42 protein-coding genes (2 of these 42 cut by a window edge) are annotated in these 57,671 nt (G+C 42.1%); 7 read left to right on the top strand and 35 right to left on the bottom strand.

Annotation, left to right across the window (positions count from 1 at the left end; all coding sequences use genetic code 11):
- The 4 genes from ACPEIW_RS03135 to lepA all read right to left on the bottom strand — a co-directional run.
- Window positions 1-2,769: the 5' portion of a G5 domain-containing protein gene (locus ACPEIW_RS03135; protein WP_425664334.1), read on the bottom strand. Its footprint begins 894 nt before the window's first position; 2,769 of the gene's 3,663 nt are visible here — the first part of the coding sequence; it begins with the start codon at window positions 2,767-2,769; its stop codon lies beyond the left edge, outside the window.
- A 328-nt stretch (window positions 2,770-3,097) separates the two neighbouring features.
- Window positions 3,098-3,553 (bottom strand): tripartite tricarboxylate transporter TctB family protein, encoded by a 456-nt coding sequence (locus ACPEIW_RS03130; RefSeq protein WP_425664332.1) that lies wholly within the window; start codon window positions 3,551-3,553, stop codon window positions 3,098-3,100.
- A gap of 45 nt (window positions 3,554-3,598) precedes the next feature.
- Window positions 3,599-4,921, bottom strand: coding sequence for a radical SAM family heme chaperone HemW (hemW, locus tag ACPEIW_RS03125; protein ID WP_425664330.1), 1,323 nt, complete (start codon window positions 4,919-4,921; stop codon window positions 3,599-3,601).
- Window positions 4,918-6,798, bottom strand: a complete 1,881-nt coding sequence (gene lepA, locus ACPEIW_RS03120) for a translation elongation factor 4 (protein ID WP_425664328.1) — start codon at window positions 6,796-6,798, stop codon at window positions 4,918-4,920. Before lepA ends, hemW begins: the two co-directional genes overlap by 4 nt.
- Window positions 6,799-6,980: 182 nt before the next feature.
- Here lepA and rpsT point away from each other — a divergent pair, with 182 nt between their 5' ends.
- Window positions 6,981-7,241, top strand: a complete 261-nt coding sequence (gene rpsT / locus ACPEIW_RS03115; RefSeq protein ID WP_004130697.1) for a 30S ribosomal protein S20 — start codon at window positions 6,981-6,983, stop codon at window positions 7,239-7,241.
- A gap of 102 nt (window positions 7,242-7,343) precedes the next feature.
- Here rpsT and ACPEIW_RS03110 read toward each other — a convergent pair whose 3' ends face one another.
- The 3 genes from ACPEIW_RS03110 to ACPEIW_RS03100 form a co-directional block, all read right to left on the bottom strand.
- Complete coding sequence (locus ACPEIW_RS03110; RefSeq protein WP_421781229.1) at window positions 7,344-8,072, bottom strand: GntR family transcriptional regulator; 729 nt, start codon at window positions 8,070-8,072, stop codon at window positions 7,344-7,346.
- A 250-nt stretch (window positions 8,073-8,322) separates the two neighbouring features.
- Window positions 8,323-9,696 (bottom strand): PTS ascorbate transporter subunit IIC, encoded by a 1,374-nt coding sequence (locus tag ACPEIW_RS03105; protein ID WP_425664325.1) that lies wholly within the window; start codon window positions 9,694-9,696, stop codon window positions 8,323-8,325.
- A 390-nt stretch (window positions 9,697-10,086) separates the two neighbouring features.
- The gene (locus tag ACPEIW_RS03100) at window positions 10,087-11,280 is read right to left on the bottom strand and encodes an SLC13 family permease (protein WP_425664396.1); all 1,194 of its coding nucleotides are present in this window, start codon (window positions 11,278-11,280) and stop codon (window positions 10,087-10,089) included.
- A gap of 264 nt (window positions 11,281-11,544) precedes the next feature.
- On the opposite strand from ACPEIW_RS03100, the gene ACPEIW_RS03095 reads away from it, so the two are divergent.
- Window positions 11,545-13,260 (top strand): acetolactate synthase large subunit, encoded by a 1,716-nt coding sequence (locus tag ACPEIW_RS03095; protein ID WP_425664323.1) that lies wholly within the window; start codon window positions 11,545-11,547, stop codon window positions 13,258-13,260.
- 133 nt (window positions 13,261-13,393) lie between these two features.
- On the opposite strand, the gene ACPEIW_RS03090 is transcribed toward ACPEIW_RS03095, so the two are convergent.
- The 11 genes from ACPEIW_RS03090 to ACPEIW_RS03040 all read right to left on the bottom strand — a co-directional run bounded on the left by ACPEIW_RS03090 (window position 13,394) and on the right by ACPEIW_RS03040 (window position 29,257).
- Window positions 13,394-14,359 carry a nucleoside hydrolase gene (locus ACPEIW_RS03090; protein ID WP_115793897.1) on the bottom strand — a complete coding sequence of 322 codons (966 nt, stop codon included), beginning with the start codon at window positions 14,357-14,359 and terminating at the stop codon, window positions 13,394-13,396.
- A 17-nt stretch (window positions 14,360-14,376) separates the two neighbouring features.
- Window positions 14,377-17,541, bottom strand: a complete 3,165-nt coding sequence (locus ACPEIW_RS03085) for an alpha-mannosidase (RefSeq protein ID WP_425664321.1) — start codon at window positions 17,539-17,541, stop codon at window positions 14,377-14,379.
- A 90-nt stretch (window positions 17,542-17,631) separates the two neighbouring features.
- The gene (gene dnaG / locus ACPEIW_RS03080) at window positions 17,632-19,734 is read right to left on the bottom strand and encodes a DNA primase (protein WP_425664319.1); all 2,103 of its coding nucleotides are present in this window, start codon (window positions 19,732-19,734) and stop codon (window positions 17,632-17,634) included.
- Between the two features lie 66 nt (window positions 19,735-19,800).
- On the bottom strand, window positions 19,801-21,084 hold the full coding sequence (locus ACPEIW_RS03075) for a deoxyguanosinetriphosphate triphosphohydrolase (protein WP_016636034.1): 1,284 nt from the start codon (window positions 21,082-21,084) through the stop codon (window positions 19,801-19,803).
- A 96-nt stretch (window positions 21,085-21,180) separates the two neighbouring features.
- Window positions 21,181-22,536 (bottom strand): alanine racemase, encoded by a 1,356-nt coding sequence (gene alr / locus ACPEIW_RS03070; RefSeq protein ID WP_016838021.1) that lies wholly within the window; start codon window positions 22,534-22,536, stop codon window positions 21,181-21,183.
- 86 nt (window positions 22,537-22,622) lie between these two features.
- A complete protein-coding gene (locus ACPEIW_RS03065; protein ID WP_016838023.1) occupies window positions 22,623-23,168 on the bottom strand; it encodes a hypothetical protein in 546 nt (181 codons plus the stop codon).
- Between the two features lie 60 nt (window positions 23,169-23,228).
- Window positions 23,229-23,729 carry an S-ribosylhomocysteine lyase gene (locus ACPEIW_RS03060; RefSeq protein ID WP_004113527.1) on the bottom strand — a complete coding sequence of 167 codons (501 nt, stop codon included), beginning with the start codon at window positions 23,727-23,729 and terminating at the stop codon, window positions 23,229-23,231.
- A gap of 159 nt (window positions 23,730-23,888) precedes the next feature.
- On the bottom strand, window positions 23,889-25,574 hold the full coding sequence (locus tag ACPEIW_RS03055; protein WP_425664316.1) for an ABC transporter ATP-binding protein: 1,686 nt from the start codon (window positions 25,572-25,574) through the stop codon (window positions 23,889-23,891).
- Window positions 25,564-26,409, bottom strand: a complete 846-nt coding sequence (locus tag ACPEIW_RS03050; RefSeq protein WP_016838031.1) for an ABC transporter permease — start codon at window positions 26,407-26,409, stop codon at window positions 25,564-25,566. The genes ACPEIW_RS03055 and ACPEIW_RS03050 overlap by 11 nt, the downstream gene beginning before the upstream one ends.
- Before the next feature lie 36 nt (window positions 26,410-26,445).
- Window positions 26,446-27,414: an ABC transporter permease gene (locus ACPEIW_RS03045; RefSeq protein WP_016838033.1), complete on the bottom strand. Its 969-nt coding sequence runs from the start codon at window positions 27,412-27,414 to the stop codon at window positions 26,446-26,448.
- 160 nt (window positions 27,415-27,574) lie between these two features.
- Complete coding sequence (locus ACPEIW_RS03040; RefSeq protein ID WP_425664313.1) at window positions 27,575-29,257, bottom strand: ABC transporter substrate-binding protein; 1,683 nt, start codon at window positions 29,255-29,257, stop codon at window positions 27,575-27,577.
- Between the two features lie 459 nt (window positions 29,258-29,716).
- Between ACPEIW_RS03040 and pdxS the strand changes: the two genes are divergently transcribed.
- Together pdxS and pdxT are read left to right on the top strand one after the other, a co-directional pair.
- A complete protein-coding gene (gene pdxS / locus ACPEIW_RS03035) occupies window positions 29,717-30,652 on the top strand; it encodes a pyridoxal 5'-phosphate synthase lyase subunit PdxS (RefSeq protein ID WP_004113518.1) in 936 nt (311 codons plus the stop codon).
- Window positions 30,653-30,661: 9 nt separating this feature from the next.
- Complete coding sequence (pdxT, locus tag ACPEIW_RS03030; RefSeq protein ID WP_425664394.1) at window positions 30,662-31,261, top strand: pyridoxal 5'-phosphate synthase glutaminase subunit PdxT; 600 nt, start codon at window positions 30,662-30,664, stop codon at window positions 31,259-31,261.
- 109 nt (window positions 31,262-31,370) lie between these two features.
- Here the strand turns inward: pdxT and ACPEIW_RS03025 are convergent, their stop codons facing one another.
- Window positions 31,371-33,134: a glycoside hydrolase family 13 protein gene (locus ACPEIW_RS03025; protein ID WP_032815583.1), complete on the bottom strand. Its 1,764-nt coding sequence runs from the start codon at window positions 33,132-33,134 to the stop codon at window positions 31,371-31,373.
- Window positions 33,135-33,333: 199 nt separating this feature from the next.
- Here ACPEIW_RS03025 and ACPEIW_RS03020 point away from each other — a divergent pair, with 199 nt between their 5' ends.
- Complete coding sequence (locus ACPEIW_RS03020; RefSeq protein ID WP_016786294.1) at window positions 33,334-34,104, top strand: type III pantothenate kinase; 771 nt, start codon at window positions 33,334-33,336, stop codon at window positions 34,102-34,104.
- Window positions 34,105-34,157: 53 nt separating this feature from the next.
- Here the strand turns inward: ACPEIW_RS03020 and ACPEIW_RS03015 are convergent, their stop codons facing one another.
- From ACPEIW_RS03015 to map, 13 genes are all read right to left on the bottom strand, one after another.
- Window positions 34,158-35,648 carry an ABC transporter substrate-binding protein gene (locus ACPEIW_RS03015; protein WP_425664392.1) on the bottom strand — a complete coding sequence of 497 codons (1,491 nt, stop codon included), beginning with the start codon at window positions 35,646-35,648 and terminating at the stop codon, window positions 34,158-34,160.
- Between the two features lie 16 nt (window positions 35,649-35,664).
- Window positions 35,665-37,572, bottom strand: coding sequence for a glutamine--fructose-6-phosphate transaminase (isomerizing) (glmS, locus tag ACPEIW_RS03010; protein WP_425664310.1), 1,908 nt, complete (start codon window positions 37,570-37,572; stop codon window positions 35,665-35,667).
- A gap of 85 nt (window positions 37,573-37,657) precedes the next feature.
- Window positions 37,658-38,536 carry an amino acid ABC transporter permease gene (locus ACPEIW_RS03005; RefSeq protein ID WP_425664308.1) on the bottom strand — a complete coding sequence of 293 codons (879 nt, stop codon included), beginning with the start codon at window positions 38,534-38,536 and terminating at the stop codon, window positions 37,658-37,660.
- Window positions 38,537-38,569: 33 nt separating this feature from the next.
- Window positions 38,570-39,535 carry an ABC transporter substrate-binding protein gene (locus ACPEIW_RS03000; protein ID WP_016635665.1) on the bottom strand — a complete coding sequence of 322 codons (966 nt, stop codon included), beginning with the start codon at window positions 39,533-39,535 and terminating at the stop codon, window positions 38,570-38,572.
- A 230-nt stretch (window positions 39,536-39,765) separates the two neighbouring features.
- A complete protein-coding gene (locus ACPEIW_RS02995) occupies window positions 39,766-40,587 on the bottom strand; it encodes an amino acid ABC transporter ATP-binding protein (RefSeq protein WP_415688347.1) in 822 nt (273 codons plus the stop codon).
- An 83-nt stretch (window positions 40,588-40,670) separates the two neighbouring features.
- Window positions 40,671-41,666: an amino acid ABC transporter permease gene (locus tag ACPEIW_RS02990; protein WP_425664305.1), complete on the bottom strand. Its 996-nt coding sequence runs from the start codon at window positions 41,664-41,666 to the stop codon at window positions 40,671-40,673.
- 116 nt (window positions 41,667-41,782) lie between these two features.
- On the bottom strand, window positions 41,783-42,709 hold the full coding sequence (locus ACPEIW_RS02985) for an ABC transporter substrate-binding protein (protein ID WP_425664303.1): 927 nt from the start codon (window positions 42,707-42,709) through the stop codon (window positions 41,783-41,785).
- Between the two features lie 498 nt (window positions 42,710-43,207).
- The gene (gene smpB / locus ACPEIW_RS02980) at window positions 43,208-43,696 is read right to left on the bottom strand and encodes an SsrA-binding protein SmpB (RefSeq protein ID WP_004130644.1); all 489 of its coding nucleotides are present in this window, start codon (window positions 43,694-43,696) and stop codon (window positions 43,208-43,210) included.
- A 53-nt stretch (window positions 43,697-43,749) separates the two neighbouring features.
- Entirely contained in the window at window positions 43,750-45,066 is a 1,317-nt protein-coding gene (locus ACPEIW_RS02975; RefSeq protein WP_425664390.1) for a CHAP domain-containing protein, read from the bottom strand.
- Window positions 45,067-45,271: 205 nt separating this feature from the next.
- Window positions 45,272-46,195, bottom strand: coding sequence for a permease-like cell division protein FtsX (ftsX, locus tag ACPEIW_RS02970; RefSeq protein ID WP_032812849.1), 924 nt, complete (start codon window positions 46,193-46,195; stop codon window positions 45,272-45,274).
- Entirely contained in the window at window positions 46,195-47,493 is a 1,299-nt protein-coding gene (ftsE, locus tag ACPEIW_RS02965; RefSeq protein ID WP_016785908.1) for a cell division ATP-binding protein FtsE, read from the bottom strand. The genes ftsX and ftsE overlap by 1 nt, the downstream gene beginning before the upstream one ends.
- A gap of 111 nt (window positions 47,494-47,604) precedes the next feature.
- Window positions 47,605-48,726, bottom strand: coding sequence for a peptide chain release factor 2 (gene prfB, locus ACPEIW_RS02960; protein WP_248899214.1), 1,122 nt, complete (start codon window positions 48,724-48,726; stop codon window positions 47,605-47,607).
- A 107-nt stretch (window positions 48,727-48,833) separates the two neighbouring features.
- Window positions 48,834-49,607, bottom strand: coding sequence for a type I methionyl aminopeptidase (map, locus tag ACPEIW_RS02955; protein WP_016785904.1), 774 nt, complete (start codon window positions 49,605-49,607; stop codon window positions 48,834-48,836).
- A 91-nt stretch (window positions 49,608-49,698) separates the two neighbouring features.
- On the opposite strand from map, the gene ACPEIW_RS02950 reads away from it, so the two are divergent.
- Window positions 49,699-51,831 carry a M13 family metallopeptidase gene (locus ACPEIW_RS02950; RefSeq protein WP_425664299.1) on the top strand — a complete coding sequence of 711 codons (2,133 nt, stop codon included), beginning with the start codon at window positions 49,699-49,701 and terminating at the stop codon, window positions 51,829-51,831.
- Between the two features lie 154 nt (window positions 51,832-51,985).
- Here the strand turns inward: ACPEIW_RS02950 and ACPEIW_RS02945 are convergent, their stop codons facing one another.
- Window positions 51,986-53,197: a CAP domain-containing protein gene (locus ACPEIW_RS02945; RefSeq protein WP_422113010.1), complete on the bottom strand. Its 1,212-nt coding sequence runs from the start codon at window positions 53,195-53,197 to the stop codon at window positions 51,986-51,988.
- Window positions 53,198-53,587: 390 nt separating this feature from the next.
- On the opposite strand from ACPEIW_RS02945, the gene ACPEIW_RS02940 reads away from it, so the two are divergent.
- On the top strand, window positions 53,588-54,187 hold the full coding sequence (locus ACPEIW_RS02940; RefSeq protein WP_425664297.1) for a single-stranded DNA-binding protein: 600 nt from the start codon (window positions 53,588-53,590) through the stop codon (window positions 54,185-54,187).
- A gap of 192 nt (window positions 54,188-54,379) precedes the next feature.
- Here the strand turns inward: ACPEIW_RS02940 and ACPEIW_RS02935 are convergent, their stop codons facing one another.
- Window positions 54,380-56,209, bottom strand: coding sequence for a proline--tRNA ligase (locus tag ACPEIW_RS02935; protein ID WP_425664295.1), 1,830 nt, complete (start codon window positions 56,207-56,209; stop codon window positions 54,380-54,382).
- Window positions 56,210-56,577: 368 nt separating this feature from the next.
- Window positions 56,578-57,671, bottom strand: partial view of a PIF1 family DEAD/DEAH box helicase gene (locus ACPEIW_RS02930; protein WP_425664293.1) — the 3' portion only. The gene runs 355 nt beyond the window's last position; the window shows 1,094 of its 1,449 coding nt (coding positions 356-1,449); its start codon lies beyond the right edge, outside the window — the gene reads right to left on this strand; it ends in the stop codon at window positions 56,578-56,580.

The raw sequence follows: 57,671 nt of genomic DNA, 5'->3' as shown, positions 1-57,671 counted from the left end.
TCCTGTATTCGGATCAACATCGTACGTAGTAGTAATGGTCTTATCGCCCTCATGCGTAACCTGCTTATTACCAACGCGCACCACATGGCCTGTCGGATCAACCTTTTTTTCTTGAGTGCTTTCAACGTCTGCGGAAAGACCAGTAGTTTTATCCACTTTATAAGTGGTTGTAACTGTCTTGGAACCGTCTTTACCAGCAGTTTTGTCTTCTTTTGCTTCATAAGCAAGCGTATCATCCGCAATATAGGTAGTCTTAAATTTAATAACTTCAGTTTCGGTTTTAACGTTACCGACTTTGATGACTTTATCTTTAGCAGCTGTTGTTGTTTTGCTTTCGCTTGACTGAACAGTATTCGTCAGGCCCGTATTCTCATCAACTTTATAAATCGTAGTTGTGGTCTTAGTACCCTTGGCGCCTTCTGTCGTCTGCTCTTTCTTGTAATCAAGCGAGCTATCTGCCTCATACTTGGTACCAGGCTGAATCTCCTCAGTCTTAACTTCCTTATTGCCGACTTTAGTTACACCGTTTACGGCTGCCTTAATTTCGACTTTCGGTTCACCTTCAACCCATTTGCCGTTTTCCACTTTACCTGTTGGAGTTGTAATCTTCTCCCCATCTTTAGGGTCACTTTCTTTCTTCGTTTGGCCATAAGGCAGTGATTCATCGGCCACATAAGTCATTTTACCCTTTAGAACTTCAGAGACTGATGCGCCGCTTGCAATATCGGTCCACGGGCGTGACGTTACTACTGTAGGATCACTTAAAGTGCCGTCATTCGGGTTGACTTTGTAAGTCTTAGTGGTGGTTGAGCCGTCATTGTTTTGAATAACTTCCTTATTGCCGACTTGTATAACTTCGTTAACAGGCTGCGTGCACAAGCCCTTTTTCGCTTCAACTTCCGACGTTAAGCCAGTCTTAGCGTCTACCTTGTAAGTCAAAGTAACTTCTTCTTTGCCGTTTTGTCCAGCAGTTTTAGTTTCCTGTTTTTGGTAGGTAAGAGCCTCATTCCCCTCATAAGTTTTCTTGAAAGGAATGTCGCTGGTCTTTTTCTCAACATTACCGACTTTGATGACTTTATCTTTAGCAGCTGTTGTTGTTTTGCTTTCGCTTGACTGAACAGTATTCGTCAGGCCCGTATTCTCATCAACATTATAAATTGTTGTCGTGGTCTTAGTACCCTTGGTACCTTCTGTCGTCTGCTCTTTCTTGTAATCAAGTTTGTTATCAGCCTCATAAGTAGTACCAGGCTGAATCTCCTCGGTTTCAACTTTTTTATTGCCGACGCGGGCTTTACCATCTACAGCTTTTGTTATTTCTTTTTCTGATGTAGCATCTGGATCCCAAGCGCCGTCCTTCATTGCGCCAGTTATGACTTGCTTTTTACCGTCTTGAGGTTGAGTATCGTATTCAACTTTCTTGTATTCCAATTTTGGATCTGCGGTGTACGTCGTCTTAGCTTTTGTCGTTTCCTCTTTTACAAGACCAAGGTAGTAATCCTGGAAGAGTTCAATCGGCGATTTAGCATCTTTAAGATCGTGCACAGGCACAGGAATAACGTTCTCGGGCAAGTTAAGGGTAGGATTTTGATTGCGCAAGTCCTTTACAGCTTGTTTAACAGCGGCATCAATCTGCGGTCTGACGACTTGCATAGGATCATTAGAAGCAGCTTTGCTTGCATCAGGGTTACCCTTTGCGTCGATGCGGGAATCGTAGACAGCCGGAAGCTCAAGCTCTACCGACTTCTCAGCGCCATTTGTCTTGTAAATGACTTTGACTTTTTTGTAGAACTTGTACTTTGCAGTCTTATTCTTTTCAAGAATCGTCGGGTTATCGGTAATCAGCAAATGCCAGCTTGGACCAGTGTATGCAGAACCATTCCAGTGCGTAAGAATAGAACTTGTACTATTCATCAAGTTTTGAATTGGATTGACCGTACCATTCGGATCCTTCACCGTCCAATTATTGGCAATCAAAATACCACCGAAGGAATTGAACATGTTCGTAACATCAGCAGAATTCTTAAAGTTTTTATTGCTAAAGTCGAGTACAAAGTTGTCGTTGCCAACGCCAGAGAACATTAAATTAAGCTTATCTGTATTGGACACATTCCACCTGGAAAGGTCAAGCTTGCCTTCAAGCTGACTTGCCAAGTTAAACATCTTTTCCATACTCTCTACGTTAGACGTATCCCAATTCTCTACGCCCTTTATGTAGTGCAGATGATCAGCAGTCTTATTATAATTTTGCATAAAGAACTTCGCTAAATTCTTGGCAAATTTAATATTCAGGTTATCCGTAATATTAATGGTTTTGACGTGGACTTGGTAAAACAATGTATCGTTTGCAGTAGCATCTGTAGAATCGTAAATATACACGCGTTTATCGAAGCGTACTGGCACTTCATCACTGTCACCTTTAAAGATAAGTACTTGTCTTATTGCTTCAAAATCGGCTTTTTTATTGTCAAGCGAATAGGAAATAACGCCCTCGTTTGCCCCATTCTTAGGGCGAATCACAAATTCATGCTTTGCTGAATCAAAGTAGGCCTCGCAGCCTTCCATTTTCTTGGCTTCTTCCTCAGATAAAGTCTCGCGCACAGGCGGAAGATCTGAATCCGAACTGCTACTTTCTGTTGCAGCAAAAGCTTGAGAAGGTGAAACTGCCAAAACAGCAACGTTTGAAGCAACGCAACCAGATACAGCTAACACAGTTGCGCAAAAACTGGCACTTAGAGGCGCAAGAATACTACGTTTTTTAGCGTTTTCCATAACAATTCCTCTCAACAAAAAACAATAAAAGCGCGTATACAAAACCACCAATTCTCTCTGCACATGCACTCTAAACAGCTCTATAGCATACCCCCCCCCCCAATACATTTATAGCTTTAAAACCACTTTGCGAATTAGGTGAATATACTGAAAAAGCAAGATACAAACAACAAGACACAGAAAAACAACAATGCACACAAATAACTAAGGCGAGCACATTGTGTTACCAAAGTGCCCGCCTTAATTTATTAAATTATTAAAAACAGTTTTATCTATCTATAAACACACATAAATCGACCTAAATACGCTTAAATCGACATAAATACACTTAAATCGCGGTGCCATGCTCGTCTAGGCGCGGATTTTGCTTAGAGTTGCTAAAGCTAAAGAACAGCCCAAACACGCCCAAAGCAAATAACACAGCAATCGTTACAACAAGCACCATTGGTTGGCTCGGCAGCCACATAATCACCAAGAACGCAAACGCAGAAAGCAAAAGCACAGCCCAAGAGCACACGCCAATAACCTTGCGAACAGCATTCCACGTATCGTCTCCAGCCTGAGCGTGCTTAATATTTTGCTCCATCTTACTCTGGCTTTGCGTAACACTAGAAGATGGCTTCCATCCATCAACGCCATTTTCTTGAAGTCTTCTTGAATGTTCTTGCAAATTGTACTCGTCAATCATTCCACCGCGACCGCGACCATTCGTCTGATCGTATTGAGATGGGATTCCCCTACGACTCTGCCTGGCTTTTGCTCTACGCTCCTTGCGGTTTGCCATGACTGATTCCTTTCTGAATTGAATTTTCACACAATACGAATCATTTTAGCGCATAACTAAGCCATTTTGGCACGCGTCAACAATTTTTTCGATTAATAAATCGTTTAATAAACGCCCTTTTTGAGTGGCAATAATATGATTTTCGCGCAACACTGCCAAATCTTCTTTACACACTTCGATTAGCACTTTTTGCAAATACGAATCGTCAAATTCGCAATTGGCTTTACGCATCTTTGCGCACAATTCATCAACACTAAGTCCTTCCCTAATGCGCAACCCAAGCATTACCTCTTCTATTAACGCATCTTCACTATTTATGCACTCGTAGTTTTGCCAAGGCACGTTTCCTGCATTAATCGCCTGCGCCCAGCGTTTTGGATGCAAAATATCCCAAGATCTAAGATTGTAAAACTTGCTTGAATCCGCCAAAACAGCACAATCATCCATGCTTTGCTTGCTAAGACCGCTCGCCGAATTGTAATGCGAATGCGCTCCAGGGCCAATCCCAGCCCAATCAATGTTCTTCCAATATCCAAGGTTGTGACGAGACTCAAAACCAGGGCGCGCCCAATTAGAAATCTCATACCACTCTAGGCCAGCAGAACTAAAAAGACTATCTGCCAACTCGTATTTTGCTGCTTCATCATCGTCATCTGGCGCTTGAATTATGCCAGCAGCAATTTGGCGACCCATTTTTGTGCGCGGCTCTACTGTTAGCGCATACGCGGAAACGTGGTTAACACCCAAGCTCAAAGCCATTTCTACAGACTTTCGCCAATCATCTATGCTCTCCCCTGGCGCGCCATAAATTAAATCAACACTCGAACGCAAGCCACAAGCGTTCGCCGCTTTAATTCCGCGCGCTACGTTTTCTGGCGTATGCGTGCGGTCAAGCGTTTTTAGCACGTGCGGCACAGCCGATTGCATTCCAAAAGATATTCGCGTAAATCCGCCTTTTGCAAGCTCTTCAACATAATGCTCGTCTGCAGTGTCTGGGTTTGCTTCCGTAGTGACTTCTGCACCAGGCATAATGCCCCACAATTCGCTGATTTCGCGCAGAATTCGCACTAAATCTTGCGCTTTAAGAACGGTCGGAGTGCCGCCACCAAAGAAAACAGATTGCGCTTTAGGCTCAAAAATCCCGTGAAATTCCTGCCACTTTTTTACAAGACGCATCTCGCGAATCGCAACATCCGCATACCCACTTCGGCTTGCACCTTCGCCTAAATCGCGAGCTGTATACGTGTTAAAATCGCAGTAACCGCATCGACGCAAGCAAAATGGCACATGCACGTACACTTCAAAAGGCATGATTGAACGCGAATCTTCACTAGTATTGTTCGATTCAAAATTCAATATAAGCCTCATCCTTCGGATTTTTGCGCAGCGCGAATCTTATCTTTAGTGTCTCTATCGTTTGCACTATCGTCTGTAGCCAAAGCTGCAACAAACGCTTCTTGAGGAACTTCAACGTGCCCAAGCATCTTCATGCGCTTCTTACCAGCCTTCTGCTTTTCCAAAAGCTTGCGCTTACGCGTAATATCACCGCCGTAGCACTTAGCGAGCACGTCTTTTCTAAGCGCACTAATCGTTTCGCGCGCAATAATTCGCGAGCCAATCGCAGCTTGAATTGGAATCTCAAACTGTTGACGAGGAATAAGTCCGCGAAGCTTCTTAGTCATCATAACGCCGTAAGAATAAGCCTTATCTCGGTGAACAATCGCACTAAAAGCGTCGACCTTATCTCCTTGAATAAGAATATCTACCTTAACAAGATCTGCAGCTTGCTCGCCATCTTCGTGGTAGTCAAGAGAAGCGTAGCCCTTTGTGCGGCTTTTAAGCTGATCGAAGAAGTCAAAAACGATTTCCGCAAGAGGAATTCTGTAGTGCATTTCCACTCTGTCGGCACTAATGTATTCCATTGTGCCCATTTCTCCGCGATGATCTTGGCACAAATCCATAATCGCGCCAATAAAATCTTTTGGAGCAATAATGTCGGCAGCAACCATTGGCTCAATAATGCGCTTGATTTTGCCTTCTGGAAACTCGCTAGGATTAGTCACATGATGCTCGGTACCGTCTTCGCTTGTAACGTCGTAAGTTACGTTTGGAGCAGTTGAAATAAGATCCAAGCCAAACTCGCGGCTTAAACGCTCGGAAACAATCTCCATGTGCAAAAGACCTAAGAATCCGCAACGGAAACCAAAGCCCAATGCAACAGACGTTTCTGGCTCGTAAATAAGAGCAGCATCGTTAAGTTTTAGCTTATCTAGCGCGTCTCTAAGCTCTGGGAATTGCGCGTTATCGATTGGGAACAAACCTGCGTAAACCATAGGCTTAGGGTCTCTGTAGCCCTCCAACGGCTTAGCCGCAGGGTGCGCAGCACTAGTAATTGTGTCTCCAACTTTAGATTGGCTAACGTCTTTTGCGCCTGTAATTACGTAGCCGACTTCTCCCGCTCCAAGCGCCTTTGTTGGAGTCATATCTGGGCTAATAACACCGATTTCAATAGGATCGTGCGTCATGCCAATGCCCATCATGTGAAGCTTTTCACGCGATTTAAGCTCGCCATCAACCATACGAATATATGTTACGATTCCGCGATACGAATCGTAGACGGAGTCAAAAATAAGCGCGCGAGCAGCTCCATTAGGATTTCCACTAGGAGATGGCACTTCCAGTACGATTTGGTCGAGAAGATCTTTTACACCTTCGCCAGTTTTGCCAGAAACGCGCAAAACTTCGTTAGGCTTGCATCCAATTAAGCCAGCTATTTCTTCTGCATGCTTGTCTGGCTCCGCACTAGGCAAATCGATTTTGTTTAATACAGGAATAATCGTTAAATCGTGTTCGATTGCCATATAAAGGTTAGAAAGCGTCTGCGCTTCAATACCTTGAGTTGCATCCACAAGCAAAACCGCACCTTCGCATGCTGCAAGCGCACGCGAAACTTCGTAAGTAAAATCAACGTGGCCAGGAGTATCAATCATTCCAAGCGAATACTCTTTGCCGTCAAAAGTCCACGGCACGCGAACAGCCTGCGATTTAATAGTGATTCCGCGCTCTTGCTCAATATCCATGCGATCCAAAAATCGGTCTCGCATCTCGCGTTCTGGCACGATTCCCGAAAGTTGCAAAATGCGATCCGCTACAGTAGATTTGCCGTGATCTATATGCGCAATAATGCAGAAGTTGCGTATCAGCGATTGATCCGTAAATCCTGGCTGGTTATGCGGTGTAATCAAAGCAAATATCTCCTTTTAAGACTATACGAGCAATCAAATATGCGAAAAGTATTGCAACTAACTAATGTTAGCAACTTGACTACCCTAGAAACACTTGACTGGCCTAGAAACACTTATCCATAAACCATGCTATGCTTGCACACTGTATGTCCTTAGTATAGTAAACGTCGTTTGGAGTAATAGTGGCAAACATTAAGTCGCAGAAAAAGCGCGTGCTCACCAATGAAAAGGCACACAAGCGTAACGTGGCAGTAAAGTCTGCTTTGAAGACTGCTATCCGCGCTACTCGCGAAGCCATTTCCGCTGGTGACAAGGCTGCTGCACAGGCTGCTTTTGCAGTAGCTTCTCAGAAGCTCGATAAGGCTGCAGGCCGTGGCGTGATTCACAAGAATCAGGCTGCAAACCGCAAGTCTGGCCTTGCTGTAGCAATCAACGCTCTTTAATAATCGCATAAGTGCGAATTGATTAGAGTTTGAAAAATCCCCGCTACCATTTGATTTCATTTGGCAACGGGGATTTTTGCATCGTACAAAACAGCGCAAAGCTTACGAATTAACGTGCATCTTAAACTGAATATCTCCATAATTAGGCGTATGTATGCCAACGCCAAAGGCGATTATAGAGCCAAAAGAATCTTTAACAATCGACTCAACAGTAAGCGCTGGCGTTTTTGGCTCAACATGCAAAAATTCAGACATATCGTCGCATAACTGTTCAACGCGAATCAATAAATCATTTTCGTAAAGCTTTACAGCATAATCGCTTTCCAAGAAATTTACTATTGATTGCTTAGAAAAATCGATATTCAAAACCTTAGGGAATCTAGATGCCGAAAGATAAACAACAATATAACTTGATAAAACGTTATCAACGTATTTTAGTCGCTTTATGCAAATCAAGTCTTCTGATTCGTCTAGCCCAAGTTTATGCGCAGCCGACTCGTCTTTAACAATGCTGTTTTGAATAACCTTGATTCGCACGTTTGTATTGTTTTCGGAATAATTTTGATAGAATCCTTGAATTTTATCTGATATAACTTCTCGATTAGAGCTATGAACAATATTCTTTGCTCTAAAAGTTCCTTTTCCTTGGATTCTAACAAGCAAGCCTTCTAGTATCAAACTATCTACTGCATGCCTAAGCGTTATTCGACTAACGTTGTATTGTTTGCATAATTCTAATTCTGGAGGGAGCTGCTCCTGCGGCTTCATTAAGTCAATGCGCTTTCTAAGATTATCGCGCACTGCTACATATTTAGGTACACCTTCAGCCACAATTCACTCTCCAAACAGGATGATTAGAAAAACAATTGTAAGAATTGCCTAAAATCCTACGATTCAAGAACCCTACGATTCAAGAACCCTGCGATTCAAAAACAATACGATTCAAAGACCTATGATTCCAAAATCTTACGATTCAAAGACAATTCTTACAAAAGTGCTTTTTGAACATATATTAGCTTAATTGTATCAGTCTATTAGGTCAATCTATAATTCGACGCGCTAGAAGCGGAATTGTTTGCTGCTAGCGATTTAACTTTTTCTTTTCTAAACGAGTCAATATTATTGACGACGCATAGAAAAGAACATATAGAATAGCGATTGCAACAATAAGCAAAACCCTTCCGCCAGCAACGTTGGAATAGCCAAGCATTACGCCTGCTACACCGTAGTCGGCGTCGGAATAGGTTGAATTTGCAGAGCCAATATTGCCCAAAACAGGCAAAAGAAGCAAAGGCAAGAATGTAATAACAAGGCCATTAACAAAACCGCCTATAACGCATCCTCTTCTACCCGCTTGACCATTGCTAAACACTCCCGTAACGCCACCTGCCATAAAGTGCGCAACAATTCCTGGAATAACAACAGTTGTTCCAGCCAAAGCCATAATAACCATTCCAACGATTCCGCCAGCAAAGCTTGCAAGGAATCCAATAAGAACGGCGTTTGGAGCAAAACCGAATGTCATAGGAGCATCCAATGCTGGCTTAGCATTTTTAACCAATTTTTCGGATATTCCCTTAAATGCTGGAACAATCTCGTCTAAAACAACTTGAACGCCTGCAAGAATAACAAATACACCTGCAGAGAACATTGCTGCTTTAAGAATAACGAACACAATAAAGTTCTGGCCGCCAGAAAGCTTAGTCTCAATAAATTCTGGACCTGCAAAAAGAGCAACTACAACGTAAATAATGGCCATTGAAAGCGCAATCAAAACTGTAGTATCTTTTAAGAATCCAAGAGCAGACGGGAACTTAATATCTTCAGTAGACTTAGACGGATGCTTTTTAGAGCGCGTAAGCTTTGCAACTAAAGTTCCAATAAGAACACCACTGCTAGCAGTGTGACCAAGAGCTACGTCATCTTCGCCAGAAGCTTTACGCATAAACGATTGCACCAACGCTGGAGAAATCGTAATAAATAAGCCTTGTGCAAGAGAACCAACAACAATAAGAGTTAATGTATTAAAACCTGCAACATTGAAGATTACTGCAATCATACTAGCCATGTAAAAAGCAACGTGACCAGTTAGATAAATGAATTTGAAACGAGATGTTAGAGAAAGAATAATGTTTACAATCATTCCAAAGAAGAAGATGAGAGCAGATTCCGAGCCGTACTTTAAAAGAACGGTTCCAATAATTGCCTCATTGTTTGGAACTACACCTTGAACGTGGAAAGCATATTGGAACATGCTTCCAAATGGATCAAGCGCTTGAGTTACAACGCCAGAGCCTGCAGCCAAAACCAAAAATCCAACCATTGTACGAATCGAACCTTGTACAATGTTAGAAAAACTTTTGCCTTGAACTGCAAGTCCAATCAAAGAAATCATTGCAACTATTACAGCTGGTTGCCGGAAAACATCGAGCAGTATAGAAAGAATACCGTTCACAGTTCTCTCCTTATTTTGTATGTTAATATTTTTAGACACATTTTGGCATGAAAACGCAAATTACAAGAGAGATAGTGTAATTAGCTAAATCAAACCAGAATATGCACAAATTTGTTTAATTCAAAAGTCATAATAATGGATAAGCCAAGACATAAATTTGTTATAACGTTATATCCAATTTATGGCGATTTTTAGGCATATCGCAAATAAAATGAAAATAATTATGCATAATCGCGATTTAACAGAAAATAATATAACAAAATCGTATATAATATGAAAATTAATAATCTTTTATTCGTCAATAACTTAAAAATATGTGAAAATAATCACAATAATTCTTATACAAGACACGCCGCATGGCGACAAAAATCGCGCAAAACCAAAAAGACGCTACTCAATAATCCAAGCTAAGCCAATCAGAACAGCTAAGAAAAGAAGATTCACAATTGTGTACATAAGCAAATAGCGACCCTTATTATGAGGGTACTTATGCGTAATACTCTTGTACGAAATCAAAGATGCCATAGACGCAATAAGCGTTCCCATACCGCCAAGATTAGTGCCAATAATAAGCATCTTCCACTGGTCGCAGAAGCCAGAAAGTAAAATAGTAGTTGGAACATTACTAATCATTTGACTAGAAACAACAGAAACTTCCATAGGGTGAGAGCCAACCCACATTTGCGCAATCTCGGTAAATCCAGGAACTCGGCGCATGTTTCCAATAAAAATGAAGAACATTATAAACGTAAGAGGCAAAGCCCAATCCAAAGCACGGAACACATGCGAATCGCAAATAATAAAGGCAATAACAACTGCCAAAACCATAATCCAGTCTGGAATCCAGCCAGCTACTCCACACAAGCACAAAATAAATAAAAGGCTGTAAACAACAACTCGCCATTGAGTAAAGCCAACACCGTAGCCCATAACGCGAATCTCGTCTGGCTTAGGTGATTTAGAATGCGGAGCTAAAACGCCTTGCTCAATGTCGTCTCCGTGCAATCCTTCAAATTGATCGACTTTTTTAGAACTAAAGAACACAAACGCAAACGCAATCATAAGAATCGCAGCAGTAAGTGTGTACGGAGCCATAATGGAAATAAAATCGCCCGTAGACATTCCAGTAAGCGCTTTAAGATACAAATTATGCGCATTACCAATAGGAGTTAGCATACTTCCAACGTTTGCGCCAATCGTCATTAAAGTAACAATAAGAATCGCGTGCTTTTCGGCATTCGCCATCATTAAAACAGAAATCGCAAAAGGAACAAAAGTCACAAGAGCAACATCGTTAGTAATAAGCATTGCCGAGAAAAAGGTTAGAGACATAAGAACCAGAACTAATCCGCGCTCAGTCCTAACTCTTCTAAGAAGATTCGCGCCAATACTTCTAAAAACGCCTATTCGCTGAAATCCGCAAACAACCATCATTAAGCAAACAAGTTGAGAAATAGTGTTTACGTGAATGTAGCTAAAATATTGCGCATCGGGCGGAACGAAAAAACAAGAAATAACAGCTAAAACGGCGGCCACAATAAGGATGGTCTCACATTTGACCAAATTCAGAAGCCAACGCCTCATCATTCCTCCGCAACTAAAATACACAACTTATAAAATTGTATAAGAAACCCAATCCAAAGAGGCAAAAATTCCCGACAAAATCGTTGAAATAACAAGGCATAGGGTGCTAAAAGCGCTTTAGTTTTGCCACAAAGCGAATATGCAAAAATCCGCCCATTTTTGTGACACGCGCAAGCAACACATGTCTTAGATGCCTATATTATAAATGGAAAAGAAGTCGCAAGGCTAACAAGCATATTAAGCACAAAGCGAGAAAACGCAATTATGACAAATCAAGAATCGCAAGCTCAAAAAACAGCAAGCCATAAAAGAAACACAGCAGACTTAATCGTAGAATGCCTTGTAAACGAAGGCGTTGAGGTTGTTTTTGGAATTCCAGGAGAAGAAAATATTCCACTTTTAGAGGCAATTGAGCGAAATGGAAATATACGCTTTGTGCTTACTCGCCACGAGCAAGGCGCAGGCTTTATGGCCGCAACTTATGCGCATATTACTGGAAAGCCAGGCGTATGCTTGGCAACGCTGGGGCCTGGAGCACTAAATCTTACACTTCCTGTAGCTCAAGCGAATGCAAGCACAACTCCGCTTGTTGCAATATGTGCTCAAGGAAACGTATCTAGACTTTACAAGGAATCTCACCAAATCATTGATTTAGTAGCACTATTCCAACCAATCACTCAATGGTCTTCTATGATGCTTGCTCCAAGCACAGCTCCAGAAATGGTTCGCAAAGCTTTCTCAATCGCTCAAAGAAAGCGCCCAGGAGCAACATGCCTTGTTATTCCAGAAGATATTAGCGAAATGAGCGTTCCAGAAGACGCAAAGCCACTTCCACTTCCAAAGCCGTTACATATTCTTCCAGCTCCAGACACAATTTACGAAGCTGCTAAAATAATTAGCCAAGCAAAAAGGCCGATTATTCTTGCAGGAAACGGCGTTGCAAGAAGCCACGCTCAAGAACAGCTTCTCGCTTTTGCAGAACAGCTTAATGTTCCAGTTGCAACAACGTTTGAAGGCAAAGGCGTGTTCCCAGACAACCACCCAAATGCTCTTGGCGTAGTTGGATTTATGCATAGAGATTATGAGAATTTTGCTTTCGACACAGCAGATTTGATTATTGCTGTAGGATTCTCAATTCAGCAATTTGACCCTAAGAAGATTAATCCAAATATTGACAAGACGATTATTCACATAAACACATTTGTTGAAGACACAGACGCTCACTACCCTACTGCACTAAACATTATGGCAGATATTGCTCAAACGCTTAAAGCGCTTACAAGTGTGCTTAAAGATAGAAACGTTACTTTTGACGTAACTCACCCAAAGATTCGTCAAATGATTACAGACGAGTTGCGTTCGTTTGAAAACGATAACAGCATTCCTATGAAGCCTCAGCGCGTTGTTTACGATACTCGTCGCGCTGTTGCAGAAGGAACTAAGGTTCTTGTAGATACGGGCGCACTAAAAATGTGGATGGCAAGGCTTTACCCAACAATGCATCCAAATACGTGCATTATAGACAACAGTCTTTCTACAATGGCTTGGACTTTGCCTGGAGCTGTTGGAGCATCGTTCATTAAAGATAATAGTGGAAAAATCAACACAAAGCCTGTTCTTGCTGTTATGGGCGACGGCAGCTTTATGATGAACGTTCAAGAGATTGAAACCGCTGTTCGCGTTGGTTCTAGAATGGTGGTATTGGTTTGGGAAGATAACGCATACGGTTTGATTAAGTGGAAGATGGACTTGCACGCTGGAGAACACGAATACGTTGATTTTACTAATCCAAATGTTCCAAAATTGGCAGAAAGCTTTGGAGCTAGAGGCCACGTTGTACAAAAGCCAGAAGACTTATACAACATGCTTAAAGATGCTTTAGCTCAAGAAAGCGGTGTTGACGTTATATCTTGCCCAGTGGATTATAGCGAAAACATGAAGCTTATTGAAAAGCTTGGAGACATTGACTTCGGCAACTAAAGTATATTTATATTGAAAATATACGCATTAAATATAAATACGACCGAGAAAGTTTGTGAATAGCCATAAACAAACTCGGTCGTATTTAAATATTATTTCAATATAGAAAGTATGTTGGTAAAAACAAATTTTGCTAATCTACAACATGCAAAGTACGATAAATGTAATTTTTATATTTTTCGGGATTAAGCCTACTACATATTTCAACATTCGGAGTTTTACCAGAGAAGAAATTAGCATCAACAAGAACTGAGCCATAACTTGGTCCAGGAGTTGCATCAACTTGGCAATAATATTTTGTGCACTCGCTTATACATTCAGGATATAACGCAGCGGCAACGGCAGATGGATCAGCCATATCTAGATAAGCATCACCAAAACGGCTAACATTCATTTCCATTAATTCCCTATTACAATCAATAACAAACTTACCGAGTTCTCCACTTTTGCGAATATTAGCAATTTCTTGTGGATTCAGCATACATTCTCCCAAGCATGCGTCCCATCCAACAAACATAATATTTTTAAGACCAGAATCAACTAATATCTTTGCAGCTTCTGCATCTTGCCAAATATTGAATTCTGCTACAGGAGAAACATTTCCACGGCCTAAACCAGCAGATCCCATAACGACTATGCGACCAACTTTTTTCATCGCTTCATAATCAACCTTAATAGCTAGAGCAATGTTAGTTAATGGCCCTAATGCAATAATGTCTATTTCACCATCTTCACTGTTTCTCAAAGTTTCAATCATTTTCAAAACAGCATTACCATTACTTTCTTTCAAACGATGAGGCACTAGACCAATATCACCCATTCCATCTCTACCATGAGTTTCATGAGCATAAGCCAAATCGCGTAAGAGCATGCTTCTGCTTCCTTTATATACAGGTGGCTCATATGAACCAGCATGCTCGATAGTAGTAAGCGTATTAATAGTCGCTTGTTCCATGCACACGTTTCCTGATACAGTGCAAAACATTAATATCTCATATCTAGGATCATTTAAAGCCATGGCAATTGCCATAGCGTCATCCGAACCACAATCTGTATCTATTATTATTTTCTTTTTAGAATAAATTCCTTTATTTTTCATAAACTCTCAACATCCTATCAATTAATAGAAACTGTAGTTTCAGATGTAACGTGAATACGCAATGAGCATAGCTGAAAAGGACGTAATTCTATATTTAACGCGTCATTATTCTTATGCAAAGCTGTAGGCATACCGTGCAACAATGGCATTTCCATAAGATCTACCTCTTCAATCGAAGCCGCGCGCAAGATTTTATTGAGTTTTATTTGCCCACTTGCGCAGCCACCAGATGGCTCGTAAATACGCAAGATTATGTCTCCAGAACAATCGTCAGCTAGCTTAACCCAATCTAATGCGATTAGGCCTGAGTTTCTATGAATCGTAAACAGCGGATCTACATCTGGAAGCTTATCAATGATTGGCGAATTCAAAAAATCAGCTGTACTTAGAACTGAATCCATATTTGCATCAGCAATAAATGACCAAGTAAATTCGTGCTTACCTTGATCGGTGTTAGGATCTGGGTAAAGAGGCGCAGAAAGCAAAGATAATCTGAGCATAGTTCCATAAGATGAAGAATAATCACCAATAGGAGCAGCATCAGCGCCATAAGTAGACGAATTCGCAACAGCAACAGCATACGAGGAATCTTCTATGCGAACAAACCTATGCGTGCATGATTCAAATTTTGCATCATCACTACGAGTATTTTTTACTATTGGCCTTTCGACTAAACCATATTGACACTCATATTGCGCATTATTTGAACATATAGATGTTGGCATATCTACTTTTAGAAATTGCTCTTTAGCATTCCAATCAACTTGCGCATGGAAATCAAGTCGTTTAACACACGGCTCTAAAATTATATTTGTTTGAATCTTAACATCTTTTTTACATGCCAAGATTTCAACAGATACACCGCCCGATAAAAGTTCTTTAACGCAAACAATTGAAGAATCATCAATCTTACGATTCCTCATAAACGCATCTCGCTCAATATCCCACGCATCCCACTGAGATGGCTCATCTTTTAGTATCTCATATTGCGCCATGCGATAACCAGATGGAATTAGCTCGCGATTAAATTTAATATCTTTAACAGAAGACACTGTGCCATCGCGTTCAATAGTCACACTTAAAACACTATTATTAAGAATTATTCCACCATCATTTTTGTGTTTTACAGTTGTTTTATTATTTTTACTGCTTTCATTGCATTGATACAAATTCCAAGCAACATCATTTTTACCTGTATAAGTCAATAACTTTACATTTTCACGCATATTAATCGCACTGCTAGTGCCAATCGCGCCAATAGTGCTATTAGCTTTTACAATCGCATTAGCAAGATCTGAAATAATTTTACGCAAACAAGAAATATCTCTAGCATATTCTTCTCTAGCTTGCCTATGAACCCATGCAATAGCAGAGCCTGGAAGAATATCGTGGAACTGGTTCAATAATAAAGTCTTCCAAATTCTAGTAAGCTCATTGTTATTAAAACGGTATTCTGGCGCATAAACTCGAGCTAAAACAACAAGATATTCAGCTACGCGCAACAATGATTCCTCTATTCGGCAATAGCGCTTCATATCTTGCTGAGAAGTAAGAGTTTTTCTATGCAACTCTAGATAAAGCTCACCCTTAAACACTGGTGTATTGCAATTTGAATCGTCAACAATATCTTTTCGTATTTTTTCAAACAACTCATCAGGAGTGCCGAAATCAACTCTAGGAGCACCCTCTAAATTACGATCACGCCTAATACGAGCAGTCATTTCGCGAGTAGGCCCGCCACCTCCGTCGCCAAAACCGTATAGCAATATTGCGTTATCAGATAAATCTTTATCCAAAAAATTGCGTTGAGAATAAACTAACTCATGCATGCTAACAGACGAAGCATAAGTATTAGATGGAGGAAAATGAGCCAAAATCCTAGAACCGTCTATTCCTTCCCAAAGGAAAGAATGATGTGGGAATTTAGTGGTATCGTTCCAGGAAAGCTTTTGAGTTAAAAACCAATCAAATCCAGCGCGGCGAGCGATTTGAGGCAATGATCCAGTATATCCAAAACTGTCTGGAAGCCAAATGCCATGCGGATTTACACCAAGATGCTCCTTAAAATAGCGCTTACCAAAAGTCATTTGGCGAATTAAAGATTCACCACATGGCATCATTACATCAGACTCAACCCACATACCGCCAACGGGTATAAAACGTCCTTCCTTAATCCTATTTTTCATACGCTCAAACAAATCAGGATGCTCGTTTTCTAGCCACTCGTATTGTTGAGCAGAACTCATAGCATAAGTAAAATCAGGGTCCTCATCCATAAGAGATAAAACGTTAGATATTGTGCGCGCAACCTTTCTATGAGTCTCGCGCACAGGCCATTGCCAAGCAGAATCAATATGAGCATGACCAACAGCCGTATGCTTTATAGAGCTTGCTGCAGCAGGGCTACTTAATACATCAATCAACTCTTTACGAGCATTTTGAACAGTAGAAAAATCATGCTCATCATACGCGTTTAAGGATCGCTGTAAAGCTTTAGCTAGTTTCCAATAACGCGGATTATCATCTTTTAATTCGCGCATCAAAGAACTTACAGTCTCAAGATCCATATAATAATCAAAAATATTGCGATTAAAAACAGTAACGTCAATATACTTCAACATATATTGGCATTCAGTTTTTCCAGTAGCACGCTCTCCTAAATCAGTAGGAGAAAATGGAGTAGATCCTTCAACAAATGGATTGTCTGCAGCTTCCAAATATAAAGTAAAATTACCATTTTCATCAATACTAATCGAACGATTATTATGCTCATCAATCAATGGAACCCAATGATTACAAGGGTTTACAGCTTTTATAACTCTTCCGTCAACGTTATACACTAATCCTTCTGCCTGAAAACCAGGAAAAAGATTGCTAATCCAACCTAAATCAACATTTAGCTCAACTTTGCGCCCTTTTACCTTTGAAAAATCAATCGACCCTGTAACTTCAAACCACGTTGTACCCCAAGTTGTTCCCCAAACACATGGAGCATTAAATGAGCGAAACGCAATATCGTTTCTTTTTAACTTAGAAAAGAATTCGCCAGAAGAAATAGGTTCTCCAGCAATCTCATAGGCTCGAATTTTACAATGCGATAAAACAGTATTTATATACGGATATAAGCGTTGTTGCATAACTCTTGTACAGCGACTCAACTGCTGCTCAGGTAATAAAAACATTGTTTCTACACTTCTTTCTTACACAACTACACATTTATACATAAATAACGTATCTCGGCATATAAAGACAAAACAAGTAATTGATAAATCTTATAGAATTTGTGATTGAAGATCTTTTCGAGCAGATTCTAATCTAGTAATCTGACCTAAAAGATTAAGCTTTTCACTCCCATCTTCTAACTTACTCATTCTAAGCTTAATAGCTCCGATTTTTCGCATAAAACCAACGTCTAAAAGCTTAATAAGCAACTCGTTTGCATACTTTTGTTCTTCTTCGCTAGGAACACGCAAAAGACTGGATGGCCCGCCTTTAGTGACTTCGCCACTATAATCATAAGCAGCTAGCGAGTTAATAGAAGAAGCTCCACTTAAGCCCTTGCTTAAAGACAATGGAAGAGGCATTACGGAAAGCTCGTTAATAACGCCTTCTAACATAGGACCTGCAGCCTTAGTAATAGTGTGCAACCAAAGACCTTGGCTAATATTTGTGCTAGGCAAGCCTCCAGAAGCAACAAATGCTTGGAAAAGAGTTCTAAAAACTGGCGTAATAAAATTATTCAAAGTAAGATGCGCAAAAAGTTGGCCGCTAAATGCTAGAGGAGATTGCATAAGAACAGCCATAAACTGCTGTTCGCACATAAACACGGAATCGTCAACCTTGTAATAGCTTTGATTCTTGTACGCACTTCTAAGCATGGCTGTTTTTACAGCAGCTTCATTCATGCTTTGAGAACGCTGATCAAATGCGCGAGAATCCGCATAAACGCTAGAAGAATAGCCTTTAGAATAAGCGTCATCGTCTACAACGTGCAATCGCCTTCTATTAGACTCCACTTCCCTACGCATAACGTCTAAATCAACACCAATATTTCTAACAGCTTTTCTAGTGTACAAGTCAAGCAAAGACCTGTCTCGAATTTGCGCAACAAGAGGAGCAACCGCCTTAACAGCACCCATCTGCCCTGTAGTAAAAGACGTGTCAAACTTACGAATAACAGTGTCGATTACAAAATCGTAAAGAGGATTAGCGCGCGCAATCAAAGAACGAACAGCATCGTCGCCGCGCTGAATACGCAAATCGCAAGGGTCTAAATTGTTATCTGCAACAGCAACAAAAGTCTGTGTTAAAAACGCTGAATCTAAGCCAAAAGCATGCAGAGCAGCTTTTTGACCAGCTGCATCTCCATCAAAAGTAAAAACAATACGCGAACTAACTTTTTGACCTTCTACTTTTACAGGGCCAACAAGCTGAATCGCTCCCAAAGAATCGTCTGCAATAAGACGGCGAATAATCTTCGCGTGCTCCGCGCCAAAAGCCGTTCCGCAAGTTGCAACAGCAGTATCTACACCAGCTAAATGGCAAGCCATAACATCCGTATAGCCTTCCACAATCACAACTTGGCGCTTTTTAACAATATTCGACTTAGCAATGTCAATTCCGTAAAGAACTTGCGTTTTTCGGTACAACACAGTGTCTGGAGTGTTAATGTACTTTGCGCTAATAGAATCGTCGTCGTAAAGCTTTCTAGCGCCAAAACCCAAAGTACGGCCTGTAGAATCTCGAATAGGCCACGTTAATCGGCCGCGGAAGTAATCGTAAATTCCGCGCTGACCTTGGCGAGCCAATCCTGCATCCAATAATTCTTGACGAGTAAAACCCTTATTAGACAAATAGCGAACAAGATTATCCCATCCGTTAGGCGCGTATCCGCAACCAAAACGCTCGCATTGTGCTTGAGTAAAATTGCGCCCTGCAAGCAAGCTACGCGCTGGAGCCGCTTCTTTAGAGTTGATTTGAGACGCAAAGAAACGTTGAGCTTCCTCGTTTGCTTCTATAAGACGAGCGCGCTTGGAGCCAGCATGAGAATTATCTTTAGCATCTTGCGATTTGTCATAATGTACTTCAATGTGGTAGCGATCCGCTAGCAGCTCTACTGCCTCGCGAAAATCAATGTTTTCTTTTTGCTCAACATACTTAAAAACATCTCCGCCAGCACCGCAACCAAAGCAATGCCAGACACCTAAGCTTGGACGAACGCTAAAACTAGGCGTTTTTTCATCGTGAAACGGGCAAAGCCCCACAAAAGTACCCGTTCCAGAAGGCTTAAGCGTAACAGTTGCAGATACAATATCGTACAAATCTGCAGCAGCGCGCACACGCTCAACGTCTTCTTTTACAATCATTCCAGCCATAATCTCTAGCTTATCGCAAGCCGAAGGCTATAGACACTCTATTCATAAAAGCGTAAAAGCATTGATTTAGCACAAAGCAGCATGTAGAGCTGTAGCCGATCCATCTGTAAGACTTGCAACTTGATCAATCGCAACTCTTAAACGTTCGTCTTCGCTAGAGCAATTATTCCAATCGCTTATAAACACGGATTCCATAGCATCGTGCGCTCTCGGAGATTTGCTCATAAAAACTTCAACCAAATCCGTTAGAATCTTTTGCTCACGCTTATAAAACTCGCGCTCCCTAGGCTGGATTATAAAATGCACAGCCAAACTTTTAAGAACGATTATCTCGTAAGATGTTTCTGGAGGAATCACAACATTTGCGCGATAGCGAATTAAAGCGCCGTTTCCATATTTTTCTCTAGTTGCTTTCTCAACAGAGCTTGCAAACCTGCCGATTAAAGCACTAGTAATATTCTTTAAGTGAGCGAGAGACCTTCTAGAGCCGTCAAAAGAATCAGGGAACATGTTAAGAGCGCGCAAACGCTTAAAAGCTGCCAAAAGACTATCTGCATCCCACTGGCTGCCGTACCAATTATGAGCTTCTTGAACAACTTGATCTGCAACACTTGAATCCCAAACAAGCTCCGTGTTAAAAGCTCCAGTCACAATTGCATCTTCAATATCGTGAACACTGTACGCAATATCGTCGGAAAGATCCATAATTTGGCATTCTATAGGCTTCGATTCGCGCGGAGAGCCAGACTTTAGCCAATCAAAAACTTCCCTATCGTCTGGGTAAACGCAGAATTTTAAGTCACGCTCGCCTTTATCGTGCGCTTTTGCTTCATCAAAACCCCAAGGATATTTAACAGCAGCATCCAAGCTTGCACGCGTAAGATTTACTCCTGCACTAGCGCCATTTTCTCTAAAAACTTTAGGCTCTAAACGCGTTAAAAGTCTAAGAGTTTGAGCATTTCCTTCAAAACCACCAATATTGCTTGCGATTTGAGCAAGCGCGCGCTCGCCATTGTGACCAAAAGGCGGATGACCTAAGTCGTGAGCTAAGCAAGCGCAATCTACAACATCTGGATCTGCTCCAAGCATTGCAGCAATCTGGCGACCAATTTGCGCAACTTCCAACGTGTGCGTTAAGCGCGTTCGAGCAAAATCGTCGGAGCCTGCTACAAGCACTTGGCTTTTAGCGCCGAGTCTTCTAAGCGCTGAAGAGTGGATTATTCTAGCTCTGTCTCGCTCAAACGGAGTGCGAGCGCGCGTGTGGTGAGGCTCGCTAGCCCAACGCTCAGTATCGTGCAAGCTGTATTCGCCAACAACTTCGTTATCGGAAGCAATCACATCGTTACACATTAAAAACCTCCTCCACTAATTGCAAGAAGCAAATCTAAAAGCGTAAATCTAAAAGCGTAAAGTCGCTAACTCAATAGTCGCTAAAACCGTAAAAATTTAGATTAAGCTTTTTTCATCCAACATTTTTATGTCTTTTTTAGGCAAAACTTCGTAAGCATTCTTATACAATCGAGGAACTCTAGGGCCAATACCAGTCATAATCTCGTAGCTTATTGTTCCTGCAGATGCTGCCCAATCATCTGCCGTTGGCTCCGCATATTCTAAGCCTCTGCCTGGCCCAAAAAGCCTTACTGTATCTCCTTCTTTAACCCCAAGATCTTTAGCACTGCCTTTTAAGTCAACAATAAACTGATCCATGCAAACGCGCCCCGAAACATGCAAAATCCTAGCGCCGCTCTTAGTTTCCACGCGCACAGGGCCTCCAGGCTTATTAATATGACGAGAGCCTTGCATATCGAATCCGCTAGACGCGCGCAAAATGCCATCCGCATAGCCAAGTGGAACGATTGCCGTGCTTGTATTGTCTGGTGTTAAATACGTGCGGCCGTACGAAATTCCATGCCCTGCTTCTACAGATTTAACTGTTCCCAGTTGCGCTTGTAAAGTCATAGCTGGACGCAAGTCGTAAGCTTGAGGAGCTCCCATAACAGGATCTGGCTCGTATCCGTACAATCCAATTCCTGGGCGAACAAGCTCAAATCGTATCTCTGGTCTGTTAAGAGTTGCAGCCGTATTAGCTAAATGTCGGATTTTAGGCTCCAAACCAGCTTCGCGCATTCTGCGAGTAAAATCGTGGAATTGCTCAATTTGCCTATCTGTAGATGCAACAAACTCTGGAACGTCTGGGCAATCAGCAACGGCTAAGTGACTCCATTGCCCAATAACTTCGATTAATCCCTGGCTAGAATATTCACTAAGTTTTTCTAAAGCATCACTAAAGCCTGCAGGCGTAAAACCGTTTCTGCCAAATCCTGTATCTACCTTAACGTGTACGCGAGCGGTAGCTCCAACCGATTTAGCTGCGAGCGCAACAGCATCAATTGAATCCAGCGAGCCAACAGAAATATCAATATCTGCGTTTATTAAATCTGCAAAACGAGACGTTGGAGCGCTGGTTAGCCACGTAAGAATACGGCATCTACTTGAGTCAATTCCACATTTACGAAGCCGCAAAGCCTCGTAAGGTTGAGCTGTACCAAGCCAAGTTGCTCCCCCTGCAAGAGCTGCGAGCGCACTAGGAATAAGCCCGTGACCATACCCGTCTGCTTTAACAACTCCCATAACTGCTGGCGACTTTTGCCCAGGCTTCAAATCTTTAGAAACACGCTCAACAAGAGTTCGCATATTATCTCTTAGCGCTTTTAAATCAACAATTACCTGCCCTGGGTATGTGCTTAAGGCGCGAGCATAGTTTTCTTGCAAAATCGCTTGTATACTCGAATTTTTACACATATCTTGCGCCTTTACTTTTACGTTTACTTTTATATCTACTATATATGCAAGTATTTTTGACTTACATCTTAATACTGCTAATACTTCTAATACCGTATTACATGATTATGCGAGCGCAACCATTGATACGCGATTCTAGTTGCACTATGCGCGCGATCTGGAATTACAACAAGACCACACTTGCTAAAGCCTTCTCGCAAAATAACTTTTTGCATAATCAAGTTGTCGGGATGAGTGTCAATTCTAACATTAGAGTAGTTGCTCTTGGCCCATTTTAAACACTCTCTTGCCATTTTTGGCTTGACTCCCGAAGAGGCAAGTCTATGGATTGTAACGTATGGCAAAACGTCATCTAGCCACGCTCCGTCAATCTTTGCGTAGACTTCATCAGCCCCTTCGCACAGTGCAAATTGTGCCAAAATGCGCTCTTCTCCAAAGTCTGGGTCCGTGTCTACAAGAAGATTAAAACGGTTCAAACGAATATCTTCTATAACACTAGATGTTAGAGGAAAACGATCTCCCCATTGATGAGGATTGCCATTATTTGCCATAAATACTCTTGCTCTCTCATAAATATTTTCAATATCTTTTAGATCACTAAGAGTTGCTTTCCTCAATCTTATTTCACACATACACCCCCCTATGCTTAGAATATGGCGATTTTACAGTATCACACAATTAAACGCAACAAATCACACAATCTTACGCTCAAAAGGATCGGAGCTAATGCCCTTATCTAAAATATCTTTGCACCATTGACGCGCTCCAAATAAGCTATGATCGCGGTAGTTTCCGCAAGACTCAATAGTTGTAGCTGGAACATCTTCCCAAGTAGCTTTATACGCAATAAATTCAAGAGATTCCTTTAACGCGCGCGCAACATCTTCCGTGCTATGAGTTCCCCAAGTTAAAAGGTGGAATCCTGTACGGCAACCAAATGGAGAGCAATCAATGTAGCCTTCAATGCGCTGACGCAAAAGAACAGCAATCGTGTGCTCAATCGTATGCAAAGCGCCCGTAGGAATAGCCTCTTGGTTAGGCTGAGTTAAGCGAATATCGTAGTTAGAAATAACATCTCCATTCGGGCCTTTTTGAGTGTCAATATAGCGAACGTATGGAGCTTTAACTTTAGTGTGGTCAAGCTCAAAGCTTTCTGGACGAGGTGTTGGCTGATTATTTTGATTTTCGCTCATTTTATCTTTCCTAACTTGTAATACATGCGCAAATAACGATTACTAACAATATTAGACGCTATTCTTGCCAAACACACATAAACGCGAATCTAAAAATATTTTTTATTAGACTTGCAACACTTATTTGCTTACAAACTTTCAAGACTTACCAATACAGACTTACAAAGTAGCAGCATCAATAAGTTCGCGAGTGTAGCTATGTTTTGGATTATTTAAAATTTGACTTACAAGCCCAGATTCAACAACAACGCCATCTTTTAGAACAACAACGCTAGAAGCTAAATGTTGAATCATACCAAGATCGTGGCTAACGAATATGCACGCCATATTAGGGCGATTTGCGCGAATCACATTAAACGCATCTAAGATTCTTGTGCGCTCAGCAACATCGATTGCACTCATTGGCTCATCTGCAACCAAAACTCTAGGATTATTGATTAGCGCGCGCGCAATCGCAACGCATTGAGCTTGCCCGCCAGAAAGCTGGCAAGGGTATCTTTTGCCAAAAACACTAGGATCTAATCCAACTAAATTCAAAACATCATCTACTTTAGAATCAATAACATGTGAATCAACAGCATGTGAATCAACAGTATTTGAATCAGAACTCATGTTTTTACGCCATATTTCAAGCGGCTCAGCAACGCTTTTTCTAACTGTCCAACGCGGGTCTAAAGCTGCAAAAGGATGCTGAAATACAAGCGAACATTGTCTTCTCATATTTGCGTAAGCGGAATCCTTCAAATTTAACTTTTTAGCATTTTCAACGGTTTCGACTAGCTTTCCGCAGTATTCTATACTCCCCTGGCGTATTTCTTGCAATCCAAGCAAAGAGCGAATCAAAGTTGTTTTACCACTTCCAGATCCGCCAATTAGTGCTAAAGATTCACCAACTTTAAGATTAAAGTCAACGCCTTTTAATGCTTCAACTCGAGTCTTTGAGCTTCCTAAAACAACGTGAACGTTTTTAGCGTTAAAAATGCAATCATCTTTAGAAGAATCATTCCTATTACTAAGACTTAAATCATTCTTATCATCAAGACTTAAATCATTCTTATTACTAAGACTTAAATCATTTTTACTAAGACTTAAAGCGCGCGCTGCAAGAACAAGCTGCTTAGTAGAGTGAACCTTAGGATTTTCTAGCAATTCACCAACGCGCGCACTATCGACTAATCGCCCAGAATCCAAAACATAGCAACGCGTAGCAGCGTAAGAAAGAACAGAAAAATCGTGAGTAACAAAAAGCATTGAAGCGCCCATATTATCAACTAAAGAAGTGAGCATATTTACAACATCTTTTTGCGTAACAGAATCAAGAGCAGTAGTCGGCTCGTCTGCAAGAATTAGCTTAGGGCAAGTTATAAGAGCTGTAGCAATTCCAACTCGCTGCATTTGCCCGCCAGAAAGCTCAAAAGTACGCTTATTCAAAATATTTGCGCCTAAACCAACTTTTTCAAGCATGACTTTAACGCGATTTTGAATATCGTCTTCTTCTAAATTGTAATGAATCCTAAGAGGTAACGAGATTTGCTCGCTAACACTCATAACAGGGTTAAGCGCGCGATCCGCTTGCTGAAAAACAACTCCAACATACTTGCCACGAATGCGCGCAAGCGCAGAATCGTTAGCGCCAACAGTTTGGGCATTGCCAACATGGCAAGAGCCAGTGATTTTGCAATTAGACGGAACTAGACCAATCGCAGCTCTTAAAAGCATTGATTTGCCAGAGCCAGAAGATCCAACTAGTCCAACGCGCTCTCCATCTTTAACGTTAAGTGAAACATCGCTTAAAATGCGCGAAGATCCAATGCTAAGCGATAATCCTTTTATATCAAGACTCATTCTTAGACTCCCTATTTGCTGGATTTGTAGCACTTCTTAGAACATCACCAAAAAGATTAAGAGCCAAAACTGTTAATGTAACAACAAGACCAGGCCATAGAGCCGCAAGCGGATAAACGTGAATCAAAGTAACCGAAGTAGAAAGCACACGACCCCAGCTCGGCACTCCCGAAGGAACACCAACACCTAGATAAGTCAATCCGCTTTCCGCTAAAATAACAGTTCCTGCAGAAAGCGAAAGCTGAACGGAAGCGATAGGCAAAATATTAGGAAAAACATGCTTTAGCAAAACGTAACTTCTGCTAGCACCATTAGAAATCGCGCAATCAACATAATTGGATTTAAGAACAAGAACAGCACTTGGTCGCAAAATACGAGCAAGATTTAAGCCGTAGCCAAATCCGCATGCAAGCATGATTACAAGAACGGATGCTCCAAGAGGCACAGCAAGCATAAGCGCAATCAAAACTGTTGGAATGGAAATTAAAGCGTCTACTGCCATAATGCTTAGGGAACGAATTTTTTGAACACGGCAAATCGTAAAGCTTAAAACAACAAACCCAACAACGCTTGCAATCGCAATTGTTGAAATAACAAGCAAAATCTCTACTCTAGAACCAGCCATAAGCCAGCTAAGCATATCTGCACCCGTGCCATCTGTGCCAAGCCAATGCTTTAGAGAAGGCTTTTGCCATACCTGGTACCCGTTTGTTTCTAGAAGAGAATAAGGCGTCCACACAAAAGAAAGAGCAGCTACAAAAATCCACAAGCACAAAACAATACACACGAATTTTCCAATAATTCCGCGCCAAATGCGTCTTAAAAACTTAATCATTGCTTGAATCACTCCCCACTTGAATCACAGCTCGAATCATTCATTACTCGAATCCTGGCTAAGCCTTGAATCCAACAAACGATGCAACACGTCAATCGCAAACCCAACAAGCAAGAACAATGCAGAAAGCATAAAAAGATTGCCTTGAACAGATATAAGATCTCGCAAACCAACATCGCGCACAAGACCCATACCCATTCCAGGAAGCGAAAACAGGTTTTCAATAACCATTACGCCCATAATCATGTGCGCAAAAGTCAAGCCGATTACCGACACAAGCTGCGGCAACGCTAATCGCAAGCCAACTCGCCAAATCATTTGCTTTTTAGTCATTCCACAAGCCATAGCTTGCAAAGCAATGTCGCTATTAGAAATCTGCTCTAATGATGCCGCAGCGTAACGCATAAAGCCAGATCCAACAATAATGCCAACTGTTAGCGATGGAAGAATCAACGACAAAAATGCGCTAGAAAAATCACGCCAACCGTCTGTTGGAAAACCTTGAGTAGGAAAAATCCCAACTAAGCCAATACCCCTGCCAAAAATCATGATTAAAATCATTCCGCCCCAAAGAGCAGGAACAGAGCCGCCTGCAATAGCGCAAAATCTTAAAAAGCCTTGCAAAGACTTGCCAGAATGCAAAACTTGCAAACATCCAAGCGGAATACCAATTGCGAGCGCAATTAAAAGCCCTAGAAAAATAAGCGGAAAAGTTATGCTAGCACGCATAGCAATAGTGGACGCAACGGAGCGACCAGTGAGCATTGAGATGCCAAAGTCGCCCCTAAAAACGCCAAAAATCCACTCTAAATATTGAATGAAAAGGGGCTTGTTTAATCCTAAATCGCGTCTTAATTGCTCAACTTTTCCATCTGGCGCGTTTAAGCCAGCCATAACTTGAGCAACGTCTCCAGGTAAAACTCTAAGAGCAAGAAATACGATTGCAGAAATAAATAGCAGCGCTACAAAGAACAACGCGATGCGTCGAAGAATCATGCGCTTCATACAAACCCCTTACTTAATCTATCGTTTTCCCGCATTTGTTCCCTTTTTTACTTAACTGGTAAACAAACTCGTGAAAGTTTGCCCGCTTTTGTTTACTAAATGAGCTAAAACGTAAACAAAAGCAAGAAAAAGAAACAAACGCGGGAGAATTTAGACCAAATCACTTAAGTCGCAAGTTGTATAGCGGCAAAAGAACCTGATTAATGTCAAAAGGCATGCCTTCAAGGTTCTTTACCTTAGCTGTAACAACTTTGTAATTAAGCAACCAATCTGCAGGAGCATCTTGGCTAACGATTCGCGCAGCTTTAGCAAGAAGCTTATTAGACTCCTTAATATTCGCGCAAAGCATTGCCTTAGCATACAAATCCTGAACCTGCTTATTGTTGTAACCGTAGTAATACTTAGGATCTGCCCACTGGCCAAAATCATGGCTTTCATTGTGATCTACCATAGACAAATCGTAGTTTTTATTTGTATAAACGTCGTGAAGCCAAGTAGTAAATTCAACAACGTTTACTTTTAGATCAATGCCAATTTGCTTTAATTGAGACATCAATTGCTCACCAAGTTGCGTTCCATAAATATTCGGGTAAGTAAGCGAAAGATGCAAAGGATTCAACTCGCTAAAACCAGCTTCCTTCATTAACGACTTAGCGCGCTTAACATTATGCGCGTAAATCTTAGTTAAATCCTCATATCCTGGGTCCAAAGAAGGAATTGGTCCGCCAAGCAAAGCATCCGTACCTCCGCGCGAAGCAATAATTTGCTTGTGGTCAATCGCATAGCGAATCGCTTGACGCACGCGCTTATCTTTAGTTCGCTCACCATTCATATTCATAGCAAGCACAAATTTATCGGTAGTGTTTCCAGCTTTAACAACATAGTGCTTTGAATCCGCCTTAAAAGTCTTAGCAAGCTGGCCAGAAATAGGCGCCAAAGCTTGAACAGATCCCGAAGAAAGCGCATTTACAGCAGCAACATCGTCTACAAAATAGCGAACAACAACTTTTTGAGTTTTTGCCTTATTAATGCCCTTATAGCGCGGATTTGCTTTTAACACAACTCGGTCGTTTGGCACAAACTTTTCTACCAAATATGGACCAGATCCAACTGCTTGAGTTTTAGTGTCATAATTCGCAAGCTTATCGAAAACTAAGCCAGCTCTAGAGCACAACGCCCACAAAAGCTTTGCATTTGGCTCTTTAAGCTTAATTTCAAACGTGTAATCATCTTTAGCTTTAGCGGATTCAACTTTTCCAACCATGTTTGATCCGCGATACTTCTTTGCAACAAGCTCGTTAAAAGACCACTCAGCATCTTTTGCAGTAAGCTTATTCCCATTAGAAAAAACAACGCCTTTACGCATGCGGAAAGTGTATTTTAAGCCATCTTTGCTTATTTTCCAACTTTCTGCAAGGGATGGAACAACCTGATTTTTAGTATTTCTAGCTACAAGACCTTCATACACATTTCCAATTAACAATTGCTCCAATGAAGAGCCAGATTGATTGCGAATATCGAGATTTGTAGGAGCAAGTTTTAATCCGATTGACACAGTTTTATTTGAAACTTGCGCAGAAGATGTTTGACTTGCAGGATTTTTTTGTGGACCTGTAAGTGTTGCAACAATCGCGCTAACTACTGCGATTACTACGATTGCTACAGAAACAAGCCAGAATTTTCCCAAACCACGCTTATTGGTTTTATACGCACTTTTAGACGCAGCGTTAAGCGAAGCATCTGTACTAAAGCCAGCTTGCGATTCTTGCGCGTTTTCTTGCCCATAGAGTTTATTGGTCGCATCTTTAGAGTATGCGCCATCTTTGGGTTCTTTGCTATCCATTCAACAAACCTTTCTGGATTGAATTAGATACATTTATTTAATTGTTGTTTATGTTGTTATTTAATTGTTTAAGCTCGTTGCTTTGTCTAATTGCAACACTTGCAACACAAAGTCAACGGCGTATACAATCGTAGCTTGCTAGCAAGTCAATCAAAACTAGGGCGAGTCTAAAAACTTGGTTATAAATCATTAATAAGTAATTGATATTTATACGTTTTTACAAAAATTTGACATCATTGTGTAAAAAATTCAACGCGATTCTATAAAAATTCAACGCAATTTTAATCACATATCCTATGAATGTGGTTAAATGCCATCAGACGTAAACTTGCAAACGTGCGCAAAAAACAATACGATAGCTTGCATATTTGCAAAAAATGTATAACAGACGCATAAAGATGTTACACACAGCATGCATGCAAATTGCGCCAATAAAACGCCAATAAAAAGCGAGGAATAATGGCAGAAAACTTGAATACTACAGTAACAGTAAACGAATCCTCAGATCCGCAAAATAACGGCAGCCAAGACCGCACTGCTCTAAATCGCCAGCTTGCACAAATGCTTAAGGGCGGCGTGATTATGGATGTTACTACTCCGGAGCAGGCGCGAATTGCTGAAGATTCTGGAGCTTGCGCTGTAATGGCGTTGGAACGCATTCCTGCCGATATTCGCGCGGCTGGTGGCGTTTCTAGAATGAGCGACCCCGCTATGATTCACGGAATCCAAGAGGCTGTGTCTATTCCTGTTATGGCAAAATGCCGTATTGGTCACTTTGTAGAAGCGCAAGTACTTGAGGCTATTGAGATTGACTATATTGACGAAAGCGAAGTGCTTAGCCCTGCAGACGACGTGTACCACATTAACAAGCGTGATTTTGCAGTTCCATTTGTTTGCGGAGCTAAGGATTTGGGCGAAGCTTTGCGAAGGATTAACGAAGGTGCTTCCATGATTCGCACTAAGGGCGAGCCTGGAACTGGAGATGTGATTCAGGCAGTGCGCCACATGCGCATGATGAATTCCGCAATCCGTAAGCTTACAAGCATGCGCGAGGATGAGCTTTTTGAGGAAGCCAAGACATTGCGCGTGCCTTTCGATCTTGTAAAGTACGTTGCACAAAACGGCAAGCTTCCTGTTGTAAACTTTGCAGCTGGCGGTGTTGCTACCCCTGCAGACGCTGCTTTAATGATGCAACTTGGCGCAGAAGGCGTGTTTGTTGGCTCTGGCATCTTTAAGTCTGGAGATCCAGCAAAGCGCGCTGCTGCAATCGTTAAGGCTGTTACTAATTACAAAGATGCCAAGATGATTGCTAAGCTTTCCGAGAATTTAGGCGAAGCTATGGTTGGCATTAACGAGCAAGAAATCAAGCTTTTAATGGCTAATCGCGGCGAGTAATTGAGGCGAATTATTTTGGCAAACTCACCTATCAATACAAATAATTGCGCGCACACTGTAGCTGTTTTAGCTGTTCAAGGAGCTTTTCTTGAGCATCGCTTAATGCTAGAAAAGCTTGGCGCGCGCGTTATTGAGCTTCGTCAAGCGCGAGATTTGGAGCAATCTTTTGACCGCCTTGTTTTGCCTGGCGGAGAAAGCACTGTGCAAACTAAACTTCTTAAAGAGCAAAATATGCTTGAGCCTTTGCGCGAGAGGATTGCAAGCGGAATGCCTGTTCTTGGCACTTGTGCAGGATTGATTTTACTTGCAAAAAACGTGGAAGGTAACGAAGTTAGTGGATTTGGCACTCTAGACGTTACTGTTAAGCGCAACGCTTACGGCCGCCAGCTTGGAAGCTTCCATTGCGAATCGGATTTTGACAGTCTTGGAGCTGTTCCAATGACGTTTATTCGCGCGCCTTATATTGCGCAAGTCGGCCCAAATGCCGAGACTCTTGCAACAGTAGATGGCAACGTTGTAGCTGCTCGCCAGGGAAATCAAATCGGAACAGCTTTCCACCCAGAGCTTGACGAAGACACTAGAATCCATCAGCTTTTCTTAGATTTGTAGTTGGATTTGCAAATATCTTAAGCTTGTAAATAAAAATGGCACTTAAATCACTTGATTAAGTGCCATTTTTATTGATTAAATCGCCAGCAAAAATCGCTAGTAAAAATCGCTATTTTGCTTCAAAAATCGCGTATCCAAAAGCTCCAAGAGAGTGATTTTGAGCATCATAATTATAGCTAATAATCGGCTTACAATCTGGCAAGCCACTAAACGAATCGTTAGACTCATTAAACGCATTTAAAGCCACTACAACACGCTTAGAGTCGGTTTCTCGCGCAAACACAAATTTTCCGCGCTCATCATAGTCAAGAACTCTAAAATTGCCATGACTAAAGCAATCGTTACTTTTACGCAAGTTTATAAGTTCGCGGAACAAGTCGCGATTATCCTTTACAGGATTTACCCAAGGCATAGCCGCGCGGTAATCACACTCTTCAAAACCAACTACGCCAAGCTCGTCCCCATAGAACACGCTTGGAGTTCCAACAGACGTAAGCAAACAAAGCTCAGCCAAGCGGAATCGCTTATCCACCGCGGAAGAATCGCCAGAATCCGCGGAATTTTGCGCACACAAGCTCCTAAAGCGACTAACGTCATGACTATCAAGCAAATTCAATTGACCTTGAACAATCGGGAATGGGTATCTTAAAAGCATATCCACAAATCGACTATTAAACTCGCGCGCATTAATCTTACCAAAAGCAAAGAAATCGCGGCAAACTTTGCGGAATTCGTAGTTCATAGTGGAGTCAAACATATCTCCTTGCAGCCAACGCTCAGAATTCTCCCAAATCTCCGCAATTAGCACACTATCTTTTTTAGTCTTTTTAGCAACAGCGCGGAAGGCACGCCAAAAGTCTTTATCAACCTCATTAGCAACGTCTAAACGCCAACCGTCAACATCAAAATCTTCAAGCCAATAGCGACAAACGTCCATAAAATAGTCGCGAACTTTTGGATTAGAAGTATTAAGCTTTGGCATTTTACGCTCATACGCAAAACACGTATAGCTTGGGCGCTCGCCATCTTCGGGGCGCACAACAGGGAACTTTAATCCATAGAACCAATCCTTGTATTGCGAATTTTCGCCATTTTTAACAACATCGTCAAACGCGAAGAAATACCAACTAGAATGATTAAAAACGCCGTCAATAATTATGTGCATGCCGCGATTATGAACCTCGCTAACAAGCTCCCTAAAATCGTCGTCCGTTCCTAAATTAGGGCAAACATGGTAGTAGTCAAGAAGATCGTAACGATGGTACTCTGCAGCTGTAAAAATAGGATTTAAGTACAAGCAATTAAAGCCCAAATCTTCTATATAATCAAGGTTTTCGATTATGCCTCTAATTGTTCCGCCCAAACGAGTGTGTAAAGTTTGGCCAGTTTTTTCATCAAAATAATCTTTTGCAATGCAACTTATGCCGCGTTTAGAATCTGCAAAACTATCTGGGAAAATGTTGTAAACAACAGCCTCTTTAAGCCAATGTGGAACGTCGCTAATCTCTTCGCGGCGAATAAATGGGAACTGGTAGACTTCTGTACGATCTTCTGGAAAATCAGCTGCAATAGTATCGGCATACAAATACAAGTGCTCATCCGCATCTTGCATCTCAAAGTAATAACAAACTCTATCTAAATCGCTGCTTATATTCGCTTCATAGTAGTCAAAGTAATCGTCGCTTGCAATCTTTTCCATTTTCAGCGTGCAAAACTTGTCTAACGGAGTTAAATCAACGCGATTCCCGTAGTGCAAAACGCATGAACAAAGATTATTCTTTGCTGCACGCAAGCGAATTGTTAAGCAATATTCTGCCGTAGAATACGCGTATTGTGAAAGTGGCCTATGCAATATTGCTTGACGATTTATCATTTACAATTCCTTTCTAGCCTCGCTGCCATTGTTTTCGACTTTATCACCTACTGTGCCACACCGCCACACTTTTATGTGATTTCCTAAAACAGCAAGCACAAACAATCAAATTGCACGCAACGACTTAGCATTAATGTAGTATTGCTCTAAAGATGCGCATACTTAAGTTTGGCAACACACAAACACAACGGAGGCGAATATGCTTTTAGCAGTAGACATTGGCAACACGAATATTGTGCTTGGATTCTTAGATAACGGCAAGATTGTTGGCACATATAGAATGACTACAAAAGCAAATCACACTTCCGACGAATACGGCATTATGATTACGCAATTCCTTAATTTAAGCGGTTTTAGCGTAAACGATGTTGAAGATGTTATTGTTGCTTCTGTTGTTCCAAAAGTTATGCACTCGTTCCGCGCAAGCATTGTTAAGTTTTTGCAAATCGACCCTATGATTGTAGGTCCTGGAGTAAAAACTGGCGTAAATATTAGGATTGACGAGCCTCGCTCTTTGGGCGCAGACTGCTTAGCAGATTGTGTTGGCGCGTTTTACGAATATGGCGGCCCAGCATTGGTAATTGATTTTGGCACAGCTACAACTTATAACTACGTTGATAAAAGCGGAGCAATTACTTGCGGACTTATTTGCACGGGAATCAGCTCGGCTGCGGCAGCTCTATGGGATAATACTGCTCAGCTTCCAGAAGTTGAGATTTCGCGCCCTAAATCCATTCTTGCAAAATCAACTCGTCCTGCTATGCAAGCTGGCCTCTACTACAGCTTCCTCGGGGGCATTGAGCGCACAATTGAGCAATTCAAAATAGAGATAAATGAGCCGTTTAAGGTTGTTGCTACAGGAGGCTTGGGGCGACTTTTTGAAAAAGACGTTGATTCGATTGATCACTACGATCCAAATTTGATTTTTAAGGGAATGTACGAGATTTATAGAAGAACAATCGGTTGCTAGCGACTTTTCCTTTGGATTACAAACCTAAAGCACATAAGTCTCAGCGAACACTCTCAGCGAACAACAAAACCTTGATTATACCCGTATTCTTTTAAGTCTTTTTTCCAAAGCGCGATTCCGTCTTTAAGACGAATTTTAGGGCCAGGGTCGTCTGGAAGAACAAAATCTTTTCCGTCATCTTGCTTAATTCCAGCGTCAATCATAGCTTTAGTATTTAATCGCGCTTTTGACTTTCGATTCCAATCATAAGCTAAGCCAACTGTGGAGCGAAAATCACTACGCGAATATACTTCAAATGGCAAATACTTGTACCCCGTATACACATGTTGTGCTGCATCCGCAAAAACTCTATTAAAGTGTTGCCCGCCAAAGTATGGCACTTTAATTCCTCTAGAATCCAAAACAGTAGTCTTATTCAAAAATGCGCTATCTCTAAGAGTTACAACGTCTGCTGGGAATGCTCCCGAACTAACGCGTTCTTTGATGCCTTGTTGATTGTGGCAAACAAAATCAACAAAACGCATTGCAGCTTCTGGCTTCCTGCTAGATTGCAATACACTTAGCGCAGATCCGCCCATTTGCGCATTATGATTTTTGCCATCCATTGTTGGAACTCTTGCAACACGCCACAGCCCTGCTCCGCCTGGAATATCGTGCATTAAAAGCGAAGTCATCCATGCTCCAGCAAAAACGGAAGCAACATTTCCAGAACCAACAGCGCTCTTCCAAGATGGAGTCCACGTTGTAAGCCTTGTGTCCACTAAGTCTTCGTCAATCATTAATTGCCAAAATTTTGTAAAGTCTTTTGTTCCTTTATCTTTGCTTAAGCGAACAGTAACAGTTTTTCCGTCGTGCGAGGTTATAAACGGATGCCCGCCAGAAAGCCAAATCATAGCGTTGTAAAAGCTAGCATCTCCAGAATCCGCAGCAATATAAACACCAATATTTTTTAGCTTTCTTGCTGCGTGAATGTAGTCTTTCCAAGTGTGAATTTGCGTAGCATCCACGCCTGCTTGGCTAAACACATCTTGATTATAAAACCACGCTAAAGGCCCTGAATCCATTGGTAAACCGTATATTCGGCCTCCTAATTGCACAGAAGACCATGATCCTTGCGTGTAAAATGTTTGAGTTCCCTGTACCCTATCTGTAATGTCTAGAAGCTGACCGCTAACAGCGTATTGTGGCAAAGCATAGTACTCAAGTTGAGCAACGTCTGGCATGCCATAGCCATCTTGAATAGCGCTATTAAGATTGCTATACCCACTTGTGTCTTTAACACTAACGCGAATATCTGGATTTTGCTTCTCAAAATCTGCAGCAATCCGCTTCATGCTTGGCTCCCAAGACCACACCGTGATTTTTGTTCTAGAATCAACAGATCCGCATGACGCACAAAAAACAACAGCAAAAACGCATATAATCGCAGAAATTACACGCTTTATATAACGAGTCAAATCGCAGTTTATATTACGGTTTATATTACGCATAACAAAACAACCAAAATCCTGCTTGCGATTTTTGTGCGGTCTTCTTGCACTCATAACACTCATTGTATTGCTATTCCACAGTTACGGATTTTGCAAGATTCCTAGGCTTATCAACGTCGTAGCCTTTAAGCTTTGCCATATTCATAGCAAAAAGTTGCAATGCTACAACATCTACAAGCGGGCTTAGCAATGTTGGGCATTTAGGGCGCCAAAACACAATATCTGCGTAACGCTCAGCGTCTGGATCGCCGTCTTCTGCAACCGCAATCGTAAACGCTCCGCGAGCCTTAACTTCTTCGATTCCCGATATCACTTTAGCGTGTAAAACGTCTCTGCCCCTAGAAGATGGCACAATCACAACAACCGGCTCTCCCTTATCTACAAGAGCAATCGGGCCATGCTTTAGCTCTCCTGCAGCAAAGCCTTCTGTAAACGTGTACGCAATCTCTTTTAGCTTTAATGCGCCTTCTAGCGCTACTGGGTAGCCAACGTGCCTGCCAAGGAACAAGAACGATTTTGCATCCATTGTTCGCTTTGCAGCTTGCATTATTGAGTCCGTTTGAGTGTCTAAAACGTTTTGAATTTTATCTGGCATTTCTTTAAGTTGAGACACGATTTGCTGAATCTCATCTCTATACATTGTTCCTTTGACTTGAGCCAAATAAAGACCAAGCATGTATGCTGCTACGATTTGCGCAACAAATGCTTTTGTGGAAGCAACTGCGATTTCTGGGCCTGCATGCGTGTAAAGTACAGCATCCGATTCTCGAGGAATACTCGAGCCTTGAGTGTTGCATATTGCAAGCACGCGGCTACCCTGCTCACGCGCATGCCTTAACGCCATTAACGTGTCCATTGTTTCGCCAGACTGCGAAATTGCTACAACAAGCGTTCTATGCGTTAAAATCGGGTCTCTGTACCTAAATTCGTGAGCCAGCTCCACTTCTACTGGAATACGCACCCAATGTTCAATCGCATATTTTGCAACTAATCCAGCGTAGCTTGCTGTTCCACAAGCCACAACTATTATTTTGTCGATTGATCGCAAAACATCTTGACTAATCCTAACTTCGTCAAGAATAATGTTCCCTTTTGCGTCGAATCGCCCGCGTAAAGTATCGGCTACAGCATGCGGATCTTCGTGGATTTCCTTATCCATAAAGGAATCCCACCCGCCTTTTTCTACCGCAGAAGCATCCCAGTCTACTGTAAAGTAACTAGGGTTTTCAATCTTATTGCCATCAAAATCTGTAAGTAAAAGCTGTGCTTTTTTGTTTCCTTCTATATCTCCGATTAAAACAGCTTGATCTTGACCAACTTCAAGAACCTTATCTGTGTATTCTACAAAAGCAGCAACGTCGGAGCCTAGAAAATACTCGTTATTTGAAACACCTACTACAAGCGGCGAATCGTGGCGAACAGCAGCAACAATATTAGGCTGTCTAACATCCACTGCAAGTAGAGTAAAAGCTCCTTTAAGAATTTTTGCAACTCGTCTTATTGCTTCAAAAAGATCTGGCTTACCAGTTTCTTCAATTATTTGATTCGCGATTTTTCCAAGTGCTTTTGCTGCAACTTCCGTATCTGTTTGAGATGAAAACTCTATGCCTTCTTTTTGCATTTGTTCTTTAAGACTAATAGCGTTTTCAATAATACCGTTGTGAATAAGGGCGATTTTTCCGTCTGCACTAACATGAGGATGCGCGTTTAAGTCGCAAGGAGCGCCATTTGTAGCCCAACGCGTGTGGCCTATTGCAACGCTCGCATCTGGCATTGGATTTTCGGCTATATCTTTTCTTAAAACAGCTAAGCGACCAGCTTTTTTGCGAACACATATAGAATCCATTCCTGGAGCAGCAAGAGCAACTCCAGATGAATCATAGCCTCTGTACTCTAAGCGTTCTAATCCGTTTAAGCAAACTTCTAAAGGCTTTGCGCAAACTGTGCCAAAACCTGCGTATCCAACAATTCCACACATAATTTTCTATTGTACGTTATAAAACGTGTGTGTTTCTACTCGTTTTGCAATTATGTTTTGCAATTACTATGTTTTGTAATTACTGTTACCTGTTGCTATGAATGCTATCTGCTTTTGCTTCGAATCCTTTGCCAAAATGCTTTTCCAACATAACCTGCAAAACCATCAAAACAGACGTAATCACCAAATACCAAACACTAGCAACAATAAGAAGCGGAATCGGCTTATAAATACGATTAGCAACAGCATTAGTAGCAAACTGAAGCTCCAAAGTAAAAGGAACAGCCAAAACCAAAGACGTAGTCTTAAGCATACCAATAGTCTCATTACCCAAAGGCGGAACAATAATACGCATAGCCTGAGGCAAAACAACCCTACGCATAGTCAAAGACCTACCCATACCCAAAGCCTGAGCAGCCTCAACCTGACCAGCATCCACAGCCTCCAAGCCAGCACGAACAATCTCCGACAAATACGCAGCCTCATTAAGAGACAAACCAATAACAGCAGCATTCAAAGAAGTCATAACAACATTAGAATCAATCGAGAAAAACTCAACAGACGTAAACGGAACACCCAAACTCAACTTAGGAACAAGAACCGCAAACATACCCCAAAAAACAAGCTGCGTATAAACAGGCGTACCACGGAAAAACCAAATAAAGAACCAGCTCACACCACGTAAAACAGGATTAACACTCTTACGCATCATAGCCAAACAAACAGCCAAAACAATCGCAATAACCATAGAAAGCAAAGTCAACAACAAAGTCCAACCAATACCAGCAAGAACGTTCTCGTTAAAAATGTACTTCCAAACGATTGCCCACTCAAATCGCGGATTTGTAGCAATTGAATACACAAGAGCACACGCTATAATCGCCACAATAATGCCAGATATAATCGGCACTGAATTTTTGACTGGCAAAATACGCTCGTTGTTGTTGTTATTTTTAGCACTCATGTTTTTATCCTAGTCTAATCAACTAAAAAGCAATCACACTTTTGGATTTACTTCTGGGTGCTTAATCATAACGTCTTCAACACCCCACGCCTTCATTATTTCTTGATACGCGCCCGTTTGTATTAGCTTTTCAATACCAGCTTTTATTGCTTCTACAAGCTGAGTGTCTCCTTTTTGAGCAATAATGCCCATAAGAGCTTTATCTCGGCTTTTACCCAACGGCTCCAACTGTCCGTCCGTTTGCTCAATCGCAAAACTAGAAACAGGAGTGTCTGCATACATAACGTCTGCGCGGCCTGCAACTACTGCAGTCGTAGCATCCGTTTGTTCCCTAAAAGCAAGAACGTCTAATGGCGCTTTGCGACTTACTTTACAAACATCTCTTGCGTCATACATTTGAGTTTCGCTTGTTGTTCCAACTTGCACAGAGACTTTTTTACCGCATAAGTCGTTAAGATTCACATTTGTTGGATTGCCTTTTCTAACAACAAAAAGCAAGCCAGCATCCGCGTACGTTACAAAATCAACCGACTTTTCTCGCTCTTTGCTAACCGTAAATCCCGAAACACCAATATCAAATTTGCTTCCAACAGATGGCAAAATCGCGTCAAAAGGCGCGTGAACAATGCGAAGCTTTAATCCCATCAATTTTGCTAACGCTTTGTTTAAGTCTATTTCGTAGCCTACAACCGTTTTTCCATCTCTAGCATAAAATCCTGCTGGCGCATACCCAACATTAGTACCCATTACAAGCTCGCCACTTTCAACAAGCTTTTTTGGCAACATTGCAGCAATACTTTTATCTTTTTTAATACGATTAACATCGTAGCTGCGCGCTAAAAGAGGATCTGGCCCAACAGCATCACTTGTTCCGCAAGCACTAGAAAATCCTAGTAAAGATAGCGACGTAAACGCAGCAACAAATCTTAGCCAACGAGATACACGAACGCCGTTCTTACTATGCGAGTTTGATTCGCATGAAGAACATGCATCACTCATACTAATCTCCGAATAAATTGGATGGAATATTCAAACAATGAACAACTTTACACTATGTTTGTTATTACACAAACACGCCAAACACTACGCAAAATATTCTTTGCGTAAAATTGTTTGAATAATAATACTAATCAAAATAAAAAGGCTGCAGCAAACACCACAGCCATAAATTATTCATAATTTTACACAAAATACTTTAATTTTTACGTATTTACATTTATATGTTAGGCTTACAAAACGTTGTGCAGAAAATCCTTGAACCTTTCAGTTTGAGGATTATCAATAATCCCAGACGTTCCACATTCAACAACTTTTCCGCCGTCCATAAACACAACTTGATCTGCAACTTCTCTAGCAAAACCAATCTCGTGAGTTACAACAATCATTGTCATACCATCGTTTGCCAAGTCGCGCATAACATTAAGCACTTCTCCAACAAGCTCTGGGTCTAGCGCAGACGTAGGCTCATCAAAAAGCATGATTTCTGGCTTCATAGCAAGCGCGCGAGCAATAGCCACTCGCTGCTGCTGACCGCCCGAAAGTTGAGAAGGATAATGATCTACGCGGTCTGCCATCCCAACGCGCTCAAGCTCTTTAACCGCTAAATCGTGCGCTGCAATTTTATCCATGTGCAAAACGTGAACTGGCGCTTCCATAACGTTTTCAATAGCAGTCATATGTGGAAACAGGTTAAAACGCTGGAACACCATTCCAAGCTTTGCGCGCTGCGCTGCAATCTCTTTATCGTTTAACGCTTGCAAAACCTCTTTACCCTTACGAACAACAGTTTTTACGCCAATGCGCTCGCCGTAAATCGTAATTTTTCCAGATGTGATTGTTTCAAGCTGGTTCACTAATCGCAGCAAAGTTGACTTTCCGCTTCCCGAAGGCCCAAGTATAACTGTTACACTTCCTGGCTTAACAGTCATATCAATTCCCTTAAGAACTTGCAAATTGCCGAAGGACTTGTGTAAATCCTCTATGACTACTGCTGGAGTATCACTTTTAGTAACATTTTGGCTTTGTGTATCAACCGTTAAAATATCAGTCATTTTTCCTCAAATCTAATAAAAACTAATGGAATTTTATCATTTATAATGCACTTATTTATGCTTGCATTATGCAATCAATACAACTATGCGTTAAATCCAAGCATTGTTGCATTATTGCGACCATTTACCGCATCGCTAGCAGCTTTAATGGCTTTATCTCCACGCTTTGCAGCATTTGAGTTGATTTGCGTATTTTTTACAATGTCTTTTGCTTCGAATCCTTTACCAAAATGCTTTTCTAACATAACCTGCAAAACCATCAAAACAGACGTAATCACCAAATACCAAACACTAGCAACAATAAGAAGCGGAATCGGCTTATAAATACGATTAGCAACAGCATTAGTAGCAAACTGAAGCTCCAAAGTAAAAGGAACAGCCAAAACCAAAGACGTAGTCTTAAGCATACCAATAGTCTCATTACCCAAAGGCGGAACAATAATACGCATAGCCTGAGGCAAAACAACCCTACGCATAGTCAAAGACCTACCCATACCCAAAGCCTGAGCAGCCTCAACCTGACCAGCATCCACAGCCTCCAAGCCAGCACGAACAATCTCCGACAAATACGCAGCCTCATTAAGAGACAAACCAATAACAGCAGCATTCAAAGAAGTCATAACAACATTAGAATCAATCGAGAAAAACTCAACAGACGTAAACGGAACACCCAAACTCAACTTAGGAACAAGAACCGCAAACATACCCCAAAAAACAAGCTGCGTATAAACAGGCGTACCACGGAAAAACCAAATAAAGAACCAGCTCACACCACGTAAAACAGGATTAACACTCTTACGCATCATAGCCAAACAAACAGCCAAAACAATCGCAATAACCATAGAAAGCAAAGTCAACAACAAAGTCCAACCAATACCAGCAAGAACGTTGTTGCTTATAAGATAAATTCCAACAACATTCCACTCAAATCGCGGATTAGTGACTATAGAATAAATCAGTGAGCATGCGATTATTGCTACGATTATGCCAGCTACGATTGGTCCAGGATTTTTAACTGGCAAAATGCGCTCGCTTCCTTGCGAATTTTGCAAAGGCTTTTTATTTAAACTGTTAAACATACTTTCTCCATAAAGACTTTAGGTTGCAACATATGCAAATTAATGTAGATTAAATACAAAAAATTGGCGTGCGATTTTACTTATGCAGTATCTACAAACGCACGCCAACTTTAAAATCATACTTCTGGGTTTACTTGCACTTCCTTAATAGCAACGTTTTCAACGCCCCACTTTTTAAGAATGTCTTTGTAAACGCCATTCTTCATAAGCTTATCGATTGCAGCCTTAATAAGCTTTAGCATCTTAGCATCGCCCTTCTTAACAGCTGCACCCATTGGCTCCGCGTCATCGCTGCTTTCTAGAATCTCTAGCTTTCCGCTATTCTTTATTGCAGCGTAACCAGCCACAGGAGTATCTGCATACATAACATCTGCGCGGCCAGAAAGCAAAGCTGTAGTGGCATCTGTTTGATCCTTAAAGCTTAGGATTTCAAGCGGCTTATCGTTATTTGCAACGCACTGCTTCTTGGCTTCTTCCATGATTGGCTCGCCAACAGTGCCAGTTTCTAATGTAACTTTTTTGCCGCAAAGATTCTTTGGATCCACATTAGTTGGATTGCCTTTACGAACTTCAAAAGATAAGCCAGCGTTTGCGTACGTTACAAAATCAACGGACTTCATACGTTCAGCGTTGACTGTAAAGCCAGAGATTCCAACGTTATACTTGCTTCCGATTGCTGGAATAATGGAATCGAATTGCGCGTGCATAATCTTGGCTTTTAAGCCCATCAGCTTTGCTAACGCCTTAGAAAAATCAATCTCGTAACCGACTGGGGTTTTGCCATCGGCAGCAAAGAATTCTGCAGGAGCATAGCTAACATTTACGCCAACAGTTAGTTCGCCAGTTTTTGCAACGCTTTCTGGAACAAGCTTTGCAATCTCTTCGTCTTTTTGAACTTTGCTTACATCGTAGCTGCGTGCCACATCTGGGTCTTCTGCTTTAGAATCAGCAGGGCCGCATGCGCATGTGCATCCAATCAATGCAAGAGTTGCAATTGCAGCAACTGGCTTAGCGAACATAAAAATCTTATTTGACTTAAGCATTTTCTTCTCCTGTTCAATCCTTCAGTTTTAAAGAATGAATAACTTATAATTTACAGTGATATGCATAACTATACACGATATCGCTACTAAATTGCGATTATTAAAATACAAAAACTGAATATTCATAAATTGCCATACACGCATATGTTAAAAATTAGCAAAAAATAACGAATTACAAAATCAAAAAGCCGTATATTATTCGTAAAAATGAATAATATACGGCGTGTCGTTATACAATCGCACTACATGGCAGGTCGTCGCGCCCGAGCAACACCAAGTAAGTGGAATATGCGCGTATTATTTTCCGCACTTTGTACGTAATTTAGGTCAAATTTGGTACAAAACCCGTCACATCGTTCGCGCGGTCTAAGCGCGCGAACGTCTTCGCCGCACGTAAAGTCCACTGGACTTTACGTTTGAGCGGCTCAGCAAATCGAAGTGCATTCGCGCGCTACGCTCTAAGCGCTCATGCAAGTCGATTCGCCCGCGCAACATCAATCACCTAGATTGCATATTCTTGTATCGCATAGCGCGCAAAGCCTCGCGCTTATCTTGTTCTTCGCGCAACGCTTGTCGCTTATCGTACTCTTTTTTGCCTCGCGCCAAAGCAATCTCAACTTTAGCGTAGCTGCCCTTAAAATAAATCCTCAAAGGCACAATCGTATAGCCTTTAGCTTCAATCTGCCTAGAAAGCTTAGCAATCTGAACAGCATGAAGAAGTAACTTACGCTTACGCTTAGGCGCATGATTATTCCACGTTCCATTTAGATACTCTGGAATATTTGCGCCTTCTAGCCAAATCTCACCACGTCTATCAATATTTACAAACGCTTCAGCTAAAGAAGCTCTGCCTTCTCGTAAAGACTTAACTTCGGTTCCAGTAAGCGCAATACCTGCTTCGTAGCAATCTTCAATCGCATAATCGTGATTAGCTTTTTTATTTCTTGCAACAGTTAAAGTACCATCTGAACCAGGTTTTTTATCCAAACTACACCAACCTAAATCGAATCATACCTAAATCAAATCATAAAAATTAAAAATTAATAGTGAACGTACTCATAGTTTCCAGCATTTCCGATAGTCCTATAAGATGGGAAAGTTGCAAACCCAACACCACCTTCAGATATAAGCACGGAGCCATCGGAATTTACACGCTCAACAACAGCAACATGGCCGTACGTAGGGTCGGACCCAGCAGCACCTCTAGAAAACACCATAACGGCACCAACGTGTGGAGTGCGATTTACAAGATAACCGAGTCTGCGCCCAGAATTTGCCCACTCTGCGCCGTTTCCCATAAATGATCCAACAGGCAAACCAAGCTGCGACCTACGCAAATATGCCCAAAGCGTGCACTGGCGAGCAGGGTATGCAGAACCTCCAGCAGTATTACCAGTATTATGACCGTAGCAATTACCAGAACCAGCAGGGCAATTGCCAGGAACTGAGTAATTCATGCCACTTGCAGCACCATTAGAAAGAGGCAACGCAGGCAAATAAGGCGCACTCCAACCACCACCGCGTATTTGTTGGCGATTAGCATTTGGATTCATGCGAGCTGCAGCAGACGCAGCCAAAGCCCTAGCTTGAGCGTCGATTTGAGATTTTAACGCAACGATTTCTGCAGCCTCACGAGCAGCACGAGACGTAAGACTGTTCTTTTGACTTTCCAACTGCTTTCTAAGAACACTTCCCTGGTCTCGCAAATTTTGCAAAGAACGCTGCTTATCTACAGCAGCTTTTGCTGCAGCTTGCGCGCTTTGTGCCTGGTCTTGAGCTTTTTGCTTTAATTTTTGAATCTCATCTTCTATAGCAGCCAAACGCTGACGCCTATTCATTGAGTTGCTCAAAGTAACAGCAGCATCGTTAGCAGCATTCGCCTCACTACGAACAACAGCAGCTTCCGATTGAAGTTTTCCAACAAATTGCTCGGTAGTTGTTGAATTGGTTACCATAGCCATTACGTTAGAAGCGTTTGAACCGTGGAAACTTTTTCGCGCAAGCTGGGCCACAGCAGCCTTTGCGTCGTCAAAATCTTCGCCAGTTTTTTTAATCTTTTCTTCCAAATCGCGCTTATCTTTTTGAGCAGATTGCAAACGTTGATTTGTTGACTCAACAAGACTCATTGCTTGTTGCGCTTGATCTTGAGCCTGTTGAGCTGCTCGAATCTGGTTTGGAATTTGATGCTCGTTAAGATCATTAAGCTCTAAAATCTTATCTGCAAGCTGCTTACTAACTCCAGCCAATTGCTTTTTAAGAGCCGCATTACTTTGCACTTTTCTGTTGTAATCTTGCATTGTTACAGCATTCGCACGCAAAGGAGTATACGCAAGTAGAATAGTAAATGCAGAAAGCATAAGAACGCTTAGCGCAATCACGCTAGTAACAACGCGTTTAGAATAGTAAAAATAGCATCCTTTGCTTTCAAACTTTCTACCCAACTTGCTTTCCTTTCAACCTTTACAAGCACTAAAGCGAATTATACATTGAAAATCTTATTAATCGTAAGCGTTTCAAACCAATCTTAAGTTTTATATCACTTATATTTATATTTAAGACGATTTACGCTTGCAAATATCGTCTCAAAGCAAACGCGGAGGCGATTATTGAAAGCAAAACAGCTCCAATAACCAACGCTGGAACAGTCATCCAAACAGTTGCTTGATTAACAAACGGCATCCAACGAACGTTTTGTGCAAGCCAATCCGTAATAAACACCTTAACAACAATGCTTAGCGCGCACCCAGATAGCAAAGATCCTATAAGAGAAGCAAACGCTCCCTCTAAAATAAACGGCATGCGAATCGTCCAATTAGAAGCGCCAACAAGTCGCATAATCTCTGTCTCTTGCTTTCTAGAAGCCGCAGACATGCGAATCGTAGTACCTGTAAGCATAATCGCAACAACAACCATAACTGCAGCAAGCACAATAGTCACAGCTGTTGCGTGATTCAAAACACTAAACACGGGGTCAAAAATCTGCCTTTGGTCCACAACTTCTTCTACGCCTTCACGACCAGAAAGAACCTCGGAAACAACTTGATATTTTGTTGGATTTGTAAGCTTTAGTCGCAAGGAATCTTGCATATCTGCAGCTGTTAAAGTGCGGCCTTGATATAAGCCATTAGGATATTGCTTAAGAAAAGTGTTTTTGTAAAACTCACTTCTGCTAACGTAAGTTATGTTTGAAACGTCTGAGCCAAGTTCTTGGTTAATAATGTTTTCTAACTTTACGATTTCGCTCTTTGTTGGAGCTTTTCCAGAAGCGCAAGACGCTGCCTGACTCGTACCATCTGGGCAAAGCCACGCAACCACTTCTACTTTGTCGTACCAATCGCCCTTAGCTTTTGTGATTTGTGCTTGCATAAGAACAGATGCGCCTATAAACAAGAACGATATGAAGGTAACGAGCATTACCGAAATAATCATAGAAACGTTTCTGCGTAAACTAATCCACGTTTCGGAGAATATGAATCGCAATCGCATTACTCGTCTCCTTCGTTCTTAAGATTTTCGCTATTATTCACTTCTGTTTTATTCTCTTCGCTTTTATTCGCTTCGGTTTTATTTACTTCAATATCGCTAGCTTTGCTATTAGAGCTTGTTTCATTCGACTCGTCAACGCTACTGGCATCACCATTATCTTCTGACTTTTTTGCAGGAGGAGCAGGCGGAATCGAAAGCCCACGCCCCCAAGTCATAGTTGTTTCTAAAGGCTGAAAAACCTCGCCATATCTACCCGTTCTGCCAGAATGAACAGATTGCGCAAGACGAGCAATGCCCTCATTCTTTTCGGACCCATTTTGCAAAGTTTGAGCAACAGCATCCATTGCCTTTTTTGCTTGAACTGCACGCTTTGCACGTTTAGACATAAAACGATAATTTTCTTGCGACTCGTCAAAACCATTTGCATTTATAGGCGATTGACTATTAGCATTTGAGCTAGATTCGCCATTTGATTCGCCATTTGATTCGCCATTTGAACCGCTCTTAGAATCGCCCTTAGAATCAGCAACAGCAGCACTAATGGAGTCTCCTTCTACAGCTTGCTGAGCTTTCGACTTTTGCTCAACATCTGCGTCTGGGAAGTAAAGCGCAGAATCGTAAGAACCCTCGCGCTCATCTCGCACAATATGACCAGAATGAAGCTCCACAACGCGCTTTCGCATAGAGTTAACAATTTCCTCATTGTGCGTAGCCATAACAATCGTAGTACCCGTGCGATTAATAGCGTCCAAAACTTCCATAATTCCAAGAGAAGTTGTAGGATCCAAGTTTCCAGTAGGCTCGTCTGCAAGAAGAATTTGCGGATGATTAACGTACGCGCGCGCAATGGCAACTCGCTGAGCCTCACCACCCGAAAGCTCGTGCGGATAATTATTCTCTTTGCCTGTTAAACCAACTGTTTCCAAAACTCGCGGAACAAGCGACTTAATCGTAGAGCGGCTCGTGCCAATAACCTCTAGTGCAAAAGCCACATTTTGATACACAGTTTTATTATTAAGCAGCTTATAATCCTGAAAAATAAAGCCAAGTGACCTTCTATACTGCGGAACCTGGCGATTTACCAGTCGCCTCAAGTCGTTGCCAGCAACGTGAATCTCGCCTTTTGTGGCTTCTTCTTCTCGCAAAAGCAAACTCAAAAGCGTTGTCTTACCAGACCCAGAAGCGCCCACAAGAAACACAAAGTCGCCGCGATTAACGTCTAAAGAAATATCGTCCAAAGCGGGGCGTGTGCCCTTAGGATAAATCTTCGACACATGTTCTAGCGAAATCAGAGACATATCTGCATTTTCCTTTACGAACTATTGAACGATATTCTTTACTTTTTACTATCTTATAGATTGTTTTTGATTTTAGGCGCTTTACGCTAAGTCAAAACAACCTAGACGCAATTATCCGCGCTTTGCAGCAACTCGCTGCTCGTGCCTCCATCGAATGCCAGCTTCAATGAAACCGTCAATATCTCCGTCAAAAACAGCTTGAGTTTGCGAAGTTTCGTAGCCTGTGCGCAAATCCTTTACCATCTGGTACGGGTGAAGAACGTAGGAGCGCATTTGGTCTCCCCAACTTGCCTTAATATCTCCAGCAAGCTCCTTCTTTTTAGCAGCTTCTTCTGCATGCTTTAACACAAGCAAACGCGATTGCAAAACTGCCATTGCAGCGGCACGGTTCTGAATCTGGCTGCGCTCATCTTGCATAGAAACAACCAAACCAGTAGGCAAATGGGTAATACGAACAGCAGAATACGTAGTATTTACGCCTTGTCCGCCAGGGCCAGACGCTTGGAAAGTATCTACACGAATGTCGGAATCTGGAATGTCAATATGATCCGTAGCTTCAACAAGTGGGATTACTTCCACTGCGCTAAAGCCAGTTTGACGCCTGCCTTGATTATCGAATGGAGATATACGAACCATTCTGTGAGTTCCGCCTTCTACAGAAAGACGACCATACGCGTATGGAGCATCCACCTGGAAAGTCGCAGATTTAATACCAGCTTCTTCCGCATAAGACGTGTCCATCATCTTAGTTTTGTAGCCATTTCGCTCTGCCCAGCGCAAGTACATTCTAAGAAGCATTTGCGCAAAATCAGCCGCATCTACGCCACCAGCGCCAGATCTAATAGTAACTACAGCTGCTCGCGCGTCGTATTCGCCATCAAGAAGAGTCTGCACTTCCATATCGTCCAACTCGTGAGCAATAGCGCCAAGCTCCTCTTGAGCCTCGCTCATAGAATCGGCATCGCTTTCTTCTTGCCCAAGCTCAATCAAAGTTTTAGCATCTTCAATGCGTTGATCTACAGCTTGCAAACGCTTTAATTGAGACTGAGCTGCCGAAAGCTTACTCGTAACTTGCTGAGCATGTTCAGAATCATCCCAAAGTCCAGGCTCTGCAGCTTGCTTTTCTAAATCTGCAATCGTAGACTTAAGCGAATCAATATCTATTGCTTTAGAAATCGAAGAATACTTTGCTTCAACATCATTTAACGCTTGAGCAAAATCAAATTCCGCCATTTACTTAAAGTACCTCTTTATGTTTTATTATGTTCGTTTTACGCAATTACTATTTAACTTTTACGTTAAAGCTTTACGCAATTATTTACACATTTACTATTAAAAGTTTAGCGAACAGTCAAAATCTCTGGACCATTCTCTGTAATTGCAATCGTATGCTCGCTATGAGCACCGCGCGAACCATCTGCAGATCGAAGAGTCCAACCGTCTTTTGGATCTTGATAAATCTCGTCAGTAGTCTTTAAGAACCATGGCTCAATCGCAATAACCAAGCCTGGGCGAAGCTTGTAGCCGTGATGCGCTGTGCCATCGTTAGGAACGTGCGGATCGCCATGCATAATATGGCCAACTCCGTGGCCGCCAAACTCAAGATTTACGCTGTAACCATACTCGTGAGCAACGCATCCAACAGCTGCAGAAATATCCCCAAGACGGTTGCCAGGCTGAGCCATGTTAATGCCAGCCTCGAGTGCTTCCTCAGTGCACTTAATCAAGCGCAAATCTTCTGGATCTGCATGCTTTCCAACAACAAAGCTAACAGCAGAATCTCCAACCCATCCGTCAACGTTAATCGCTAAGTCAAGCGTTAACAAATCGCCGTCTTTAAGGTTGTAATCAAAAGGAACGCCATGAAGAACAGCATCGTTTACAGAAGTGCAAATGTAGTGCGCAAAAGGACCAGTTCCAAAATCAGGAGCGTAATCAACATAGCAAGAAGATGCACCTTTACGGCTCATAATGCGTTGGCGAACAAAGTCATCAATCTCAAGAAGATTTGTTCCAACTTTTGTCATTGCTTGTAAATCTTTAAGAATACTACCCACGAAGCGACCTGCAGGCTTCATAGCTTCAATCTCGGATGGAGTTTTAAGTTCAATCATGATTTAAGACTAACGCGCAGGCACGAAAATAGCACAAAATATGGCGAAAATACTAGCCAATGATGTCGCTTAATACTTGTAATCTAGGCACATGCCTAATAACAATGAAAATAATAATAAAGAATCGCAGAAGGAAATTTCTGCTGTAAATTTTGACCCAGCTTCCTTCTCTTCGGTTATTCGACCACAAGACGATTTATTCCGTTACGTAAACGGCCCTTGGATTGACACTTACACTCTTCCAGAAGACAAACCAATGTTTGGTGCTTTCTACAAGCTTGCAGAAGATGCAGAAACGCAAATTCGAGATATTTTAGAAAGCGAAGATTGCCCAGCCAAAAAGTCGCGAATCTTATACCGTAACTATTTAGATACTGCATCTATTGAAAAAGCTGGAATTACGCCAATTAAGAGCGATTTAGACGCTGTTGATGCAGCCAGCAGCAAAGAAGACTTAGTTCGCACTATTGCTTCTCTTACTCCATACGGCGGCCCAAATGCAATGTTTGCTTTTGGCGTATGCGGAGACCCTAAAGACCCTAAGACGAATATTATGCACATTGAGCAGGCTGGATTGGGCTTGCCAGACGAAGCATACTATCGCGAAGATAATTACGCTCCGATTCGCGCTGAATACGTAAAAATGGTAGCAAAGTTGCTGCGATTAGCAGGTTACGGAGATGCCACTACTACAAGCGAGCAATCGGAACGTTTCTTGAAGGTTGAAACACAAATCGCAAGCAACCATTGGGATAATGTAGCAACACGCGATTCTCAAAAAACTTATAATCCTTACGATTATGCGGATTTGGCAAAAACGCTTGAAGCGTTAAATCTTGACGCCTTCTTAGACGCTGCTCAAAAATCTTACGATAACTCGGAAGAAGCAAAGAATCAGCCAATAGATTTTCGTAAAGCTTTTAGCAAAGTGGTAGTTCACGAGCCAAGCTTTATAGAAGGATTGAATAAGATTTGGCAAGAAGCCGACTTAGAAGATCTAAAGCTTTGGGCACGCGTGCACGTGATTTTGTGCTGGGCAAGCATGTTAAGCGAGGACTTTGCTGGAGCTAGATTCGACTTCTACGGCAAAGTGCTTTCTGGTGCCACAAAGCCACGCGACCGCTGGAAGCGTGCAATCGGAGTTGTTGACGATGCTTGCGGCGAAGAAGTTGGCCGCGAATATGTGCGCTTGCACTTCCCTGAGTCTTCTAAAAAGTATATGGAAGGCTTAGTTAGCAATCTTATTAACGCATACCGCGTATCTATTTCTAACAGCAGCTGGCTTGGCGAGGAGACTAAAGCAAAGGCTTTGGAAAAGCTTAGCAAGTTTGAGCCAAATATTGGTTACACAAATCATTGGATTGACTACTCTGCGCTAAATATTAAGGAAGACGCTGGCTTAATTGAGAATATGCGCGAAGTTTCTCGATTTGTGTTTGGTAGGTATACTGCAAAAGCTGGAGAACCTGTGGATCGTGAAGAGTGGCAGATGACTCCGCAAACCGTAAACGCTTACTACGATCCACTGCTTAACGTAATCGTGTTCCCAGCTGCGATTTTGCAACCTCCATTCTTTAGCCCAAGTGCTCCAGACGCAGCAAATTACGGTGCTATTGGTGCAGTAATTGGCCACGAAATCGGCCACGGTTTTGACGATCAAGGTTGCGAATACGATGGCGACGGCGTGCTTAACAATTGGTGGACTGAAGAAGACAAAACCAACTTCACTGAGCGCACTAAAGCGCTTATTGAGCAATACAATGCTTTTACTCCAACGCAGCTTATTGTTAAATACTCTCACTTAAAGAGCAAAGAAGAGCGCAATGCAATGCCTCACGTAAATGGCGCTTTAACAATCGGCGAAAATATTGGCGATCTAAGCGGCGTAACTATTGCGCTTAAAGCGTACGCTTTTGCTTTGCAAAAGAGCAATGGGCAAGAGATTGACGGAAGCGACGATGCGATTCGCGAAACTTTGCTGAACGCTCCTAAGGTAGATGGCTTCACTGCTTTGCAACGATTCTTCTTAAGCTACGCGCTTGTGTGGCGTTCAAAGTCTCGTAACGAGATTGCGGAGCAATACCTTCAAATCGATCCACACTCCCCTGCAGAGTGCCGCACTAACGGCATTGCGCGCAACGTTGACTTGTTCTACAATGCATTCGGCGTTAAAGAAGGCGACGAGATGTGGCTCGACCCAAGCGAGCGCGTACACATTTGGTAAGTTGCAACATTTTGTAAGTCGCAAATAATATAAACAAATAATATAAACAAATAAGCCTGCAAACGTTTAATACGTAAGCAGGCTTTTTATATGATTCTTTTTATGTTTATGTGACTTGCTAATCAGACTAAATAATCAGACCAGCTAATCAAACTCACACGCCAAAGGCGTATGTCTTAACATCCGACAAGTTACCGTTCTGATCATATGCCTCAAAATGAGTCCAGTAGATACCTGGACGTGGGCTCCACAAAGCCCAAGGACCATCAAATCCTTCAACCCACTGCTTAGCGTTGTAATCGTAGATCTTAATCTTGGTAGAACCATTAGGATTATTAGTAGTTGCGCCAAGAAGAACACTATTACCCTGCCATGCAGCGTACGTTCCAGCAATAACAGTCTGGCTTGGAACCGTGTAGTGGAAAGCAATTGTCTTCTCTAAAATAACTTTCTTGGTAGAAGGATCGCGTACTTCGCAATGCAACCAATAGTCGCCTGGCCTTGTAACCCAAGAAGCCCAGTTTCCAGTACTCCAATCAGCAATAGTTGCCCACTGCTGAGTACTCAAATTGTAAGAAAGCCAACGATACTCAAGAGGCTTATCGCTATAGGCATTTGCGCCAACAGCAATGTCGTTGTCTCGAATAATCCACGCAAAATCAAGGTGAGGAGTGTTATCTAGCTTGCCATTTTGATAGTCGGTATCTCCAACATAATTTGACAAAGTTAAAGCAGATACTTTTCCGTGAGGACCGCCAGCAGCCTCGCCATAACCGAAGGAAATGTTTTCTGGGTTCAAAATTTGATATAAGTGAGCGTTATCACCATTTATCATGCCATTAGCTTGGCGCAATTGGGATTCCTCTTCGTTTGCCCAATCGTGCATAGATTCTTCTGGATCTTCGCCCCAAGCAAGGTTTTCACCCCAAGCCTTACGACCAGTGTAGTCTGGAAGGCTTACGCCATCTGGACCCAAATGATCAATCTTGCCATGCTTAGCAGTCTCTTCTGCGCGACGATACGCATCTTCTTCGTTTGCGCGATCGTAGCGAATACCATCAATATATTGCTCTTTTGTAAGACCCTTAGAAGTAACATAATCCGCAAGAGGCATGCCGTTCATAAGTGTAACGCCATCTTGATAATACTTTAAGCGCAAATTACGTATTTCGCCTAAAATGTAGCTTGCGACTTTATTGTCTTTAATCTGCCAATTTGTATTAACATTTGCAACGCTGTTATTAGGCAAATCAACCAATGTACTAGCAGATACTGCAGTAGATCCAATCATTGCTGCACAAGCAACAGCCGATGTTGCAACAGCCAGGCATTTCTTTACAGAAAACACATGCAACTTATTCCACATAAGTGTAGTCCTCTCTCGTATACGAACATAACTATCTCTTAGCAATTTTATGTTCAGCATTACAGTAAGTAGAAGTAAGTAAAATCTAGGCTCACTCTATGCTAAACAAAACAAAAACCGCTCCTTTAAGTATACCAATCTACATATATTTTTTAGACTTTTAATCCGATACTCGCTTTTGCATATTTTGTCAAGACTTTTTAATCAATGTGAATAAAACATAGGCTTTAACCACATTTATAAAAATATATTGCGCAACTATTTTCCATAATTCATAGTTGATTCTACTGCGGCGAATTTGCCAAAAGCCACGATAATCAACACGGTTTTGCGCGATGAACTTCGAGACTTAAATTAGTCGCAGTCCAAACTCTTGAAAGGTTGAAAAATATGGCACAGCAACAAGCAACATTAACAATCAGCGGATACGTTGGAAGCGACCCTGTAAACTTTAGTCGCAACGAAAACGCGCCCGCATGCTCGCTAAGAATCGGAAGCACTTCTTCTTACTACCATAACGAAGAAAAAGCTTGGAAGGAGCGCCCAACAACATGGATGACTGTAAAAGCGTACAAGTCGCTAGCATCAAACGTGTTAAAAAGCGTGCATAAGGGAGATGCAATCGTAGTTTGCGGAAATTTAAATACGGAATCTTGGCACAAAGATGGAGAAGACCGATCGCGAGTGGTTCTAGAAGCAACATCAATCGGACACGACCTAAATCGCGGAATCAGTGAATTTACTAAGACTTCGTATGCTAGAAACAGAAGCATTGCAAACGTAGAGTCTAAAAACAAAGACTATAGCGAAAATGGAGATAGTCAAAATCAAAACTTTGCAATGAAAAATCCAATGTCTTCTAAATCAAATTCTTCTATTCAAGATAATTCTCAAGAAGATTCTCAAGAAAATGAAGAGATAAATGATTTTGGAGGCCACTTAGATGAAGAAGAATACAACGATATTGAAGGAGGCGCCAATGATTTTTAGAAAAGTCTAATAATATTAAACATTAGACTCAAACATAGTGTTGTTTAAAATTTTACTACTGTTATTCATAGCAATATTGCCGCTGAAAATAATGCGCACACATGCAAAACATGCAAAGCATTATATCAACGGCAATATTGTTTTAATCGTTCAATTGTTTAATCGCTGATTAGTTGTTACAAATTATTGCGATTACAATTGCTCGCGAACGCGCTCTACAATGCGGCTAGCAGCCTCATCAACTGGAACTGCTTCAACATTTGAGCCATTGCGATTGCGGATTTCAATCGTACCATTGTTCACAGTATCTCGGCCAGCTACAGCAATCAGCGGCACGCCAACAAGCTCCGCATCCTTAAACTTTACGCCTGGAGAAACCTTTGGACGATCGTCGAAGATTACTTCGATTCCCTGCTTGCTAAGCTCTTCAACAACTTTCTCGGCAGCGTCGAAAGCAACTTGATCTTTGCCAGTAGCAACAACGTGAACTTGAGCTGGGGCAATCGCCATAGGCCATGCAAGGCCAGCATCATCGTGATGTGTTTCTGCAAGGCACGCAATAACGCGGCTAACGCCAATACCGTAGCATCCCATCCAAACTGGCACAGCTTTGCCGTTTTCGTTAAGAACGCTTAAGCCCAAAGCCTTAGAATACTTTAAGCCAAGCTGGAACACCTGACCAATCTCCACACCACGCTCAAAGCTCAATGGGCCAGAACCATCTGGGCTCATATCGCCATCGCGAACCTGTGCTGCCTCAACAACGCCATCAGCCTCAAAATCGCGGCCGTAAACAGCGTTGTAAACATGCTTGCCGTCTTCGTCTGCTCCTGTAATCCAGGCGCTTCCCTTTGCAACGTGAGCATCCATCAAGTAGCGAACAGGGCAAGCAATTTTGCTACCATCTTTGCGAGCTTGAGGACCTAACACGCCAGCGCCAATATAGCCCTTAACAAACTCAGGATGAGACTTTAAGTCATCCTCGGTTGCTTCTTCGATTTCTGCAGGAGCAAATTGAGCTTCAAGACGCTTCATATCTACCTGGCGATCTCCTGGAACACCAATAGCTACGATTTCGCGCCATGGCTCCTCGTGCTCGCCGCCGACAGCATCTGCAGGGTGCTTAACAGCAATAATCAAGTTCTTCAAAGTGTCGCTTGCTTGCCATTCGCGGCCGTCTTTGCGCGGATGCAAATCGTTAGAAACTTTAACCAAAGCTTCAATCGTCTTAGCATCTGGAGTATCAAGAGCTTCCATTTTAGGAGTTGCCGAGCAGTCAACCTCATGCATTTCTGGTGTGGTCAAAGCCTCAACGTTCCAAGCTTTTCCAGAAGGAGCAAGCGCAAAAGTATCTTCGCCAATTGCCATTGGAGCCAGGAATTCCTCGGAATCCGATCCACCCATAGGGCCAGAAACAGCATGAACAATCACATATTTAATGCCTAAACGGTCAAAAATTCGAGCGTAGGCAGCGCGCTCTTCAACATAAGCAGACTTCAAACCATCTTCGTCAATCGAGAACGAGTAAGCGTCTTGCATAATAAATTCGCGTCCGCGAATAAGACCTGCGCGCGGACGGAATTCGTCGCGATACTTCGTTTGAATCTGGTACAAGGTTAGTGGCAAATCCTTGTACGAAGAATACATATCTTTTACAAGAAGAGTAAAGACTTCTTCGTGCGTTGGAGCAAGAAGATAGTCGGCCTCATGGCGATCTTTAAGGCGGAAAATGTTGTCGCCGTACTCTTCCCAACGATTAGTAGCCTCGTATGGCTCGCGTGGAAGAAGCGCTGGGAAGTGAACTTCTTGAGCGCCAATACCGTTGATTTCTTCGCGAATAATCGCTTGAACTTTATTGAGTACCTTTAGACCAAGCGGCAACCACGTCCACACGCCTGGAGCAGATTTACGAATGTAGCCTGCGCGCTGCATAAGTTTTGCGGAATTAACGTCCGCGTCTGCTGGATCTTCGCGCAGCGTACGAAGAAACAGCTTAGACATACGAAGTACATTAGAACCCATGCGTTCCAATCTATTTGCGCACGAGGACATAAACACTTGTTTACGCGCATCAACAAAAATAAAAACACTTTACCGACTTTGTAGCTAAAAACGACGATTAGAGCTAGAAAAAGCGGAAGTATCGTTCGCACGGATTAGCCGTGCGAATGTCTTCGCCACGCAGAAGCAGTGCTTCTGCCTTGAGTGGCTCAGCGCTCCGAATTACCTTTTCGCGCTACGCTCTAAGCGAAAAGGCAGGTCGTCGCGCCCGCGCACTTTGTACCAAATTTGACCCAAAACACGTACAAAAAGCGGAATATAGATTATGTCGTTCGCGCAGATTAGCCACAAAACGCTCTAAGCTAAAAGGCATGTCGTGGCGCAAAATGCTAAAACTCGTCATTGAATCCAAACTCATCGTTGCTAGTACTTGCAAAAATATCAAGTTCCTGCTGACTAGCGAATTCGTTTTCTAACGTGTTTTTTACGAAAGAATTAGCACCACCGCTAGCAAGCAACTCACTAGCGCGTTTAGAAGCCTCACGCAAAGAGCCATCAAGAATCACAGCATCCGCGCAAACGCTAAACGCGCGGTCATTAATGCCCTCTAAATAAAGACCGCTCAAATTTTCCACGCGCGAAAGCGCAACATATCCCATTCCAGGCGCAAAAGTACGGCGCAAATCCATAACAGCACTATCAAGCGTCATACCTTGCGACTTATGAATCGTAATTCCCCACGCGCATCTAAGTGGCACTTGATTTACGCTAGCAAGAACCGTTTCGCCATCCGTCATCTCCCAAGCAGCAGGCTTAAGAGTAACAATATTGCCGTTTTCAAACTCAACAATCGGCCAGCCACCTTTGGATTCAGGCGCAAATCGCAATACGCGTCCAACAGAACCGTTCACATATTGCTTATCTTGGTCATTTCGCAAAGCCATTACAGCCGCACCAGCCTTTAATACAAGACGCTCAGGCGCAAGCATGTTCTTTTTTAAGCGCTCTACAAGATTTTTAGGGCCAGCTTCCGTTGCCACGAATTCGTGAGGCTCCGCATCAATCGCAGAAAGTTGCACATTATTTAAGCCGTCCGCTTGCGCGTTTGTTGGAAAAAGATGAACCGAAACTTCGCTATCTTGAGGATATTCGCCAAGTCGACTAGCAAGAACTTGCTTATCTTCATCGCTCACTATGCCACTTCGAATATCCGTTAAAACGCTAAGAAGCTTGCCATCATCTTGCCTGTGTTGCTCTGTTAAATAGCACACAACAGGTTTTAGAGAATCCCACGCAAACGATTCCGTAATATAGCCTTCGGGATTTTTGCCAGCAGCAGCATACTTTTCGCGCGATGTAATAAACTCGGGGCTAGGCTCGAATACGTCGCGATTTCGCGTAGACGTGCTAACTGGCGGCAGCTGGAAGAAATCGCCAGAAACCACCACTTGCAGTCCGCCAAAAGGCAAATCATTTTTGCGCA

This window comes from Gardnerella piotii (genome assembly GCF_049815665.1).
GTDB lineage: Bacteria > Actinomycetota > Actinomycetes > Actinomycetales > Bifidobacteriaceae > Bifidobacterium > Bifidobacterium piotii.
Note: the sequence above shows the minus strand (reverse complement) of the source record. Positions and strands in the feature narration are given on the sequence as shown.

What these genes read in the sequence shown, in the direction of transcription:
- ACPEIW_RS03090 (WP_115793897.1), bottom strand. Translation starts at nt 14,359, where the DNA reads ATGAAAAATAAAGGAATTTATTCTAAAAAGAAAATAATAATAGATACA.
- ACPEIW_RS03000 (WP_016635665.1), bottom strand. Translation starts at nt 39,535, where the DNA reads ATGAGTGATGCATGTTCTTCATGCGAATCAAACTCGCATAGTAAGAAC.
- ACPEIW_RS02975 (WP_425664390.1), bottom strand. Translation starts at nt 45,066, where the DNA reads ATGCTTTCTGCATTTACTATTCTACTTGCGTATACTCCTTTGCGTGCG.
- glmS (WP_425664310.1), bottom strand. Translation starts at nt 37,572, where the DNA reads ATGTGTGGAATTGTTGGATACGCAGGTTTTGGCACAGTTTGCGCAAAG.
- ACPEIW_RS03025 (WP_032815583.1), bottom strand. Translation starts at nt 33,134, where the DNA reads ATGATAAATCGTCAAGCAATATTGCATAGGCCACTTTCACAATACGCG.
- ACPEIW_RS03015 (WP_425664392.1), bottom strand. Translation starts at nt 35,648, where the DNA reads ATGAGTGCAAGAAGACCGCACAAAAATCGCAAGCAGGATTTTGGTTGT.
- ACPEIW_RS03060 (WP_004113527.1), bottom strand. Translation starts at nt 23,729, where the DNA reads ATGAGCGAAAATCAAAATAATCAGCCAACACCTCGTCCAGAAAGCTTT.
- ACPEIW_RS03020 (WP_016786294.1), top strand. Translation starts at nt 33,334, where the DNA reads ATGCTTTTAGCAGTAGACATTGGCAACACGAATATTGTGCTTGGATTC.
- prfB (WP_248899214.1), bottom strand. Translation starts at nt 48,726, where the DNA reads ATGGCGGAATTTGATTTTGCTCAAGCGTTAAATGATGTTGAAGCAAAG.
- ACPEIW_RS03050 (WP_016838031.1), bottom strand. Translation starts at nt 26,409, where the DNA reads ATGATTAAGTTTTTAAGACGCATTTGGCGCGGAATTATTGGAAAATTC.
- ftsE (WP_016785908.1), bottom strand. Translation starts at nt 47,493, where the DNA reads ATGTCTCTGATTTCGCTAGAACATGTGTCGAAGATTTATCCTAAGGGC.
- ACPEIW_RS02940 (WP_425664297.1), top strand. Translation starts at nt 53,588, where the DNA reads ATGGCACAGCAACAAGCAACATTAACAATCAGCGGATACGTTGGAAGC.
- ACPEIW_RS02990 (WP_425664305.1), bottom strand. Translation starts at nt 41,666, where the DNA reads ATGTTTAACAGTTTAAATAAAAAGCCTTTGCAAAATTCGCAAGGAAGC.
- ACPEIW_RS03045 (WP_016838033.1), bottom strand. Translation starts at nt 27,414, where the DNA reads ATGAAGCGCATGATTCTTCGACGCATCGCGTTGTTCTTTGTAGCGCTG.
- dnaG (WP_425664319.1), bottom strand. Translation starts at nt 19,734, where the DNA reads ATGGCTGGAATGATTGTAAAAGAAGACGTTGAGCGTGTGCGCGCTGCT.
- ACPEIW_RS03055 (WP_425664316.1), bottom strand. Translation starts at nt 25,574, where the DNA reads ATGAGTCTTGATATAAAAGGATTATCGCTTAGCATTGGATCTTCGCGC.
- ACPEIW_RS03095 (WP_425664323.1), top strand. Translation starts at nt 11,545, where the DNA reads ATGACAAATCAAGAATCGCAAGCTCAAAAAACAGCAAGCCATAAAAGA.
- ACPEIW_RS03100 (WP_425664396.1), bottom strand. Translation starts at nt 11,280, where the DNA reads ATGAGGCGTTGGCTTCTGAATTTGGTCAAATGTGAGACCATCCTTATT.
- ACPEIW_RS03040 (WP_425664313.1), bottom strand. Translation starts at nt 29,257, where the DNA reads ATGGATAGCAAAGAACCCAAAGATGGCGCATACTCTAAAGATGCGACC.
- ACPEIW_RS03075 (WP_016636034.1), bottom strand. Translation starts at nt 21,084, where the DNA reads ATGTGTAACGATGTGATTGCTTCCGATAACGAAGTTGTTGGCGAATAC.
- hemW (WP_425664330.1), bottom strand. Translation starts at nt 4,921, where the DNA reads ATGAGGCTTATATTGAATTTTGAATCGAACAATACTAGTGAAGATTCG.
- ACPEIW_RS02985 (WP_425664303.1), bottom strand. Translation starts at nt 42,709, where the DNA reads ATGCTTAAGTCAAATAAGATTTTTATGTTCGCTAAGCCAGTTGCTGCA.
- ACPEIW_RS03005 (WP_425664308.1), bottom strand. Translation starts at nt 38,536, where the DNA reads ATGAGTGCTAAAAATAACAACAACAACGAGCGTATTTTGCCAGTCAAA.
- pdxS (WP_004113518.1), top strand. Translation starts at nt 29,717, where the DNA reads ATGGCAGAAAACTTGAATACTACAGTAACAGTAAACGAATCCTCAGAT.
- ACPEIW_RS03065 (WP_016838023.1), bottom strand. Translation starts at nt 23,168, where the DNA reads ATGTGTGAAATAAGATTGAGGAAAGCAACTCTTAGTGATCTAAAAGAT.
- ACPEIW_RS02995 (WP_415688347.1), bottom strand. Translation starts at nt 40,587, where the DNA reads ATGACTGATATTTTAACGGTTGATACACAAAGCCAAAATGTTACTAAA.
- alr (WP_016838021.1), bottom strand. Translation starts at nt 22,536, where the DNA reads ATGTGTAAAAATTCGAGTATACAAGCGATTTTGCAAGAAAACTATGCT.
- map (WP_016785904.1), bottom strand. Translation starts at nt 49,607, where the DNA reads ATGATTGAACTTAAAACTCCATCCGAGATTGAAGCTATGAAGCCTGCA.
- ftsX (WP_032812849.1), bottom strand. Translation starts at nt 46,195, where the DNA reads ATGCGATTGCGATTCATATTCTCCGAAACGTGGATTAGTTTACGCAGA.
- ACPEIW_RS02935 (WP_425664295.1), bottom strand. Translation starts at nt 56,209, where the DNA reads ATGGGTTCTAATGTACTTCGTATGTCTAAGCTGTTTCTTCGTACGCTG.
- ACPEIW_RS02950 (WP_425664299.1), top strand. Translation starts at nt 49,699, where the DNA reads ATGCCTAATAACAATGAAAATAATAATAAAGAATCGCAGAAGGAAATT.
- ACPEIW_RS03130 (WP_425664332.1), bottom strand. Translation starts at nt 3,553, where the DNA reads ATGGCAAACCGCAAGGAGCGTAGAGCAAAAGCCAGGCAGAGTCGTAGG.
- ACPEIW_RS03085 (WP_425664321.1), bottom strand. Translation starts at nt 17,541, where the DNA reads ATGTTTTTATTACCTGAGCAGCAGTTGAGTCGCTGTACAAGAGTTATG.
- ACPEIW_RS02945 (WP_422113010.1), bottom strand. Translation starts at nt 53,197, where the DNA reads ATGTGGAATAAGTTGCATGTGTTTTCTGTAAAGAAATGCCTGGCTGTT.